The sequence below is a fragment of the Burkholderia sp. AU45274 genome, from assembly GCF_030482505.1.
In the GTDB taxonomy this organism is placed as follows: Bacteria; Pseudomonadota; Gammaproteobacteria; order Burkholderiales; family Burkholderiaceae; genus Burkholderia.
Window position 1 is genome coordinate 57436 of the sequence record NZ_JAUJQE010000014.1, and the last position, 55836, is coordinate 113271.

52 protein-coding genes, 5 tRNA genes and 2 pseudogenes (1 of these 59 only partly in view) are annotated in these 55836 nt (G+C 66.0%); 32 read left to right on the plus strand and 27 right to left on the minus strand.

The features are described from left to right. The 4 genes from QZM35_RS33285 to QZM35_RS33300 form a co-directional block, all read left to right on the plus strand. Positions 1 to 648, plus strand: partial view of a LuxR C-terminal-related transcriptional regulator gene (locus QZM35_RS33285; RefSeq protein ID WP_301777549.1) — the 3' portion only. Its footprint begins 162 nt before the window's first position; 648 of the gene's 810 nt are visible here — the last part of the coding sequence; the start codon falls outside the window, past its left edge; it ends in the stop codon at positions 646 to 648. 164 nt (positions 649 to 812) lie between these two features. Continuing rightward, complete coding sequence (locus QZM35_RS33290; RefSeq protein ID WP_089424756.1) at positions 813 to 2546, plus strand: FAD-dependent oxidoreductase; 1734 nt, start codon at positions 813 to 815, stop codon at positions 2544 to 2546. Next, entirely contained in the window at positions 2543 to 2755 is a 213-nt protein-coding gene (locus QZM35_RS33295) for a hypothetical protein (RefSeq protein WP_301777550.1), read from the plus strand. The genes QZM35_RS33290 and QZM35_RS33295 overlap by 4 nt, the downstream gene beginning before the upstream one ends. A 261-nt stretch (positions 2756 to 3016) precedes the next feature. Then, the gene (locus QZM35_RS33300) at positions 3017 to 3271 is read left to right on the plus strand and encodes a GlsB/YeaQ/YmgE family stress response membrane protein (protein ID WP_089424754.1); all 255 of its coding nucleotides are present in this window, start codon (positions 3017 to 3019) and stop codon (positions 3269 to 3271) included. Between the two features lie 79 nt (positions 3272 to 3350). On the opposite strand, the pseudogene QZM35_RS33305 reads toward QZM35_RS33300, so the two are convergent. From QZM35_RS33305 to QZM35_RS33315, 3 genes and pseudogenes are all read right to left on the minus strand, one after another. Continuing rightward, a pseudogene (locus QZM35_RS33305) lies at positions 3351 to 3509 on the minus strand (TlpA family protein disulfide reductase); the annotation flags it as partial. 45 nt (positions 3510 to 3554) lie between these two features. Further along, complete coding sequence (locus tag QZM35_RS33310) at positions 3555 to 5921, minus strand: TonB-dependent receptor (protein WP_301777551.1); 2367 nt, start codon at positions 5919 to 5921, stop codon at positions 3555 to 3557. Between the two features lie 124 nt (positions 5922 to 6045). Continuing rightward, positions 6046 to 6435, minus strand: a complete 390-nt coding sequence (locus tag QZM35_RS33315; protein WP_301777552.1) for a DUF2946 domain-containing protein — start codon at positions 6433 to 6435, stop codon at positions 6046 to 6048. A gap of 239 nt (positions 6436 to 6674) precedes the next feature. Between QZM35_RS33315 and QZM35_RS33320 the strand changes: the two genes are divergently transcribed. Together QZM35_RS33320 and QZM35_RS33325 are read left to right on the plus strand one after the other, a co-directional pair. Continuing rightward, on the plus strand, positions 6675 to 6779 hold the full coding sequence (locus QZM35_RS33320) for a chorismate mutase (protein ID WP_162269111.1): 105 nt from the start codon (positions 6675 to 6677) through the stop codon (positions 6777 to 6779). A 223-nt stretch (positions 6780 to 7002) separates the two neighbouring features. Next, entirely contained in the window at positions 7003 to 7596 is a 594-nt protein-coding gene (locus QZM35_RS33325; protein ID WP_089424752.1) for a chorismate mutase, read from the plus strand. Between the two features lie 34 nt (positions 7597 to 7630). Here the strand turns inward: QZM35_RS33325 and QZM35_RS33330 are convergent, their stop codons facing one another. Both QZM35_RS33330 and QZM35_RS33335 read right to left on the minus strand, forming a co-directional pair. Then, on the minus strand, positions 7631 to 8767 hold the full coding sequence (locus QZM35_RS33330; protein WP_301777553.1) for an exonuclease domain-containing protein: 1137 nt from the start codon (positions 8765 to 8767) through the stop codon (positions 7631 to 7633). A gap of 141 nt (positions 8768 to 8908) precedes the next feature. Continuing rightward, positions 8909 to 9112 (minus strand): cold-shock protein, encoded by a 204-nt coding sequence (locus QZM35_RS33335; RefSeq protein ID WP_011351289.1) that lies wholly within the window; start codon positions 9110 to 9112, stop codon positions 8909 to 8911. 394 nt (positions 9113 to 9506) lie between these two features. Here QZM35_RS33335 and QZM35_RS33340 point away from each other — a divergent pair, with 394 nt between their 5' ends. Both QZM35_RS33340 and QZM35_RS33345 read left to right on the plus strand, forming a co-directional pair. Further along, positions 9507 to 9779, plus strand: coding sequence for a hypothetical protein (locus QZM35_RS33340; protein WP_089424750.1), 273 nt, complete (start codon positions 9507 to 9509; stop codon positions 9777 to 9779). A gap of 500 nt (positions 9780 to 10279) precedes the next feature. After that, a complete protein-coding gene (locus QZM35_RS33345; protein ID WP_174976115.1) occupies positions 10280 to 11431 on the plus strand; it encodes a porin in 1152 nt (383 codons plus the stop codon). Positions 11432 to 11513: 82 nt separating this feature from the next. On the opposite strand, the gene greB is transcribed toward QZM35_RS33345, so the two are convergent. Beyond that, positions 11514 to 12077, minus strand: a complete 564-nt coding sequence (gene greB / locus QZM35_RS33350; RefSeq protein WP_089430747.1) for a transcription elongation factor GreB — start codon at positions 12075 to 12077, stop codon at positions 11514 to 11516. A 129-nt stretch (positions 12078 to 12206) separates the two neighbouring features. Here greB and QZM35_RS33355 point away from each other — a divergent pair. The 3 genes from QZM35_RS33355 to QZM35_RS33365 all read left to right on the plus strand — a co-directional run bounded on the left by QZM35_RS33355 (position 12207) and on the right by QZM35_RS33365 (position 12564). Beyond that, positions 12207 to 12283, plus strand: a tRNA-Arg gene (locus QZM35_RS33355). Between the two features lie 67 nt (positions 12284 to 12350). Continuing rightward, positions 12351 to 12427: transfer RNA gene (locus QZM35_RS33360), tRNA-Arg, on the plus strand. Positions 12428 to 12487: 60 nt separating this feature from the next. After that, positions 12488 to 12564: transfer RNA gene (locus QZM35_RS33365), tRNA-Arg, on the plus strand. Positions 12565 to 12769: 205 nt separating this feature from the next. On the opposite strand, the gene QZM35_RS33370 is transcribed toward QZM35_RS33365, so the two are convergent. The 4 genes from QZM35_RS33370 to QZM35_RS33385 all read right to left on the minus strand — a co-directional run bounded on the left by QZM35_RS33370 (position 12770) and on the right by QZM35_RS33385 (position 17075). After that, entirely contained in the window at positions 12770 to 15136 is a 2367-nt protein-coding gene (locus QZM35_RS33370) for a bifunctional (p)ppGpp synthetase/guanosine-3',5'-bis(diphosphate) 3'-pyrophosphohydrolase (RefSeq protein WP_089424747.1), read from the minus strand. 63 nt (positions 15137 to 15199) lie between these two features. Beyond that, positions 15200 to 15403, minus strand: a complete 204-nt coding sequence (gene rpoZ / locus QZM35_RS33375; RefSeq protein WP_006025620.1) for a DNA-directed RNA polymerase subunit omega — start codon at positions 15401 to 15403, stop codon at positions 15200 to 15202. Between the two features lie 58 nt (positions 15404 to 15461). Beyond that, positions 15462 to 16145: a guanylate kinase gene (gmk, locus tag QZM35_RS33380; RefSeq protein WP_301777554.1), complete on the minus strand. Its 684-nt coding sequence runs from the start codon at positions 16143 to 16145 to the stop codon at positions 15462 to 15464. A 6-nt stretch (positions 16146 to 16151) separates the two neighbouring features. Continuing rightward, a complete protein-coding gene (locus QZM35_RS33385) occupies positions 16152 to 17075 on the minus strand; it encodes a YicC/YloC family endoribonuclease (protein ID WP_011351283.1) in 924 nt (307 codons plus the stop codon). 173 nt (positions 17076 to 17248) lie between these two features. Between QZM35_RS33385 and rph the strand changes: the two genes are divergently transcribed. From rph to QZM35_RS33430, 9 genes are all read left to right on the plus strand, one after another. After that, positions 17249 to 17980: a ribonuclease PH gene (rph, locus tag QZM35_RS33390; protein ID WP_089430746.1), complete on the plus strand. Its 732-nt coding sequence runs from the start codon at positions 17249 to 17251 to the stop codon at positions 17978 to 17980. Position 17981: 1 nt separating this feature from the next. Continuing rightward, entirely contained in the window at positions 17982 to 18608 is a 627-nt protein-coding gene (gene rdgB, locus QZM35_RS33395) for an RdgB/HAM1 family non-canonical purine NTP pyrophosphatase (RefSeq protein WP_301777555.1), read from the plus strand. A 34-nt stretch (positions 18609 to 18642) separates the two neighbouring features. Then, a complete protein-coding gene (hemW, locus tag QZM35_RS33400) occupies positions 18643 to 19857 on the plus strand; it encodes a radical SAM family heme chaperone HemW (RefSeq protein ID WP_089424744.1) in 1215 nt (404 codons plus the stop codon). A 44-nt stretch (positions 19858 to 19901) separates the two neighbouring features. Further along, positions 19902 to 19989: transfer RNA gene (locus QZM35_RS33405), tRNA-Ser, on the plus strand. Between the two features lie 142 nt (positions 19990 to 20131). Next, entirely contained in the window at positions 20132 to 20527 is a 396-nt protein-coding gene (locus QZM35_RS33410) for a hypothetical protein (RefSeq protein WP_301777556.1), read from the plus strand. 236 nt (positions 20528 to 20763) lie between these two features. Continuing rightward, positions 20764 to 21057: a hypothetical protein gene (locus tag QZM35_RS33415; protein WP_089424742.1), complete on the plus strand. Its 294-nt coding sequence runs from the start codon at positions 20764 to 20766 to the stop codon at positions 21055 to 21057. A 350-nt stretch (positions 21058 to 21407) separates the two neighbouring features. Further along, entirely contained in the window at positions 21408 to 21899 is a 492-nt protein-coding gene (locus tag QZM35_RS33420) for an energy transducer TonB (RefSeq protein ID WP_089424741.1), read from the plus strand. A 293-nt stretch (positions 21900 to 22192) separates the two neighbouring features. Continuing rightward, a complete protein-coding gene (locus tag QZM35_RS33425; RefSeq protein ID WP_089424740.1) occupies positions 22193 to 23503 on the plus strand; it encodes an MFS transporter in 1311 nt (436 codons plus the stop codon). A gap of 104 nt (positions 23504 to 23607) precedes the next feature. After that, positions 23608 to 23787, plus strand: coding sequence for a hypothetical protein (locus QZM35_RS33430; protein ID WP_089430744.1), 180 nt, complete (start codon positions 23608 to 23610; stop codon positions 23785 to 23787). 19 nt (positions 23788 to 23806) lie between these two features. Here the strand turns inward: QZM35_RS33430 and waaC are convergent, their stop codons facing one another. Then, positions 23807 to 24805, minus strand: coding sequence for a lipopolysaccharide heptosyltransferase I (gene waaC, locus QZM35_RS33435; protein WP_089424739.1), 999 nt, complete (start codon positions 24803 to 24805; stop codon positions 23807 to 23809). 169 nt (positions 24806 to 24974) lie between these two features. Between waaC and QZM35_RS33440 the strand changes: the two genes are divergently transcribed. Then, entirely contained in the window at positions 24975 to 26534 is a 1560-nt protein-coding gene (locus QZM35_RS33440; protein ID WP_301777557.1) for a chloride channel protein, read from the plus strand. A gap of 116 nt (positions 26535 to 26650) precedes the next feature. Here the strand turns inward: QZM35_RS33440 and QZM35_RS33445 are convergent, their stop codons facing one another. The 5 genes from QZM35_RS33445 to QZM35_RS33465 form a co-directional block, all read right to left on the minus strand. After that, the gene (locus QZM35_RS33445; protein ID WP_089424737.1) at positions 26651 to 27052 is read right to left on the minus strand and encodes a YXWGXW repeat-containing protein; all 402 of its coding nucleotides are present in this window, start codon (positions 27050 to 27052) and stop codon (positions 26651 to 26653) included. A 160-nt stretch (positions 27053 to 27212) separates the two neighbouring features. Continuing rightward, positions 27213 to 27467, minus strand: coding sequence for a cell division topological specificity factor MinE (gene minE / locus QZM35_RS33450; protein ID WP_006476634.1), 255 nt, complete (start codon positions 27465 to 27467; stop codon positions 27213 to 27215). Between the two features lie 12 nt (positions 27468 to 27479). Continuing rightward, positions 27480 to 28295, minus strand: coding sequence for a septum site-determining protein MinD (gene minD / locus QZM35_RS33455; RefSeq protein ID WP_046545140.1), 816 nt, complete (start codon positions 28293 to 28295; stop codon positions 27480 to 27482). A gap of 59 nt (positions 28296 to 28354) precedes the next feature. Next, a complete protein-coding gene (gene minC / locus QZM35_RS33460) occupies positions 28355 to 29140 on the minus strand; it encodes a septum site-determining protein MinC (protein WP_089472323.1) in 786 nt (261 codons plus the stop codon). Between the two features lie 169 nt (positions 29141 to 29309). Continuing rightward, positions 29310 to 29822, minus strand: coding sequence for a GNAT family N-acetyltransferase (locus QZM35_RS33465; protein ID WP_174968547.1), 513 nt, complete (start codon positions 29820 to 29822; stop codon positions 29310 to 29312). Between the two features lie 669 nt (positions 29823 to 30491). On the opposite strand from QZM35_RS33465, the gene QZM35_RS33470 reads away from it, so the two are divergent. Beyond that, positions 30492 to 31652 (plus strand): alkane 1-monooxygenase, encoded by a 1161-nt coding sequence (locus tag QZM35_RS33470; protein WP_301777558.1) that lies wholly within the window; start codon positions 30492 to 30494, stop codon positions 31650 to 31652. A 102-nt stretch (positions 31653 to 31754) separates the two neighbouring features. Here QZM35_RS33470 and QZM35_RS33475 read toward each other — a convergent pair whose 3' ends face one another. The 3 genes from QZM35_RS33475 to serS all read right to left on the minus strand — a co-directional run bounded on the left by QZM35_RS33475 (position 31755) and on the right by serS (position 35316). Beyond that, positions 31755 to 33290 carry a methyl-accepting chemotaxis protein gene (locus tag QZM35_RS33475; protein WP_301777559.1) on the minus strand — a complete coding sequence of 512 codons (1536 nt, stop codon included), beginning with the start codon at positions 33288 to 33290 and terminating at the stop codon, positions 31755 to 31757. 518 nt (positions 33291 to 33808) lie between these two features. Further along, a tRNA-Ser gene (locus tag QZM35_RS33480) sits at positions 33809 to 33899 on the minus strand. Positions 33900 to 34014: 115 nt separating this feature from the next. Next, complete coding sequence (serS, locus tag QZM35_RS33485; protein WP_089424732.1) at positions 34015 to 35316, minus strand: serine--tRNA ligase; 1302 nt, start codon at positions 35314 to 35316, stop codon at positions 34015 to 34017. Positions 35317 to 35579: 263 nt separating this feature from the next. On the opposite strand from serS, the gene QZM35_RS33490 reads away from it, so the two are divergent. After that, positions 35580 to 35846 (plus strand): DUF2164 domain-containing protein, encoded by a 267-nt coding sequence (locus QZM35_RS33490; protein WP_047850576.1) that lies wholly within the window; start codon positions 35580 to 35582, stop codon positions 35844 to 35846. A gap of 43 nt (positions 35847 to 35889) precedes the next feature. On the opposite strand, the gene QZM35_RS33495 is transcribed toward QZM35_RS33490, so the two are convergent. From QZM35_RS33495 to QZM35_RS33505, 3 genes are all read right to left on the minus strand, one after another. Next, the gene (locus QZM35_RS33495; protein WP_089472320.1) at positions 35890 to 37200 is read right to left on the minus strand and encodes a replication-associated recombination protein A; all 1311 of its coding nucleotides are present in this window, start codon (positions 37198 to 37200) and stop codon (positions 35890 to 35892) included. Positions 37201 to 37379: 179 nt separating this feature from the next. Next, positions 37380 to 38069: an outer membrane lipoprotein chaperone LolA gene (lolA, locus tag QZM35_RS33500; RefSeq protein ID WP_089424729.1), complete on the minus strand. Its 690-nt coding sequence runs from the start codon at positions 38067 to 38069 to the stop codon at positions 37380 to 37382. Positions 38070 to 38115: 46 nt separating this feature from the next. Continuing rightward, positions 38116 to 40425: a DNA translocase FtsK gene (locus QZM35_RS33505; RefSeq protein ID WP_301777560.1), complete on the minus strand. Its 2310-nt coding sequence runs from the start codon at positions 40423 to 40425 to the stop codon at positions 38116 to 38118. Positions 40426 to 40865: 440 nt separating this feature from the next. Between QZM35_RS33505 and trxB the strand changes: the two genes are divergently transcribed. The 3 genes from trxB (at position 40866) to QZM35_RS33520 (ending at position 43355) form a co-directional block, all read left to right on the plus strand. After that, on the plus strand, positions 40866 to 41828 hold the full coding sequence (trxB, locus tag QZM35_RS33510; protein ID WP_089430738.1) for a thioredoxin-disulfide reductase: 963 nt from the start codon (positions 40866 to 40868) through the stop codon (positions 41826 to 41828). A gap of 137 nt (positions 41829 to 41965) precedes the next feature. Further along, positions 41966 to 42745 (plus strand): Smr/MutS family protein, encoded by a 780-nt coding sequence (locus QZM35_RS33515; protein ID WP_089424726.1) that lies wholly within the window; start codon positions 41966 to 41968, stop codon positions 42743 to 42745. Further along, the gene (locus QZM35_RS33520) at positions 42732 to 43355 is read left to right on the plus strand and encodes a trimeric intracellular cation channel family protein (RefSeq protein WP_174973486.1); all 624 of its coding nucleotides are present in this window, start codon (positions 42732 to 42734) and stop codon (positions 43353 to 43355) included. The genes QZM35_RS33515 and QZM35_RS33520 overlap by 14 nt, the downstream gene beginning before the upstream one ends. Before the next feature lie 93 nt (positions 43356 to 43448). Here the strand turns inward: QZM35_RS33520 and QZM35_RS33525 are convergent, their stop codons facing one another. The 4 genes from QZM35_RS33525 to QZM35_RS33540 form a co-directional block, all read right to left on the minus strand. Beyond that, a complete protein-coding gene (locus tag QZM35_RS33525; protein WP_089472317.1) occupies positions 43449 to 44567 on the minus strand; it encodes an ABC transporter ATP-binding protein in 1119 nt (372 codons plus the stop codon). Positions 44568 to 44679: 112 nt separating this feature from the next. Beyond that, positions 44680 to 45537, minus strand: coding sequence for a carbohydrate ABC transporter permease (locus QZM35_RS33530; RefSeq protein ID WP_011544828.1), 858 nt, complete (start codon positions 45535 to 45537; stop codon positions 44680 to 44682). After that, complete coding sequence (locus QZM35_RS33535) at positions 45527 to 46465, minus strand: carbohydrate ABC transporter permease (RefSeq protein WP_039343490.1); 939 nt, start codon at positions 46463 to 46465, stop codon at positions 45527 to 45529. Before QZM35_RS33535 ends, QZM35_RS33530 begins: the two co-directional genes overlap by 11 nt. A 139-nt stretch (positions 46466 to 46604) precedes the next feature. Continuing rightward, the gene (locus QZM35_RS33540) at positions 46605 to 47852 is read right to left on the minus strand and encodes an ABC transporter substrate-binding protein (RefSeq protein ID WP_069247370.1); all 1248 of its coding nucleotides are present in this window, start codon (positions 47850 to 47852) and stop codon (positions 46605 to 46607) included. Between the two features lie 432 nt (positions 47853 to 48284). Here QZM35_RS33540 and zwf point away from each other — a divergent pair, with 432 nt between their 5' ends. The 6 genes and pseudogenes from zwf (at position 48285) to QZM35_RS33570 (ending at position 54328) form a co-directional block, all read left to right on the plus strand. Next, entirely contained in the window at positions 48285 to 49754 is a 1470-nt protein-coding gene (gene zwf, locus QZM35_RS33545; protein WP_089424725.1) for a glucose-6-phosphate dehydrogenase, read from the plus strand. An 88-nt stretch (positions 49755 to 49842) separates the two neighbouring features. Continuing rightward, positions 49843 to 50523: a 6-phosphogluconolactonase gene (pgl, locus tag QZM35_RS33550; RefSeq protein ID WP_089424724.1), complete on the plus strand. Its 681-nt coding sequence runs from the start codon at positions 49843 to 49845 to the stop codon at positions 50521 to 50523. Next, positions 50501 to 52429 (plus strand): bifunctional transcriptional regulator/glucokinase, encoded by a 1929-nt coding sequence (locus QZM35_RS33555; protein WP_006476653.1) that lies wholly within the window; start codon positions 50501 to 50503, stop codon positions 52427 to 52429. The genes pgl and QZM35_RS33555 overlap by 23 nt, the downstream gene beginning before the upstream one ends. 575 nt (positions 52430 to 53004) lie before the next feature. Continuing rightward, positions 53005 to 53437, plus strand: a pseudogene (locus QZM35_RS33560) (STM2901 family protein). Beyond that, positions 53437 to 53793 (plus strand): DUF1493 family protein, encoded by a 357-nt coding sequence (locus QZM35_RS33565; protein WP_089424722.1) that lies wholly within the window; start codon positions 53437 to 53439, stop codon positions 53791 to 53793. Before QZM35_RS33560 ends, QZM35_RS33565 begins: the two are co-directional and overlap by 1 nt. Before the next feature lie 73 nt (positions 53794 to 53866). Continuing rightward, positions 53867 to 54328 carry a type VI secretion system amidase immunity protein Tai4 gene (locus QZM35_RS33570; protein ID WP_089424721.1) on the plus strand — a complete coding sequence of 154 codons (462 nt, stop codon included), beginning with the start codon at positions 53867 to 53869 and terminating at the stop codon, positions 54326 to 54328. A 171-nt stretch (positions 54329 to 54499) separates the two neighbouring features. Here the strand turns inward: QZM35_RS33570 and QZM35_RS33575 are convergent, their stop codons facing one another. Further along, positions 54500 to 55717, minus strand: coding sequence for a Bcr/CflA family multidrug efflux MFS transporter (locus QZM35_RS33575; RefSeq protein WP_089424720.1), 1218 nt, complete (start codon positions 55715 to 55717; stop codon positions 54500 to 54502). Positions 55718 to 55836: the final 119 nt, after the last annotated feature.

Below are 55836 nucleotides of genomic sequence, written 5' to 3' on the forward strand. Positions count from 1 at the left end.
TTCGCATACGAGTTCGGCAACCGTCCGCGCACGCTATCCGTCGCCGACCATCGCGGCGGCCGCTACCTGCGCGACGTCGCCGACACCTACGCGCGACACTTCTACGCGCTCGACGGCAACCAGACGATCGTGTCGAGCGCACCTGGCGGCACGCGCCGCCACGACCTGCTGCTGCACCAGCAGGCCGGCGACGAGATCGATCATGAAGCGTATCGAGCGGCCTGCTACCGCGGCCCCGACGTGTCCGACCGGCTGTCGTTGCTGATGCAGCCCAACGATGCGAGCTGGCTGTCGATCAATTTGTACCGCGCGCATCGCAGCGGCGCGTTCCAGCCGCGCGAGATCGCGGAGATCGAAGTGCTCGCGCCGCTGATCGCGCAGGCCGCGAAGCATCACTACGCGCTCGCCGGTGCCGCGCAGATCGGGATCCCGCAACGGATGCTCGCGCGGCTGCGCAGCGCCTGCCCGGCGCTGTCCAAGCGTGAACTCGACGTGCTGCGCGGTGTGCTCGAAGGCCAGACCGCACAAGAGATCGGCGAGACGATCGGCGTGAAGGCGTCGAGCGTCGTCACGTACCAGAAACGCGCCTACCGGCGCCTGGGCATCTCGAGCCAGCGCGAGTTGTTCGCACTCTGCCTGCAGCCCTGAACCGAACCGGCCTGCGATGACCGAATCGGGGTAAATCCCGGTCGGCTTGCTGTACCCGGAATGGGGACAGCGGACTTCCGCCCGGCTTCCATACTGCTTCGACTGCCTGCACGCGTTGCCCCGGCGCGCGTGCACGTCGAACTGCCCTCCCCCGGAAGCCAACGATGGATATCGACTTCAAGCCCTACCCGTTCGTCGCCGAGCGCCATCCCGCGCATCTGCCGGCCTGCGACGACGGTATCGATCCACACCGGCATCGCGTAGCGATCGTCGGCGGCGGCCCCGTCGGCCTCGCCGTCGCGCTCGGTCTGGCGAACCACGGCATCCGCAGCGTGCTGATCGAGGCCGACGATGCGGTCTGCCACGGCAGCCGCGCGATCTGCATCTCGCGGCGCAGCCTCGAGATCATCGAGCGGCTCGGTGCGCTCGACGACTTCCTGCGCACGGGGTTGCCGTGGACCGGCGGACGCAGCTTCTACCGTCGCGACGAAGTGCTGCATTTCACGATGCCGCAGGACGAAAACCAGAAGCTGCCGCCGATGATCAATCTCGCGCAGTATCACATCGAGCAATTCCTGCTCGACGCCGCACTGCGCCGCCCCGAACTCATCGAGATCCGCTGGCAAGCGAAAGTCACCGGCGTGACCCGGCAACCGGACGGCGTGCGCCTGGACGTCGACACACCGCTCGGCGGCTACGCACTCGACGCCGACTGGGTCGTCGCGTGCGACGGCGGTCGCAGCACGATGCGCGAAGCGCTCGGCCTGTCGCTGCAGGGCACGAGCTACGAGGGCCGCTACGTGATCGTCGACATCGCGCTCGACAGCGACCGGCCGACCGAACGGCTCGCATACTTCGATCCGTCGTCAAACCCGGGCTCGACGGTACTCGTCCACAAGCAGCCCGACAACGTGTGGCGAATCGACTACCAGTTGCGTGACGATGAGGATCCCGAAGCGGCCATCAAACCGGAGAACGTGATCCCCCGCGTGCAGAACCTGCTCGACATGATGGGCGAGCACGGCGACTGGTCGCCGATCTGGATCACGATCTACAAGGCGAATGCGCTGACGCTCGAACGCTATCGGCACGGCCGCGTGCTGTTCTGCGGCGACGCCGCGCATCTCGTGCCGATCTTCGGCGTGCGCGGTGCGAATTCGGGCATCGACGATGCCGACAACCTTGCATGGAAACTCGCGTACGTGACTCGCGGGCTCGCATCGGACACGCTGCTCGACAACTACTCGGACGAACGCGTGTTCGCGACGCACGAGAACCTGCGCTACGGCACGAAGAGCACCGAGTTCATGGCGCCGCCGTCGTTTGCGTTCGACCTGATGCGCAAGGCCGTGCTGTCGCTCGCGGTCCGGCATCCGGCACTGCGCTCGCTGATCAATCCGCGCCAGACGACCGCCATCGCGTATGCGACGTCGTCGCTCAACGCAGCCGAACGCGACACGTTTTCGGCCGGCCCTGCGCCCGGCACGGTGCTCGCCGAATGTCCGCTGATGCGGTACACGGCGCACGGCGGCGGCATGCGCCGCGGCCACCTGACCGACCTCGTCGCCCCGCGCTTCACCGCGTTCTGCTTCACGTCCGACGGCGTACCCGATCCGACGCTCGCCGAGCTTGAACAGCGTCTGCAGGCAGCGCGGATACCGTTCGCGCTCGTCACGCTCGCGCGATATGCGGCGCCGCGGCAACCGGCCTGCGGCGGCCATGACGACGACGGCCGACTGTTCGACAGGTACGGCGCGCGCGACGGCACCGTCTATCTCGTGCGTCCGGACGGTCACGTACTCGGCCGCTGGCACGATGCTCGCGCGAGCGACGTAACCGCCGCGCTCGAACGCGCACTTCGCCCGGGCGCATCAACCGATCCTCAGGAGACCGCATGATGACGGACACCGAACGCGACACGCTCTACACCGACCTGTGCCGCACGATGACGCGAATCGGTGAAGCCGATGCGTCGCTCTTTCTCGCCCGCTTCGCGCTGCTGTCGATAGAAGCGATCGGCGAACCCGCGACCGTCGCACGGCTGATCGCCGACGCAGGCGACGGATTGCCCGACACGGGCATGCAGGCATCGATGCGCGAACGATGACGCCGATGGCCGACCGGCTTCACCGGCGGTCTTTTCTTACAAATTCATTTCGTCGCGTATTGCCCGTGCGCGAGCCATGCCGTAGGTAGACAAATTCCCTGGAAAATCCCGTTAAGGGTGCATAACATTACTTAACGATTCCGACCCGTCTATCGCGTTACATTGCGTGGGCGGCGCGGCGGGTCGCGATGCCGCCTTCATTCAGCTTGCGGCGCACAGCCGACGTCCGGTCTTTCGACACCACTCAAGGAGAGGACAACCATGACTCATGGCTTGATAATGTGGCTCATCATCGGCGCGATCGCCGGCTGGCTTGCCGGCTTGCTCGTCAAGGGCGGCGGCTTCGGGCTGATCGTCGACATCATCGTCGGGATCGTCGGCGCGGTGATCGGCGGCTGGCTCGCCGGGATACTCGGCCTCAGCGTCGGCAGCGGCTTCATCGGTTCGGTGATCGTCGCGGTCGTCGGTGCGGTGATCCTGCTGTTCGTGATCCGGCTATTCAAGCGAGCGGCCTGACGCTTCTCTCCACGCGCCTTCGGGCGCGTTTTCGCATCAGGCCGGCGCGCGGCACGCTCGCCGCGCGCCGCCGGCCCGTTCAGCACTTCGCGCGCCGCAACCAGCCGTCGAGTATGTCGGCCGTCAGCAGTCCACTGCGCGCTTCGCGTGCATCATCGCGCCCGATCCACACGGTGCGCGGCATCTCCCCTCTCCATCCCGCATCGAGCGCCGCGCGCAAACGCTCGGGCATCGGCTGGCGACGGCAACGCGCACCGCAGCGCGCCGCCTGCCGCGAGCGATCTCACATCGACCATTTCAGTTCTCCATAGAAAGTACGGCCCGGATACGGGTGGAACACGTAATAGCGGCGGTCCGTCAGGTTGTCGATGCCGAGCGACGCAGTCCAGTGACGGTCGACGCGGTAGCGCGCCCTCAGGTCGACGACCGTGAACGCGCTCGTGCCGCCGTAGACGTCCGGGTTCACGTCGCTGTTGTCGAGCGTGTTGAACTGGCGGCCCGAGTAGCGCACGCCAATGCTCGCGAGCCAGTGCTCGTCGAAGCGATACGACGCGAGCAGGTTCGCACGCATGCGCGGAATCCGCGGAAAGCGCGAGCCGACATACGCGGGATTCGCGGCATCGGCGAGGATCTGTGCATTGCTCGCCGACACGTTCGCGTCGATCGCGAGCCCCTTCAAACCGACGTTCTCGCCGCTGAACGCGAGCTCGACGCCGCGCACGCGCACGCGATCGACGTTCGAGATGTTGGTCACCGTCGTCGCGCCCGACACCGTCGTCTGGCTGTAGATCGAATCGCGCAGGTCGCTCTGGAACACGCTGGCACGCACGACGCCGACACCGACGTCGCGTTCGGCCGTGAAGTCCCAGTCGATCGCCTTTTCCGGCCGCAGGCTCGGGTTGTTGTTGACGATCGTGTTGTTCGAGATCGTGCCCTGGAACAGTTCGCCGACCGTCGGGAAACGCGTGCCGGTCGCGAACGACAGCCGGAAGCGCCAGACGTCGGTCGCATCCCATTGCAACGCGACCTTCGGCGACAGCGCATTCGCGCTGTGGTCCGCATAGCCGAGCGTGCCCGTTGCATTGCCGAGCGCACCGCCGTACGCATCCCAGCGCTCGTAGCGCAGCCCCAGCGTCGCGAGCCAGCCCGGCGCGAAGCGCCACGCGTCCTGCCCGAACAGCGCCTGCGTGCGCGTGTCGCCGCGATAGACGCTCGACAGCGACGTGGTCGGCCCTGCCAGCCAGTCGGCCGTGTTGTACGTGACGTTGCGCAGGAAGTAATTGTCGTAGTGATAGCCGAACGTGAACGTGTGGCCCTTCACTTCCGGCGCCTCGGCCTTCAGGTCGAGCGTGCGCCAGCCGGTGCCGTCGCCCTGGAACAGCGTGCCTGCGCCGCCCTGCACGGTCGACGCCGAGCGTTGCACGTCGCGCGACACGTCGTACGCGGACACGACGCCCGACAGGCGCCAGCCGGAATCGAGCCGGCCATTCAGGCCGAGCGCATACAGCCAGTTCTCCTGGTCGCCGCGCTGCGGCGCGAACGCGTTCGGCGCGACGGTCATGTTCCGGCCGCCGATCGACACGTTGCCGCCGTAGACTGGATTGCCGGCCGCATCGCGCAGGAAGGTTTCGCCGTGCTGCCGGTAATGGTTCTCCCAATGTCCGAGCGTGAGCGTTGCATCGACGTGATCGGTGAACGCATAGCCCATCCGCACCGTCTCGTTGAGCTGCTCGGTCCGCTCGATCGTCTGCGCGCCGACGATCGTCCGCGGCTTGCCATTGGGCCCGATGTCGGTCGCGGCGCCCGTCACGGGCACGGCGGCGCCGAGCTTCGGGTTGTATGCCGAATTGGGGCTCGCATACTGCATCGGCTGGCCGTTGTTCTCGAGCCGGTCGAGCGACAGCGCGAACCAGAACCGGCCGACCCGGTTCGCGATCCGTGCGGTCTGGTGATTGCCGCCGAAACTGTCCGCGAATCCGTAGCCGTCGTGATAGCGCTGCGTGAAGAACTGCGTCGACAGCGACGCCTCGAGCTTTTCCGGGCGGCGCGTCGTGAGCAGCACGGTCGAGCCGATCGAGTTGCCCGGATACAGCGCTAAAAAGGGGCCATAGAGCACGTCGACGCGCGCGATATCGTCCGGCGGAATCAGCGACCACCGCGGCGGATACGCGTAGCTCGAGCCGAGCAGGTTCGACAGCAGCACGCCGTCGGCGTAGACGAGCCCGCGCGCGCTCTGCAGTTCGTTGAAGTCGCGGCCTGCGAACACGCTGTTGCGGTCGCCGATATAGCGCTTGCGGACCATCAGGTTCGGCGCGTACTTCAGCGCGTCCTCGGTGGTGACGTTGGTGTGCGACTCGATCTGCTCGCGCGTGATCGACGTGACGACGGCCGGGGTATCCGGATCGACCGGTTGCCGCTGCGCGGTCACGCTGACGGCGCTCAGCGTTTCGCCGGCCGCCGGCGCCGGCGGCGCGATTGCGACGGCCGAAGCGGGAGCGGCGGCATCGGCGGCACGCTCCACGCCACCGCGCGCGGCAGCGCCGCGTGCAGCGTCGGTCGAGGCCGCATGGGCGGCAGGCCACGTGAAAGCGACCGCGCATGCGAGCGCGAGCCGGCCGCGCGACGGCCGCGCGGCGAAGGGAGAGGACATGAGTGAATTCCTGAAAACGTGATCGGACGCCGCCGGACACGAGCGCGCGCCGCGCCCGGACGGCGCGGCACGCGGCCCGGCCGCGGACGGCACGCGCGCCACCGGGGCGCGCGGACGACATCAATCAGATCGGAGCGTTTTCAGGCGGGGCGCGAGGCTGCGCGAGACGGATGCCCTGGCGGGGAAGATCGGGAATGGCGAGCGCGGCCGCGCGATAGGCGAACGTCCGCACGAAGCCCGGCAGGGCGGGCAGGCTCGACCCGAGCGCCACGTTCGCCGCGAAGCCGGGGCAGTACACGCAGTGCGGCACGCCGGCATGGTCGAACGACGACGTGTCGTGATCGCCGCCCGCCTGCGCGAGCACGATCTGGCGGGCGCCCGCTGCACTGCACAACTCGAGCGTGAGCTGACCGGAGCCGCTCGACGCAAGACGCGCATAGCCAATGACGGGCGACAGTACGTTCAGTACCAGCGCCAGCCATACGAGGCCGATCCATCGCGTCGTTCGTTTCATCGCGGTCCAGAAAAAGTGCGCGCAAGTATAACAAGCGGCCCGATTGCCGCCGATTCCGCACGATGCAGTAGTCGGCATCGCAGCACGCGCCAGAGCGCATGTGCCGTTAATACAACAGAGACAAAATCTAACGATTCGCCACTGGCATAAATCCAAGCACGAGGTTGATAATCATCGAACCTGCTGGAGAAATGACCATGGACGAAAGACCAACCCGCATGCCACCGCCGGAGCAAGTGATGAGCCCGGATCCGGAACCCGTCGGCGTGGAATTCCTCGCCGAATTGCCCGACCACGTGCGGGCATTCTTCGACGAGCAGCACAAGCTGTACTCGCCGAAGTGAACGCCTGTCCGGTTCTGTAACCGCCACGTGTCGATCATCGCTATCGTGCGGTACATCACTGCGCATCGCGCGCAATTCGCCTCGCACCCGGGCCGCAACAGCCTGACGGTGCCGGATCAGCTCGCCTGCTGATTCTCCGGTCGCTGCGCTACGCCGCGCGACTGTCTTCGTCTATCCTTCTGGTTTTCCACTTCCGGCCCGTCCGGCTCTCCTGATCGTTCCGATGAAGCAAGCCATTCGTGCCAGCCTCGCTGTCGCCGCGCTCGGCGTCGCCCTCTTCTCGTCCCCGCGCATCGCCAATGCAGACGGTGACGACACGGCCCTCACCAATATCGTCGCGCTCGCGTCGCAGCGCCTCGCGCTCGCCGAACCGGTCGCCCGATGGAAATGGGCGAATCACAAGGCAATCGAGGACCGGCCGCGCGAAGCGGAACTGCTCGTGTCAGTCGAGAGGCGCGCGGCACAGGCCGGTGTCGATCCCGCGTTCGCACGGACGTTCTTCGAGGATCAGATCACCGCGAGCAAGGATGTGCAGAATGCGCTGTTCGCGACCTGGCGCGCGACGCGGCCGCCGGAAGGCACGCCGCCCGATCTCGCGACCAGCACGCGCCCGGCGCTCGACCGGCTGACGCAGAAAATGCTCGCGGGGCTCGCGCAGGTTGCACCGCTGCGGGATGCGCCTGATTGCCAGGCGCGGCTCGCGCGCAGCATCGCCAACTGGAAGTCGCTCACGCGCTACGACGCGACGCAAACGCAGGCACTCGACACCGCGCTGTCGCACGTCTGCTCGGCCGGCGGCGCAAGCGCGATCGGCTGACGACAGCGGGCGCGGGTCGCGCGACCGCGCCTGATTAACCCGCCTGCCCCGCAGGCATGAGCGCGGCGAGCGGAATCAGCTGCAAGCCGCGTGCGAGATGCGTCTGCAGCAGACGGTGGGTAAAGGGTTCGAACGCACCGTCCGTCCCGTCGGCCGCGAGTTGTGCGGCCGCGTCGAGCGACTCCGCCGCGCCGAGATAGCGCCAGCCGTCGATCACGTGAAACAGGCTGCTCTCGCCGCTCGCCTCGAATGCGACCGCACCTTCGAACGGCCACGGCGCAGCGCCGGCACGGGCGTCGGCCGCGAGGCGCCGGTTGTATGACGGCCGCAGCCGGGCAATCCATTGCGCTTCGGCCAGCATCGCCCCCAACTCGTTGCCGGTCTCGCGCCATTCGACGCGCCGCACCTGCTGCGCCAGTCGCATTTCCTTCGACGAACGGCGCTCGCCCATCAGTAGCGCACGCAGCCGCTGCCGCACACGCACGCTGCGGCCAACATACAGCGGCACATCCTCCTCCCCGAACAGTGCGTACGCACCGCAGCCGGGCGGCGCGGTATCGAGCCAGGCTTCGGTCAGGTCGCCGCCCAGACGGAAGTGGCGCGTCGTGCGCGCGATCTGGTCACGCAGCCGCTCGAGCGGCACGATATCGTGCAACAGGCGCCAGAACTGCCACAGCAGGTCGGCATCCGCCAGCGCCCGATGGCGGGCAGCCGGCACGAGGCCGTGGCGCTCGATCAACGCGTCGAGGCCGTGCCGCGACTCACGCGGAAACAGCGCCTTCGACAGCCGCACCGTACACAGCACATCGGGATTGAACGCGAAGCCGGCGCGCTCGAATTCGGCCCGCAGGAAGCCGCGGTCGAAGTTCGCGTTGTGCGCGACGAAAAGCTTGCCGTCGAGCCGCTCGAACAACGCCGGCGCCAGCGACGCAAATGACGGCGCATCGCGCACCATCTCGTCCGAAATGCCCGTCAGTTGCTGGATGAACGGCGGAATCGGCTGCCCCGGATCGACGAGCGTCGTCCACGTCGACACGCCGAACGGGCCGATTTCGACCACGCCGATCTCGGTGATGCGGTGTTCGGCGGGCGAGCCACCAGTGGTTTCAAGGTCGACGAAAACGAGCGGCTGTTCGCTGGCGGGATCGGACGGACGGGGGGAATCGGACATGAAAAGACTGGGAAACGATGCTTCCGTGAGTATGCACCGGCATTCGGGTTCGCGGCCAGCCCGAACCGGAATGTTCCGCCCCCGCAAAACAAAAAGCCCCCGCAATGCGGGGGCCGGACGTGATCGGCAATGCGTGGCGCGTCAGACCGCCTGGATATTCGCTGCCTGCTTGCCTTTCGGCCCGACTTTCACGTCGAACGAAACACGCTGGTTTTCCTTCAGCGTCTTGAAGCCGTCCATCTTGATTTCGGAAAAGTGTGCAAACAAATCTTCACCGCCATTGTCCGACGTAATAAAGCCGAAACCTTTAGCATCGTTAAACCATTTCACGATACCGGTATCCATGTCTTCGTTCCCCACTCGATTAGATCCAAAAAAGCTATTTTTATAGCCGTTTCCCGAAATCCCGAAACATTGCGCCAGCACCCACACCAGCACGCCGCCCGAGGACGGAGTGCTGACTTTATAAATTGGACAATCCGGGTGCGTCAAGGAAATTTTTGACGATCGTTTTATCAAAAAAGAGCTAATACCACTGGAATCGGTACACCGGCGCCTTTGATTAATTGATTCGCATCAAAAACCTGTCAACCTTACCGGGATCGGAGCATTAATAATCTTGTGCGAGAAAATCCTACCGGGGACAAATCGGCTCGGTAAATTCCTCGGGTTTTTTCCGGGTTGCGGAAACCCGAGGACATTGCGATGCTCACTTAACGTCGGAAGGAAGGAGAAGGTCATGTGGCTGGACGGAATCAAGCGCTTCGCGAGCCGGCTCGGACGCGTACACCGCAAGTCCCGCGCCCTGGCCGAGTCAGTGTCCTCGCGCGAAGCGCCGTGCGACACCGAATTCGATACGACCTGGCACGGCGATCACTGGCAGAACCTGCTCTCGTCGCCCCTCGATGCCCGTCACTACGTGATGGAAGACTGGACATACACGCCGCCCCCCAACGAATCCAAGGAGGCCGCACCCGCGGCCAAGCGCAAGCGGCGCTCGTTCGCGCAATAGCGCGCGAATCAACGGGGCAAAAAAAAGCGCGACTGGGAAGTCGCGCCGACAAAGGTTTGGAGATCTTTTCCGTCAACGAAAAAGTCTGCTTCGGAAAGCAGAGATCGCAGTATAGCGAGAGAACAACCTTTCATTAGCCATGCTCCACACAAACCTCTATTGCCGATGTGTCAATAATCGGATGATGGCCATCCCCGCCTCCTGCTGACCGCCTGTCGCGATCGCGCAACGCCCGTTCCGTAGTCCTGATCGCCATTTTTCTTCGCTGCACCGCCACAAACCCTTGATGGGCAACCGTTTGCGCCACATTGCCGATCTTTGCGGATTCCAAAATATACTATTGCTTAAAGCGCATTCTTCCCCCACTCCACGCACTCCGTACACTGCAGATGGCTTTTTGATAAGCGCACCGCCGCTCTGCCGGACCGGCCGCAACGTCAAGCACAACATGCCAGTCCGCAGCAGGTTCGATCGACATCATCCTGTTTGGAGACAGATCCATGAAAAAAACCCTGATCGTCACCGCGTTGTCGGGTGTATTCGTGACGGCAGCTCACGCCCAAAGCAGCGTGACGCTCTATGGCCTGATCGACGCAGGCATCACCTATACGAACAACCAGGGTGGCCACAGCTCATGGTCGGAACGCAGCGGCCAGATCAACGGCAGCCGCTGGGGCCTGCGCGGCACGGAAGATCTCGGTGGCGGACTGAAAGCAATCTTCGTGTTGGAAAACGGCTTCAACATCGCCAACGGCACGCTCGGCCAGAATGGCCGCGAATTCGGCCGCCAGGCGTTCGTCGGCCTGTCTCATGACCAGTTCGGCGCCGTCACCCTCGGTCGCCAGTACGACAGCGTCGTCGACTACATCGGGCCGCTGTCGCTGACCGGTACGCAATTCGGCGGCACCCAGTTTGCCCACCCGTTCGATAACGACAACCTGAACAATTCGTTCCGGATCAATAACGCCGTCAAGTACACGAGCGTCAATTTCGGCGGTCTGAAGTTCGGCGCGTTGTACGGTTTCTCGAACAGCAACCAGTTCTCGAACAATCGCGCATACAGCGCGGGCGTGTCGTACACCTATGCCGGCTTCAATATCGGCGCCGGTTACCTGCAGTTGAACAATGACATCTCGGGCCTCACGTCGGCGGCGGTCACCAACAGCGGCGGCGCGGTGGCAGGCGACAATACGTTCGTCGGCAAGCGTCAGCGCGTGTTCGGCGGCGGCCTGAACTACACATTCGGACCGGCAACGGCCGGCTTCGTGTTCACGCAATCGCGCGTGAACCGGGCGCTCGGCATCTCCGCGGGTGCCTCGGGCGTGTCGAACGGGCTGGGTCTCGACGGCACGTTTGCCCGCTTCAACAACTACGAAGTAAACGCCCGCTACGCGCTCACGCCGGCCTTGTCGCTGGCCGGGTCGTACACGTACACCGCCGGCTTCCTGGACGGCCGTCATCCGGGCTGGAACCAGTTCAACCTGCAGACCGACTATGCACTGTCCAAGCGGACCGACGTGTACGTGCAAGGCGTTTATCAGCGCGTCAGCACGGACGGCCTGGGCATCGGCGCCTATGTCAATGGCCTCGGTGGTGCTTCATCGACCAACAAGCAGATCGCGGTCACGGCAGGCCTGCGTCATCGCTTCTGAGCGACCGGCATTCCGCCGCACGCCGGATGACGAAGCGCCCCATCGGGGCGCTTTTTCTTTGCCGGGTTGCGCCGTGCGCCGCTCAGGCGTTGCCCGGCGCCGGGTAACGGACGTCGAGCACGTCGATCGGCTGCGGGCCAGCGGGCGTCATCAGCATGACGGTATCGCCGATCTTCGCCTTGATCAGTGCGCGCGCGACCGGCGAAATCCAGCTGACGCAGCCGCGATCGAGATCGACCTCGTCGATCCCGACGATCGTGATCGTGTGATCCTCGCCGTCCGGTGTCTCGTAATCGACCGTTGCACCGAAAAACACCTGATCGACATTCTCCTGCCGGCTCGCATCGACGACTTCGGCCAGATCGAGCCGCTTCGTCAGGAAGCGGATGCGGCGATCGATCTCGCGAAGCCGCCGCTTGCCGTAGATGTAGTCGCCATTCTCCGACCGGTCGCCATTCGACGCGGCCCAGGACACGAGCCGCACGACCTCGGGACGCTCGACGTCGATCAGGCTCAGCAGCTCGTCCCTCAGCCGCTTGTGGCCGGCCGGCGTGATGTAGTTCTTCGCGCCCGCCGGAATCGCGGGCTGGGCCTGGTCGAGATCGTCGTCGTCACCGTCCGACTCTTTGACAAACGCCTTGTTCATGATGCAGATTCAACATGGATGACTGATGCTCCAAGGGTACACGAAGGGCGCCCCGGCAAGGTCATGGCACCTAATTTGCGAATAAGGCTTCCCTTTTTATACAACCCTGCTATACTTCCGCTTCTGCGTGCGGCTGTAGCTCAGTTGGATAGAGTACTTGGCTACGAACCAAGGGGTCGTGGGTTCGAATCCTGCCAGCCGCGCCACTTTTTCGAGGGCCTTCCCAACCGAAGGCCCTTTCAGTTCAAAGCAGTAGAAGTCTTGTTGTTGCGTGCGGCTGTAGCTCAGTTGGATAGAGTACTTGGCTACGAACCAAGGGGTCGTGGGTTCGAATCCTGCCAGCCGCGCCACTTTTTTGGGAACCTTCCCATCGCAGAAGGTTCCGACAGTTAAGCAGTACCGTTTTGCGTGCGGCTGTAGCTCAGTTGGATAGAGTACTTGGCTACGAACCAAGGGGTCGTGGGTTCGAATCCTGCCAGCCGCGCCACCTTAAAAGGGCTTTCCTCCGGGAAAGCCCTTTTTTCTTTTCCGCCCCCCCCCCTTCCTTCCCTTGCTCAACGCACGGCAACGTACGGTCGCGTAACGCCCCTTTTCGGAAGAACGTCGACCACGCCGCACGTTCGCCTCTCCGGCAGCACAAATGAAAACGGCGGCCATTGGCCGCCGTCGATCGCTCGCCCACACGGGCCGCGTCAGTAATCCTGACGCTCGCGCTCGATGCGCATGCCGCCGTCGTGGCGCGCATGCGCACCGTCGTCGGTCGAACGCTCGCGCATGATCCGCATCACGTCCGGATTGGTTCGCACGCGCCGCATCACGTTCGCGAGATGCACGCGGTCGCTGACCTGGATCACGAAGCGCAGCACCGTCGATTCGTGCGTCAGATCCTCGTCCATCGCGATATGCACGATGTTCGCGTCGGCCGACGTGATGTCAGCCGCAACCCGCGCAAAGATGCCCTTCGTGTTCTTCACAAGCGCCTTCACCGCGACGTCGAACAGGCGGCCCGGCTGCGGCGCCCATTCGACGTCGATCCAGCGGCCCGGATCGCGGCGATGGATACGCTGCGCCACGCGGCAATCGGTCGTATGAATCGCCATCCCCAGGCCGATGCCGATGTAACCCATGATCGCGTCGCCCGGAATCGGCCGGCAGCATGCGGACAACTGCACGGACATCCCTTCGGTGCCGGTGATCACGACCGGCGGCGCGTGGTGCGCGGGATGCCGCTCGGACTTCGGCAGATCGTCGTCCGCATCGCGGCCGCTCATCAGCACCTCGATGCGCTTGGCCATCACCGCGGCCACGCGGCGGCCGAGGCCGATGTCCGCGAAGATTTCCTGACGGCTCTTGTTGCCCGTCCACTGCACGAGCTTCTCCCACACTTCCGGCTCGACATCGGCCAGCGCGAGACCATAGCCCTTCAGGCTCTGGTCGACCAGCCGCTCGCCCAGCTGCACCGATTCGTTCAGGCGCATCGTCTTCAGGTAGTGCCGGATCGCCGAGCGCGCCTTGCCGGTACGCACGAAACCGAGCCACGCAGGGTTCGGCTTCGAATACGGCGCCGTGATCACCTCGACGATGTCGCCGCTCTTCAGCTCGGTGCGCAGCGGCAGCAGCTCGTTGTTGATCTTCACGGCCACGCACTGGTTGCCGAGATCGCTGTGGATCGAATACGCGAAATCGAGTGCCGTCGCGCCGCGCGGCAGCGCCATGATCTTCGACTTCGGCGTGAACACGTAGACCGCATCCGGGAACAGGTCGATCTTCACGTGCTCGAGGAATTCGCTCGAATCGCCGGCTTCGCTCTGGATGTCGAGCAGCGACTTCAGCCACTGGTGCGCGCGCTTCTGCACGTCGCTGAGATCCGCGCTGCCGTTCTTGTACAGCCAGTGCGCGGCGACCCCCGCCTCGGCGATCTCGTGCATCTTGCGCGTGCGCACCTGGAACTCGATTGGCGCGCCGAACGGGCCGACCAGCGTGGTGTGCAGCGACTGATAGCCGTTGATCTTCGGGATCGCGATGTAGTCCTTGAACTTGCCGGGCACGGGCTTGTACAGCGCGTGCAGCGCGCCGATGCACGTGTAGCAGTCGAGCGGGCTGTCGACGACGACGCGAAAGCCGTACACGTCGAGCACCTGCGAGAACGACAGCTGCTTGTCGCGCATCTTGCGGTACACGCTGTAGATGGTCTTTTCGCGGCCGGTGATCTCGGCGTCGATCTTCGCATCGGCCATCGCGCGCTGCGCGGCTTCGAGGATCTTGCTGATCACTTCGCGGCGGTTGCCGCGCGCGGCCTTCACGGCCTTCTCGAGCGTCGCGTAGCGATGCGGGTTGAAATTCGCGAAGCTCATGTCCTGCAGCTCGCGATACGTGTTGTTCAACCCGAGGCGGTGCGCGATCGGCGCGTAGATGTCGAGCGTTTCCCGCGCGACGCGGCGGCGCTTCTCCATCGGCACCGCGCCGAGCGTGCGCATGTTGTGCAGGCGGTCGGCGAGCTTGACGAGAATCACGCGCACGTCGCGTGCCATCGCGAGCAGCATCTTGCGGAAGTTTTCCGCCTGCGCTTCCTCGCGGCTGCGGAATTCCATCTTGTCGAGCTTCGACAGGCCATCGACCAGTTCGGCGACCTTCGGGCCGAACCGCTCGGCCAGCTCGCTCTTGGTCACGCCCTGGTCTTCCATCACGTCATGCAGCAGCGCGGCCATGACGGCTTGCGCGTCGAGCTTCCAGCCGGCGCAGATTTCCGCGACGGCGACGGGATGGGTGATGTAGGGTTCGCCGCTCTGGCGATATTGACCGAGGTGGGCTTCGTCACTGAAGTGGAACGCCGCCTTGACCTCTTTGATTTCTTCCGGAGGAAGATACTCGGCAAGCACGCCCGTCAGTTTCGCGATCGAAACGACGCCGTGCTTGCGAGGCTGCTCCGGTGTGGCGGTCGGCCCGAACAGATGCCGGAAGGACTGTTCGAGGACCGCGTCGATGTACTGGCGCGCAGGCGACTGGGCCGTGGCTTCGGTGGTCGAATCCGCGGAGGCGGACGATGGGGTGGTGCTCATATTCGCCTCCAGGTCGAGTCGTTGCGCGCGTGGATTACATGGCTGGAACGGGCCGGATGCGCGTTACACCGGCACCTTCTTCAGCATCTCGACGCCGACCTGGCCGGCAGCGATTTCGCGCAGCGCGACGACGGTCGGCTTGTCGCGGCTTTCGATCTTCGGCGTATGGCCTTGCGCGAGCTGCCGCGCGCGATAGGTGGCGGCGAGCGCCAGTTCGAAGCGGTTCGGGATTTGCTTCAGGCAGTCTTCGACGGTAATGCGAGCCATGTTGGTAATTCCTTCTGAATATAGTCCTTATTCTACCTTATGTCCCTCGTCCCCCGCGTCATTCCGCGTGGGGCAGATGGATGCCGAGCTCGATGAACAGCTCCGTGTGTCGCGCGTACTGCGAAGCAAAGCGCAGGCGCGTGGCCGCGACGATGCATTCGAGCTCCGCGAGCGCACGCTCGAAGTTCTCGTTGATCACCACGTATTCCGCTTCGGGCGCGTGCGCGATCTCGCTGCCGGCGGCCAGCAGGCGGCGCGTGATCACTTTCGGCTCGTCCTGGCCGCGCTTCTTCAGGCGCTCCTCGAGCGCGTCGAGCGACGGCGGCAGGACGAAGATGCCGACCGCGTTGCGGAACTGCTTCTTCACCTGCAGCGCGCCTTGCCAGTCGATCTCGAGCAGCACGTCGTGGCCGTTCTTCATCTGCTCTTCGATCCACACGCGCGACGTGCCGTAGTAGTTGCCGTGCACTTCCGCGCTCTCGAGGAATTCGTGCGCCGCGTGACGCGCGCGGAAATCCTCGACCGTCGTGAAGTGATAGTGCTGGCCGTCCTGCTCGCCCGGGCGCGGCTTGCGGGTCGTGTACGAGATCGACAGGCAGATGTCGCTGTCCTTCGACAGCAGCGCATTCACGAGCGTCGACTTGCCGGCGCCCGACGGCGCGACGACCATGAACAGGTTGCCGGGATAGACGCCGCCGTGCAGCGAATGCGACGCGTGCGCGTCGCGGGTAGATTCCGTCATGTTGCTTTACTCCAGGTTTTGCACTTGCTCGCGCATCTGCTCGATCAGCAGCTTGAGCGCCATCGATGCGTCGGCGAGTTCCTTCGCCGCCGCCTTCGAGCCGAGCGTGTTCGCTTCGCGATTCAGTTCCTGCATCATGAAGTCGAGACGCTTGCCGACGCGGCCGCCCTTCTCGATCACATGGCGCGTTTCGTTCAGGTGCGCGGTGAGTCGCGACAGCTCTTCCGCGATGTCGATCCGGATCCCGTACATCGTCACTTCCTGACGAATGCGCTCCGCGGCTTCCTCGCGCGTGACGATCGTCGAGCTGCCTTCGGGCGCCGCGATGCCGAGCGCCTCCTGCAGCCGTTCGACGATCTTCTGCTGGTGCTTCGCGATCAGCTCCGGCACGAGCGGCGTGATGCGGGCGACGATCGCTTCCATCTCGGTGACGTTCGACAGCAGCATCGTCGCCAGTTGCGCGCCTTCGCGCGAACGCACGACGACGAGCTCGCCGATCGCTTCCTTGCCGCACGCGAGCACCGCCTCGCGGATCGCGTCAGCCGACACGCCGCTCTCGGCGATCACGCCGGGCCAGCGCAGGATCTCGCCCGCGCGCAGGCGGCCGACGCCCGGGAACGAGTCGAGTACCGAGCGCTCGAGTTCGGCGAGCTGGCCGAGCGCCGACTGGTTCAGCGCGCCCGCGCCGATGCTCTGCTCGCCGCGCTGCAGGTTGATGCGGATATCGACCTTGCCGCGCGACAGCTTGTTCATCAGCATTTCGCGCAGCGCGGGTTCGCACGCGCGCACGTCGTCCGGCATCCGGAAATTCAGGTCGAGGAAGCGCGAGTTCACGGTGCGCAGTTCGACCGACACGCTGGTGCCGCCGTTGCCGGTGGCCGTCGCGAGTTCGCGCGTCGCGCTCGCGTAGCCCGTCATGCTGTAGATCATGGTTCGTCTCGCCGTCTGGGTGCCCTCGCGGGCGGGGAAATGTCGAGGCGCCCGGCGCATCGGAAAGCGCGGGGCGGGAAGCGCGCATTATCCCATTTTTGCGGACCACCCCGCCGGGCACGCCCGCCGTTCGGCGCTAAAATCGGGGTTTCCTCTCGTTCCGCGATTCCCACATGACGTCTTCCGTTTCCCGCCCGAGCGGCCGCCGCGCCGACGCACTGCGCCAGGTCGCCCTGACCCGCCACTACACGAAACATGCCGAAGGCTCGGTGCTGGTCGAATTCGGCGACACCAAGGTGCTCTGCACCGCGAGCGTCTCCGAGCGCGTGCCCGACTTCCTGCGCGACCGCGGGCAAGGCTGGCTGACCGCCGAATACGGGATGCTGCCGCGCGCGACGCATACGCGCAGCGACCGCGAAGCCGCCCGCGGCAAGCAGACCGGCCGCACGCAGGAAATTCAGCGCCTGATCGGCCGCGCGCTGCGCGCGGTGTTCGACCTCGAAGCGCTCGGCCCGCGCACGATCCACATCGACTGTGACGTGATCCAGGCCGACGGCGGCACGCGCACGGCGAGCATCACCGGCGCGTTCGTCGCCGCGCATGACGCCGTGTCGAAGCTGATCGCGGCAGGCAAGCTCACGCGCTCGCCGATCACCGACCACGTCGCCGCGATCTCGGTCGGCGTGTACCAGGGCGCGCCCGTGCTCGACCTCGATTATGCGGAAGATTCGCAGTGCGACACCGACATGAACGTCGTGATGACGGGCGCCGGCGGTTTCGTCGAAGTCCAGGGCACGGCCGAAGGCGTGCCGTTCTCGCGCGCCGAGATGAACGCGCTGCTCGACCTCGCGCAAGGCGGGATCGCCGAGCTCGTGCAGCTTCAGAAAGACGTGCTGGGCGCCTGACATGCCGGACGACCACACCACCGCGCCGCTGTCGCGCATCGTTCTGGCGTCGAACAACGCCGGCAAGCTGCGCGAATTCACCGCGCTGTTCTCGACGGTCGGCATCGAGATCGTCCCGCAGGGCGACCTTGCCGTGCCTGAGGCGGAAGAGCCGTTCGGCACCTTCATCGAGAATGCGCTGACGAAGGCACGCCACGCGTCGCGGCTCACCGGGCTGCCGGCGATCGCCGACGATTCGGGCCTGTGCGTGCGCGTGCTGCGCGGCGCGCCGGGCGTCTATTCGGCACGCTACGCGCAGCGCGCGGGCCGTGACAAGGGCGACTCGGCAAACAATGCATATCTCGTCGAGCAACTGCGCGGCGTCGACGACCGGCGCGCATACTATTGCTGCGTGCTCGCTCTCGTGCGCCATGCGGACGACCCCGAGCCGCTGTTCGCCGAAGGACGCTGGGCGGGCGAGATCGTCGACACGCCGCGCGGCGAGCACGGATTCGGCTACGACCCGTATTTCTACCTGCCGTCGCTCGGCGCGACGGCCGCCGAACTCGAGCCGGCCGTGAAGAACACGCACAGCCATCGCGCGCTGGCGCTGAAGGCGCTGCTGGCGCGGCTCGCGGAGGAAGCATGAGCACGCCCGATACCCGTTCGCCAGCGGAGGTCGCATGAGCCAGGCCGCGGAAACCGGCGCGCGCGTCGTCGCGACCTTCACGTCGCCCGGCCAGGTGCGGCTCACGTCGCTGCCGCCGCTCGCGCTGTACGTGCATTTCCCGTGGTGCGTGCGCAAGTGCCCGTACTGCGATTTCAATTCGCACGAGTGGAAGGGCGAACGGTTTCCGGAAACCGAGTATCTCGACGCGCTGCGCGCCGATCTCGAGCAGGCGCTGCCGCTCGTGTGGGGTCGCCAGGTGCATACGGTATTCATCGGCGGCGGCACGCCGAGCCTGCTGTCGGCGGCCGGCCTCGACCGGATGCTGTCCGACGTGCGTGCGCTGCTGCCGCTCGACGCCGATGCCGAGATCACGCTCGAGGCGAATCCGGGCACGTTCGAGGCCGCGAAGTTCGCGCAGTTCCGCGCGAGCGGCGTGAACCGCCTGTCGGTCGGCATCCAGAGCTTCAACGAAGCGCACCTGAAGGCGCTCGGCCGGATTCACGACACCACGCAGGCACGCGCCGCGGTCGAGATCGCCGCGAAGCACTTCGACAACTTCAACCTCGACCTGATGTTCGCGCTGCCGAACCAGACGCTCGACGAATGCCGCACCGACATCGAGACCGCGCTGTCGTACGCACCGCCGCATCTGTCGCTGTATCACCTGACGCTCGAGCCGAATACGCTGTTCGCGAAATTCCCGCCGGTCGTGCCCGACGACGACGCGTCGGCCGACATGCAAGAGTGGATCCACGCGCGCACGGCCGAGGCCGGTTACGGGCGCTACGAAGTGTCCGCGTATGCGAAGCCGAATCATCAGTGCAAGCACAACCTGAACTACTGGCGCTTCGGCGACTATCTCGGGATCGGTGCGGGCGCACACACGAAGCTGTCGTTCCCGAACCGGATCCTGCGGCAGGCACGCTACAAGCACCCGGCGACCTTCATCGAGCAGGCGATGGCCGGCACGGCCGTGCAGGAAGAGCGTGAAGTCGGCGCGCGCGACCTGCCGTTCGAGTTCATGCTGAACACGCTGCGGCTCGTCGAGGGCTTCCCCGTGCACAGCTTCGCCGAACGCACGGGCCTGCCGATGAGCACGATCGAGCCGGCGCTGCAGGAAGCGGAACGGCGCGGGCTGATCGCGCGCGATTTCGCGCAGATCGCGCCGACGCCGCTGGGCCAGCGTTTCCTCAACGACCTGCAGGAATTGTTCCTGCGTGACGATTGAGGGGATGAACCACGCGGCATTTCGGTTACAATGCCGCCTCGTGTGGAAGCGTGGCCGAGCGGTTTAAGGCACCGGTCTTGAAAACCGGCGACGGGAAACTGTCCGTGAGTTCGAATCTCACCGCTTCCGCCAGGAAGTTCGCCAAACCCCGTCCATTCACCGAATGACGGGGTTTTTTGTTGGTCCGCGCACGCCCTTCCCTCACGTTCCGACGCGTCACGCCGGATGCCGTTACAATCCGGCGCTCCGATTCGCGAAACGGGAAACCCACGTCATGAAGCCCTTCATCGTCTCGTCGCTCGCTGCACTGCTGGTTGCCGTCAGCACGCCGGCGACGGCCGACTCCGCCGCCGGCAGCGACGCGCAAGCGTCGTGCGCGATCGCCTACGTGACGGGTGTCGGCGGCTCGCCGCGCGGCCTGAACGAATACCTCGCGAGCCCGTCGCCCTACAACTACGTGAAGGACAACGACCTCCAGTGCAAGGTGGGTGACGATGGACGCACGTCGAACTGCACCGGCGTGACCTACCTCCGGAACGAGCAGGTCAGCGTGTACGACGATTCCGATCCGGCAACACTGACCGTCGTGGCGCGCGTGGAGCTCGATCACGGCCAGAAATACCCGGTCATCATCGTCGTGCAGCGCAAGGACGCGCGCTGCAAGCAATGATGCGGCGCCGCGCACGAGCCCGTCCGCCGAAACGGCACGGGCGTTCGCGCCGGCCGTCGCGCGCCACCTGAGCGGCGGGCACCGGCAGCGGCACGCCATTACATCGCAACGCGCCGGAAGCCCCCCTCCCGGCCGGCCGCTCGATCACCTAGAATTCGATCAACACGGCGACACGACCGCCGCCGCGTACTCGATGCCGCGCGCGCCACCCCTGCGTGCGGTACACGGAGATCGCCATGACCGAACTGTCGACACCGGCGGAACACGTCGATTACGAAGGCTTCGAGATCCATGTCGTGCCGGCCGTCGCGCCCGGCAACGACACGCGCTACACCTACACCGGCTACGTGTGCCATCCTGGCGCGAATCCCGCCTTGCCCGGCCACGCGGTGCCCTTCCATGCGGACGGCGAGGAAAGCTTCGCGAGCCTCGATGAAGCCGTCCACGAAGCCGTGCACATCGGCAAGAGCATCATCGACGGCACGCACCCCGACCTGTCGATCCTGTCACTCGTCACGCACGGCTTCTGAACCGGGCCGCACGCATCGCCGAAAATGGCGCGGGCGCGCCCGTGGTGCTGCCTGCAGCGACCCGCTGCGCTCGCGCCGGACCCTCGCCACGCGCCGGCGTGCCAGTCGCGTTCCTCGTGTTTCTTTCAACCTTGCAACACGCACGCCGCGATGCACGCGTGCGGCAGCCACGCGAGCGTACTGTCACATGTCACGTCACGTCACGTCACGTCACATCGCGCTGCGCAAGCACACGCCTTCTCGTCATCAGCGCTCGCATCATCCGGCATCGCCCGTTATGCGTTTCTCCCGATATCGGCTCGCGTCCGTGCGCCTATCATTTTTTTATAGTCACTTCCGGCTAGCCTCCCATGCGCCCCCTTCCCCGTTTGCATGTCAACCGGCCGCGTGCAGTTGCGCTGGCCGTCGTCGCCATGCTCGCGGCGTGCACGATCACGCCGCCTCCGTCGCTGCACTCGATCCTGACGATTCCGTCGATCACCCGCAGCGGCAACCTCGACCAGTACCGCGTCGAAGTCGCGCACCGTGTCGCCGAACGCAATCCGTCCGGCATGCTGCACGGCATACCTCAGGCCATGCTCCGCTCGCTCGTCGTCGTGGCCTTCACCGTCGATGGCAGCGGCCGGCTCGTCAACGCGTCCGTCTATCGCAGCAACGGCGACAGCGAAGCGGAAGCACTCGCGCTCGCGTCGCTGCGCCGCTCGGCGCCGCTGCCGCCGCCGCCGTCGCGACTGCTCGACGGCAACGGCCGGCTCGAACTGATGGAAGGCTGGCTCTTCAACGACGACGGCCACTTCCAGTTGCAAAGCACCGCGTCGGCGCAGGCGCAATCGATCGACTGAGCGGTCGCCGCCCCGCGATTGCCGGTGCACGGCGGCGCTGGCTATAATTTTCCGCAATCGCGCGGCCATCACGCCGCGCGCGCGTTCGTGCGCCCCACCCGGCATGCGAGCCGACCACGCCGGCACCGGGCGGCGGCGACGTACACGTCTCCATCGTCGACCGGCGGGTGACGTCCGCGCCACGGCGCGCGTCCACGCCGCCACCGCATCATCCGCTCGGCTGCCCCCGGCAGGCATCCGCCTGCCCGACCGCACGCTCAGCCGACCGCCCCAACGACAAAACGGAGACATCCATGTCCGCATCCCCCCCGACCGTTGCACACGCAACCGGTTCGGCCGGCGCCGTCAGCCACCGGCGCATCGTGTTCGCCAGCTTCATCGGCACCGCGATCGAGTTCTACGATTTCTACGTGTACGCAACGGCCGCCGCGCTCGTCATCGGCCCGGTGTTCTTTCCGCACGGGTCCGCGACCGCACAGGCGCTGTCCGCCTTCGTCACGTTCGGCATCGCGTTCATCGCTCGCCCGATCGGCTCGTTCCTGTTCGGGCACTTCGGCGACCGCATCGGCCGCAAGTCGACGCTCGTCGCATCGCTGCTCGTGATGGGCGTGTCCACCACCGCCATCGGCTTCGTGCCCGGCTACGACGCGATCGGCGCGCTCGCGCCGGTGCTGCTGTGCGTGCTGCGCTTCGGCCAGGGGATCGGCCTCGGCGGCGAATGGGGCGGCGCCGCGCTGCTGGCGACCGAGCACGCGCCGCAGGGCAAGCGCGGCTGGTTCGGAATGTTCCCGCAGCTCGGGCCATCGGTCGGCTTCCTGATGTCGAACGGGCTGTTCTTCGCGCTCGCGCTGTCGCTGTCGGACGAGCAGTTCCGCAGCTGGGGCTGGCGCATCCCGTTCCTGGTCAGTGCGGTGCTCGTCGCGCTCGGCCTGTACGTGCGGCTCAAGATCACCGAAACACCCGCGTTCCAGGCCGCGCTCGATCGCAACGAGCGCGTGCGCGTGCCGGTCGCGACGCTGGTCACGCAACACTGGCGGCCGACGCTGCTCGGTGCGCTCGCCATGGTCGTCTGCTACACGCTGTTCTACATCTCGACGGTGTTCTCGCTGTCGTACGGCGTGTCGGCGCTGCATATTCCGCGCCAGAGCTTCCTCGGCCTGCTGTGTTTCGCGGTCGTGTTCATGGGACTCGCGACGCCGCTGTCCGCGTGGGCATCGGACCGCTTCGGCCGCAAGCCGGTGCTCGTCGTGGGCGCGATCGCCGCGCTGCTGTCGGGTTTTGCGATGGAGCCGCTGCTCGGTAGCGGCTCGATGCCGCTCGTCGCGCTGTTCCTGACGATCGAGCTGTTCCTGATGGGCGTGACGTTCGCGCCGATGGGCGCGCTGCTGCCGGAGCTGTTCCCGACCAACGTCCGCTACACGGGCGCGGGCGTCGCGTACAACCTCGGCGGGATCCTCGGCGCGTCGATCGCGCCGTATATCGCACAACTGCTGGCGGCGCGCGGCGGGCTGTCGTGGGTCGGCGGTTATGTGTCGGTTGCGGCGGCGATCAGCCTGATCGGCGTGCTGCTGATGCGCGAGACGCGCGACGCATCGCTCGTCTGAAACTCCGGGGCGACCCGGGTTGTGCGCAAGCCGGCGCTGCCTATACTCGATCCTGGGTGCGCCGCTGCGCGCGCCCGGGATCCCGCCCTGAAGGAGCCGCCGCCATGAACATCCGCCTCGGCAATGCCGATCTCGTCCTGATCCTCGCGCTCGCGCTGGGCGGCGCGATCCTGCTCGCGATGCGCTTCCGGCCGCAGACCTGGCGCGGCCTCGTGTTCGAGGCGCTGCTGGCGAATCTGGCGGCCGTCGCCGCCGTCCTCACGGTCGAGGCGCTGCTCGCCTGAACCGGCACACCCCGCTTCGTCAGGCGGTCATCCGCGCGCGCAGCGCGCCGTAGGCCGGGCCGACCGTATCGATCGCGTCCAGCGCCTCGTCGACCGACGGCATCATGCCCGGCTCGCCGATCGACAATGCATTCGGCGCGCCGCCGATGCCGCAATGATGGCGCGACGTCGCGACGAAAATCATCACGGTCGGCCGCTGCAGCGCGTGCGCCATGTGGACGAACCCCGTATCGACCCCCACCACGAGCGCAGCCCGGCCGAGCGCCGCGCCGAGCTCGCGCACCGTCATCGCAGGCAGCACGACCGAACCCGGCGCGCGTGCGGCGATGTCCTGCGCATCGTCATGCTCGGCAGCCGATCCCCACGGCAGCAGCACGCGCACGCCACGCGCCATCATCTGCGTGGCGAGCGCGGCCCAGTGGTTGGCCGGCCATTTCTTGTCGGGGTTGGACGTCGCATGGAACAGCAGCATGAATGGGGCACCATCGGTCACGGCGGCCGGCAGGTTCACGTCCCGCGGCGGGGCGATGCCGTACGTGGCGATACCCTCGGGCGCGTAGCCGAGCGCCTCGCCGGCACTCACGCGCATCCCGTGCCACGCGTCGCAGTCCGGCCGCGGGCCGAAACGATGCGAATACGCGAAGCGTGCGCCCGTTTCGCCGAGATCCCGCGTCTGGTAGCCGACCCGGCGCGCGGCGCGCGCGAGCGCCGAAATGATCGCGCTCTTGTAGACGCCGTGCAGGTCGATCACCGCATCGTAGCGATGCGCCCGCAGCGCGCCGATCGACGCCGTGATCGCCTTCAGGTCGCCGCGATTGCGCATCTTCTTGAAGCGGCGCAGCGGCGCGCCCAGGACACGGCTGACGCCCGGATGCCAGCGCACGACCTCCGCGCACGATTCATCTACCGCCCAGTCGACCGTTACGCCGGGAAAGGCGCGATGCAAATCCGCGACGACGGGTAGCGTCTGGACAACGTCGCCGAGCGACGTCACTTTCACGATGAGGATACGTTTCACGATGTGTGGAGATAAGCCAGTCAATTTGGCATGCTCACGATGGTTACATGCGCAGACATTACGTGAAATTACTTTTGCAACAAAATGCATCTCCTTTCGGGAACATTCTCGCTCCCCGCCCGCATCCGGTTCTTTTTATAATTCGATCTTTGCCTGCCGGCCCGCGCCGATGCCACGCCCCGCCCTTCCCGCCCTGTTTCCCGCTCTTACCCGTCGTTCGCTGAGGATCTGGCGCCAGTACGGCGTGTTCTGGCTCGGTGCGATCGTCGTCGGCCTCGCGGCCGTACTTTACGCGCGTCTGATCGACTGGGGTTACGAAACCTTCCGCACGATGCGCGATCACGCCGCGTGGATGCCGCTGCTGCTGACGCCGGCCATCGCCGCGCTGTCGGTATGGATCACGCGGCGCTTCTTCCGCGGCGCCGAGGGCAGCGGCATCCCGCAGGTGATCGCGACGCTGCATGCGCGCCCGAGCGCGTTCGGCTCCCGGCTGCTGACGCTGCGCATCCTGTTCGGCAAGGTGCTGGTGTCGTTCCTCGGCATCCTGGGCGGCTTCACGATCGGCCGCGAAGGGCCGACCGTGCAGGTCGGCGCGGCGCTGATGTTCAACCTGCGACGCTTCTACCCGCGCTCGAACGCGCAGATCGAACGCCAACTGGTGCTCGCCGGCGCGGCGGCCGGGCTGTCGGCCGCGTTCAATACGCCGCTCGCGGGAATCGTGTTCGCGATCGAGGAACTGACGCGCAGTTTCTCCGCGCGCGCCAGCGGCGTGCTGATCACCGCGATCATCCTCGCCGGCGTCGTCGCGCTCGGCCTGAACGGCAACTACACGTATTTCGGCACGATCGATGCCGGCCCCCATTTTCCGAAACTGCTCGCGCTCGCCGTGCTGGTCACCGCGATCGTCACGGGGATCGCAGGCGGCCTGTTCTGCTGGCTGCTGCTCAACACGGGACGCTGGCTGCCCGCGCAGCTGCTGGGCCTGTATCGCGAGCGGCCGATCACGTTCGCCGCGCTGTGCGGCTTCGCGATCGCCGTCGTCGGCCTCGTATCGGGCGGCACGACCTTCGGCAGCGGCTATGCCGAGGCGCGCGGCCTGCTCGACGGCAGCCAGCATCTGTCGGTGTTCTATCCGTTCCTGAAGATGATTTCGATGGTGGCGTCGTACCTGCCGGGCATCCCGGGCGGGATCTTCGCGCCGTCGCTGTCGATCGGCGCCGGGTTCGGCAACCTGTTGCATCTCGTGTTCAGCAACATGAGCCTGCCGATGCTGATCGCGCTCGCGATGGTCGGCTACATGGCGGCCGTCACGCAGTCGCCGATCACGTCGTTCGTGATCGTGATGGAGATGATCAACGGTCACGCGCTCGTGATTTCGCTGATGGCCACCGCGCTGGTGTCGAGCCGCGTGTCGCGCTTCTTCGCGCCACCGCTCTACGAAACGCTCGCCCTGCGCTATCTCGCGCCGCCCGCCGCGGCCGCTGAACCGGCTGCGGCAACCGCCGCGAGCGCGACGGCGGCAACCGGCGTCACCGAGCCGCAGGATGCGGCCGCGGCGCCCGCCGATCCGCTCGACACGCTGCGCGACGAAGGCGGCAAGGGCGACGAAGCGTCCCCCTCCACCGTGCCGGCCGAAGGCGCAGCACATGCACCGGCGCCGTACGACGACGAGCCGGCCGCAGCCGGGACGCACGACCCGGCACAGCGCGGCCCGCGCGACGCTCAGTAGATCACGACGGGCGCCGGCCGGTAGTACACGGGCCGCGCCGGCACGACGATGCATCCGGCCAGCGTGATCGCGACGAGCGCGATGGCGATTGCGGTTCTTTTCATCGTCCGGCTCCATCAGGCCCAGTGACCACGGGTCCAGAACCAGTTCGGACCGCGCTGGTCCCAGTGGCCCGGCACCCATTGCATACCGACGCGCTCGGCTTCCCAGTGACCGCCGATCCACACGTAGCGGCCATGCTCCCAGTGCCAGTGCCCGCGATCCCACACGTAGCCCACGCGCGAGGCCGGCACGACCTCGTAGCGCACCGGCGGCGGCGCGTTCGGCGCGACGATCACGACTTCCTCGGTGCGCACGGCGACCGGCTCGGCGACGACCACGCGGCCCTGCGGCACGACCACGGGGGTGCCGACGAGAATCTCGTCCGCATGCGCGGCAAGCGGCGCGACGACGGCTGACAGGCTCGCGGCAAGCAATGCGAGCGAAACGATACGACGTTGAACGGTAGAGACAGCCATCACAACCTCCTGGTTGAACAAGTTACGCGAGCGTATTCGTTCAATGCGGGAGGCGCGGTAACGGCCGACAGACGCCGTGTTACGGCATGCCCGAAAGTGCAACAGGGCGTAAGACGCGCACGGCGGCGAGTGCCGCCGTGCGGAGGGATACCTGCAACGGTCAGGCTTGCGGGATCTCGATCTTCACTTCGAGGACTTCGAGATCGTCCTGGCGCTCGAGGCTCACGCGGATGTCATCGTCCGAAATATGGACGTACTTCGAGATGACCGCGACCAGCTCCTTCTGCAGCGCCGGCAGGTAATCGGCCGGCGGCCGGCCGCCGACGCGCTCGTGCGCGATGATGAGCTGCAGGCGCTCCTTCGCGACCGATGCGGACTTTTTCTTCTCGCCGAGGAGAAACGAAAGGATGGACATGGGCGGCCTCCGTTACTTGCTGCCGAAGAGGCGCTGCAGCAGGCCCGGCTTCTGGTAATCAGTGAAGCGCAGCGGCTTGTCTTCGCCGAGGAAACGCGCGACGACGTCCTTGTACGCTTCCGCCACGTCGGTACCGTCGATATGCACGGCCGGCAGACCCTGGTTCGATGCATGCAGCACGGCTTCCGACTCGGGCACCACGCCGATCAGCTTGATGCGCAGGATCTCGCTGATGTCCTCGAGCGACAGCATCTCGCCTTCGCTGACGCGCTTGGGGCTGTAGCGCGTGATCAGCAGGTGTTCCTTGATCGGATCCTTGCCTTCGGTCGCGCGCTTCGTCTTCGACGACAGGATGCCGAGAATGCGATCCGAGTCACGCACCGACGACACTTCCGGGTTCGTGACGATCAGCGCTTCGTCCGCGAAGTACATCGCGTGCAGTGCGCCCGCCTCGATACCGGCCGGCGAATCGCAGACGATGTATTCGAAGTCCATCGCGACCAGGTCGTTCAGCACCTTCTCGACGCCGTCACGCGTGAGCGCATCCTTGTCGCGCGTCTGCGACGCCGGCAGGATGAACAGGTTCTCGCACTTCTTGTCCTTGATCAGCGCCTGGTTCAGGTTCGCTTCGCCCTGGATCACGTTCACGAGGTCGTACACCACGCGGCGCTCGCAGCCCATGATGAGATCGAGGTTACGCAGGCCGACGTCGAAGTCGATCACGGCCGTCTTGTGGCCGCGCAGCGCGAGACCGGACGCAAAGCTCGCGCTCGTCGTCGTCTTGCCCACGCCGCCCTTGCCCGAGGTCACCACGATGATTTTTGCCATTTACCCAATACCCTGTGTTCGTCAATGAGAGCCGATCGATCCGGAGCGCACCGCGTGTCTTACGTCAGGCGCAGCGGTTCGATCATCAGTTTTTCCTCTTCGAGCCGGATCTGCACCGATTTGCCCAGTACTTCGGCGGGCAACGGGTTCTCGGTTGTTCGATAGATACCCGCGATCGAAATCAGTTCCGGCTCGAGACACGTGCAGAAAATGCGCGCGTCGTGATTGCCGTGCACGCCCGCGAGTGCGCGGCCGCGCAACGGCGCGTAGATGTGGATATTGCCTTCCGCGATGATCTCCGCGCCGTGACTGACCGGCGCGAGCACCACGAGGTCTCCTTTCGCGTAAATCTGCTGCCCCGAACGCAACGGCCGGTCGATCACCAGCGTCTGGCCGCCGGCCTGCACGGGCGTCGGCGCGGGCTCCGACGGCTGTTCGGGCGCCGCTGCGGCTGCCGCAGCGGTGGCGGGCTCGACGGCTGGCACAGCCGCCGGCTCCGCTTCGTCGGCAGGTTTTGCGGCCGGCGCGCGGCGATCGCGCGCCTCCAGCAACGGCAGGCCGGCTTCCCCCGCCCAGCCCTGCGTTGCCAGCGCGACGACGCCCACCGGACGCATCCGCACGTCGTTCAGCATCTGGCGGATGTCCGCGAGCGCGACGCGTTCGCCGTCAGCCAGGCGGCGGACGTCGATCGCGACGACATCGTCGGCGAAAAACTCGGGAGTCGCTTCGAAGCGCTTGACCAGTTCGGTACGCAACGCATCGAGATCGGTCGTCTTCACGGTGAACAGCAACGTATCGACCGATCCGCTGCGCAGCTCGAAGAATGGCGATTTTTTAAGCGACATGGACACTCTGCAAAAATTTTTTGCGTATTTTACAGGCGTCCACGCGTGCGGCCATTATTTTTGGGGAACCGGGTGGCGGCGGCCCGGGCGGGCGCGCAACCGGCAGGCGGGCAGGCAAGCGGGCGACCCCACGCTCATCGCGCCGTGCGGCCCGCGTTCTGACGTCACGTCAGTGCTTCATCTGCGATACGTACAGCGATTTCATCGCGCCGGGCATCCGTGCGATCGGTGCGTGTTCGCCGGTATTGCCGAAACCCGCCCGCTCGTAGAAGCGGATCGCGTTGCGGTTCGCATCGGCAATCCACGCGTAGACGTCCTGGGCACCGCGCTCGGCGAGCCAGGCGGTGGCCGTCTCCAGCAGCAGCACGCCGCCGCGCAGATGACGCACCGCATGCGCCACCCACAGCTCGCTGACGAACGCACGCCGATCGGGCGTATTGTCGAAATACGCGCCGATCATGCCGGCCGGATGGCCTTCGGTATACAACAGGAAAGTCGTCGACTCGTCGGACACGGCGCGCTGCGCGGCAATCGCCGACGCCGCGTCCGTTTCGACGTTCAGCAATTCGGCCTCCGGCGCTTCGCCGGGCGCGTAGGGCTCGCGCAGCGATGCGGCGCGGAGTTCGCGATACACGCCGCCCTGGTCGGCAACGATACGACGAACGGTCAAGGTCGAACTCATGCAGGCACAGCCCCCTTCGGACAGCAAGCTACTAGCTTCAACCGAAAGCGGGGCATGAGTCAAATCGTTATTTTCAAATGACAGCGCGAATCGAAAGGCAGCACGCACCGCCGGCGGCCAGTCGGCCCGTTCGTGTGCAGGTGCAGCATCGCGATGCCGATGCGTGCCGCCGAAAGACGGTTGCGACGGCCTCGTTCGACGCATGCCGGCAGTCGCCTTGCGACATGCGGCAGTTGCCCGTCAGACCCCGTGAATTTCAACGCGAAAGCCGTAATGATCCGTAAGATTGGAGACCCCGGAAATAGATATCACGGGCACCTGCCGCCCTCTCAATATTGCATTGCAACATTTGTTGCGAACCCGTGGCGCCGACACCCGCACGCGTCACGACACGCCATCCGTCTGACAAACCGGTCGGCCGTACGGGTCGATCCGGCGCTCCCCGCATGTTTCAATCAGCGTGCGCGGGCCCTTCCCTGCCTGCGCCACACACGCTCGCCCGTTTGGAGCCGCGCGCCTAGTGCCGGAGTTTGGCAACCGTGCGCGTGGGTCGTATAACAGGCAGAACCGGGTGACGATCCGGCTCGACCGCGCGTGCTTCGCGGACCCACGAGAATTCGAACAATCGTACAGGCGGCCGCCCTCGGGCCGGCCGGCAGGAGGGAGACAATGGCAATGACCCACGGATCGGCTTCGGGCTGGTCGGATGGCAAGCGTTACCTGTGGCTGCTCGGCGCGCTGACGATCACGCTGCCGATCCTCGCCGCCCAGCTCGCGCTGTCGACGGGCCTGCACGTATTCTGGTGGTTCGGCCCGCTGTTCGCGTTCGGCGTGATCCCGATCCTCGACACGCTGATCGGCGACGATCGCGACAACCCGCCCGAGGACGTCGTGCCGCATCTCGAACGGGAGCGCTACTACCGGTTGATCGTCTATCTCGCGACCCTCGTCGAATACGTCGCGTTCTTCGCGTGCGTCTGGATCGTCGGCACGCACGCGCTCGCCTGGTACGACTACGTCGGCTTCGCGCTGTCGCTCGGCGCCGCGACGGGCATCTCGATCAATACCGCGCACGAACTCGGGCACAAGACCGACCGCTTCGAGCGCTGGCTCGCGAAGATCACGCTCGCACCGGTCGCATACGGCCACTTCTACGTCGAGCACAACCGCGGGCACCACGTGCGCGTCGCGACGGCGGAGGACCCGGCGAGCGCGCGCTACGGCGAATCGTTCTGGGCCTTCCTGCCGCGCACCGTGGCCGGCAGCATCCGCTCGGCGTGGCGGCTCGAGAAGGCCCGCCTCGAACGGCTCGGGCATTCGCCGTGGACCTGGCGCAACGAAGTGCTGCACGCGTGGGCAATGACCGTCGTCGTGTGGGGCATCGCGATCGCGATGGCCGGCAAGGTCGTGATTCCGTTCCTCGTGATCCAGGCCGTCTACGGCGCGTCGCTGCTCGAAGTCGTGAACTACGTCGAGCATTACGGGCTCGGCCGCCGCAAGCTGCCGAACGGCCGCTACGAACGCTGCACGCCGCAGCATTCGTGGAACAGCAATCACGTCGTCACCAACCTGTTCCTGTACCAGTTGCAGCGGCACGCCGACCATCATGCGAATCCGACGCGCTCGTACCAGGCGCTGCGCCACTTCGACGATGCGCCGCAACTGCCGGCCGGCTACGCGACGATGATCCTGTTCGCGTACGTGCCGCCGCTCTGGTATCGCGTGATGAATCCGCGCGTCGTCGCGCACTACGGCGGCAACATGGCGCAGTCGAACATCAAGCCGTCGATCCGCGCCCGGGTGCTCGCGCAGTATCCGGCCGCGGCGTGATCGCGGGGGACGGGCCGGGGTCGATCGGCACAGGCGCGCCGCTGAAAGCCGGCGCCGCGCCGGCCCCGGTTCCATCGAAGTCCGGCGCGACGGCCGCCGCCATCACGCCATTTCCGGCAGCCTGAACACGGCCACCGCATGCCGCAGCGCGCTCGCCTGCTCGGCCAGTGCCTGCGTCGCGGCCGAGGCCTGCTCGACGAGCGCCGCGTTGCGCTGCGTCGCTTCGTCCATCTGCGTCACCGCGATGTTCACCTGCTGGATGCCGCCGCTCTGCTCCTGCGACGCGGACGAGATCTCGCCGACGATCGTCGTGACGCGCTGCACTGCGCCGACGATCTCGTGAATCGATTCGCCCGCCCGGCCGATCAGCACGGCGCCCTCGTCGACCCGCTTCGTCGACTGCTCGATGAGCCCCTTGATCTCCTTCGCAGCCGCGGCGCTGCGTTGCGCGAGCGTGCGCACTTCCGCCGCGACGACCGCGAAGCCGCGCCCCTGTTCGCCCGCGCGAGCCGCCTCGACCGCTGCGTTCAGCGCGAGGATGTTGGTCTGGAACGCGATGCCGTCGATCACCGCGATGATCTCGCCAACCTTGGCGGAGCTGTCGGCGATGCCATTCATCGTGCCGACGGCATCCGTCATCACGCCGCCGCCCGCCGCCGCGATGTTCGACGCGTCGTGCGCCAGTTGCGCCGCATGCTGCGCGTGCTCGGCCGACTGGCGGACGATGCCCGTGAGTTCGGTCATGCTGGCGGCCGTCTCCTCGAGCGACGCGGCCTGCGCCTCGGTCCGCGCCGACAGGTCGTGATTGCCCGACGCGATCTGGGCGCTCGCCGTCGCGACGGCTTCGGCATGCGTGCGCACTTCGAGCACGACACCCGACAGGCTCGTCTGCATCGTCTGCAACGCGCGCAGCAGATCGGCGATCTCGTCGCGGCCGGCCGCGTCGACGTCGCGCGTCAGGTCGCCTTCGGCGACGGCCTGCGCGCACGCCACCGCACGGTCGAGCGGACGCAGGATCGCGCGGCTGAACAGGAATGCGCCGACCATCGCGACGCCGAGCACGACCAGCATCAGCACGAGGCTCGCGGTCGTGGCGTGCTGCGCGTCGCGGCTCGCCTGCGCCGACACCGCGGCGCTCTCGTCGGCGATCGACTTCGCGGCCCGCTCCAGCAGCGCCGCCGGCTCGCGGTCCACGCCCGCCACCGCGGCATCGCCCGCCGACGGCTCGAAGCCGGCCGCCTTGAACGCGTCGAACCCGCGCCGGTAACCCTCGCCCATCGCCGTGTGCGCGCGCATGAACTGCTCGACGAGCGAGCGGCTCTCGCCGGGCGGCAACTGGTGAACGAGCTGCGCGGCGAGCATGTCGACCGTCCGCTCGCGCGTCTGGAACGCCTGCCAATACTTGTCGAGCTTGTCGGGCTGCTTGCCGCGCAACAGCGTGTCCTTCCATTCCTGCACTTGCAGTTTGAACTGGACGAGCGTGGCCGACACGAGCCGTTCGTTGCCGACGTTCGTCTGCACGTCGTCGGCGAACGTATCGATCGACCGATTGAGAATGTGGATACCGTACAGCGCGCCACAGAACATCAGCAGCAGCGCGACAGCGAATGCGAGGGGAATCTTGTAGCTCAGCTTCATGGAACCTTGAATCGACGGGGAACGATGCGATCCGGCACGAGCGCCGGCCGCCGCCCCGTGTTAACGGCCCGGGAAGCGCGGGCTTAAAGCTGAAGAAAGCGGCAAAGGCCGGACGCGTGTATCGAGGCAGGCCAGTGCGCTCAGGTGGGATGCGTGGCGCGCGGCCCGATTGTCGCGCCCCTGCGCGGGCCGCCATCCAGCAGCGCACGACGACGATCGACGGTACGCCGAGTACGATCCTTGCGGTCGCGTTGGACAGGTAGTGGCGCGGCCACCTTGGGTCGGCGTCGGCACGATCGTCGCGGCATTCAGCACGATCGATGCTGCGTTTGCCATTCAGCGCGGCTGTATCGAGGACGCGGCACGATCATGCATGCGGTGGGCGCCCCCGCATCTGCACGATCCGAATTGCCGAAGGTCGAGCTGTTGCCACTACAACCGCTTGCGACTCGATGCACGCACCGCGAACCCAAAACGAAAAACCCCTTGATCCTTCCGGATCAAGGGGCTTCGTATTTTGGCGGAGAGGGTGGGATTCGAACCCACGGTACGGGGAAACCGTACGCCTGATTTCGAGTCAGGTACATTCGACCACTCTGCCACCTCTCCTTCCTTGCTGCATCTCGCGGCTGGTCGTTTCCGCGAGAAAAAGATTATAAGACGATCGCTTCGTAGCTGACAAGCCCTTTCTGCAATTTTTTTTGCGAGGGCTTTGAAGGCCGCGTTACGACGCCTGTGCCGGCGCGTCGATACGCTCGATGCCGCCCATGTACGGACGCAGCGCTTCCGGCACCGTGACCGAGCCGTCCGCGTTCTGGTAGTTCTCCAGCACCGCGACGAGCGTGCGGCCGACGGCGAGACCCGAACCGTTCAGCGTATGCACGAGCTCCGGCTTGCCCTGCGCGTTGCGGAAACGCGCCTGCATCCGGCGCGCCTGGAACGCTTCGGTGTTCGAGCAGCTCGAGATCTCGCGATAGGTGTTCTGCGCAGGCAGCCACACTTCGAGATCGAACGTCTTCGCGGCCGAGAAACCCATGTCGCCCGTGCACAGCGTGATCACGCGGTACGGCAGGCCGAGCTTCTGCAGGATCGCTTCCGCATGGCCGACCATCTCGTCGAGCGCGGCGTACGACGTTTCCGGCGCGACGACCTGCACCATCTCGACTTTGTCGAACTGGTGCTGGCGAATCATGCCGCGCGTGTCGCGGCCGTACGAACCGGCTTCCGAGCGGAAGCACGGGGAATGCGCGGTCAGCTTGATCGGCAGGGCGGACGCGTCGACGATCGACTCGCGCACGGTGTTGGTCAGCGAGATTTCCGACGTGGAGATCAGGTATTGCGTGACCTTGTTGTCCTCGCCGCCCTTCTCGACGCGGAACATGTCGTCCGCGAACTTCGGCAGCTGGCCCGTGCCGTACAGGATCTCGGGGTTCACGATGTACGGCGTATACGTCTCGGTGTAGCCGTGCTGCTGCGTATGCGTGTCGATCATGAACTGCGCGAGCGCGCGGTGCAGGCGCGCGATCGAGCCGCGCAGCATCGTGAAGCGCGCGCCGGCGAGCTTCGCGCCGGTCTCGAAATCGAGGCCGAGCGGCGTGCCGACGTCGACGTGATCCTTCACCTCGAAATCGAACTGGCGCGGCGTGCCCCAGCGGCGCACCTCGACGTTGTCGGCTTCGTCCTTGCCGACCGGCACGCTTTCATGCGCGACGTTCGGCATGCCCAGCATCAGGTCGGACAGGCGCGCCTGGATCTCGCCGAGCTTGGCTTCTCCTGCCTTCATTTCGTCGCCGATCCCGCCGACCTCGGCCATCACGGCCGACGTGTCCTCGCCCTTCCCCTTCATCGCGCCGATCTGCTTCGACAGGCTGTTGCGGCGCGCCTGGAGCTCTTCGGTGCGGGTCTGGATCGCGCGGCGTTCCGCTTCGAGCGCGGAGAAGGCGGCGATGTCGAGGGTGTAGCCGCGATCGGCGAGGCGCTGGGCGACGCCGTCGAGGTCTTTGCGCAGCAACTGGATGTCGAGCATGGGAGGACTTGGAGAATCGTTGTGTAAGACGGGAATTCTAACGCACCGCGGGGCTGCCACGGCACTGGCCGGACGGACAATGCTGCAAACGGGCGATGACCGCGGCGCGACGGCCATGGCAGTATCGCAGTGCCGGACCGCCCGTCGGCGCCCGCGAAATCGCGCGGCATCGACGCGCCGCGGATCGCGAAACACCCGGGCGTGCCCGCCGCAACGCATCGAACGAGGCACGCGCCACCCGTCACAACGACTCAAGGAACCCGATGGCCATCGAACTGGAGAAGGACGTACGCGACCGCGCGATCGCGTCGCTGCAACGCTATTTCACAGAAAACATGGATGAGCCGATCGGCAACATCCAGGCGGGTGCACTGCTGCACTTCTTCGTCGAGGAAATCGCGCCCGCGATCTACAACCTCGCGATCGCGGATGCGCAGCAGAGCCTGCACGCCCGCGTCACCGAACTCGACATCGAGTGCCATCAGGAGCCGTTCGGCTACTGGAAGAAGCAGCCGGCCCGCAAGCGCTGACGCGTTCGCGGCACCGGCGCAGGCCGCGCCGGACGTTGCCCGGTCAGTCCTTCTTGCCGGCCTCGCGGTCGAGTTCGCGCAGCCACGCGAGCTTGTCGGCGATCTTCGATTCGAGCCCGCGCGGCACCGGCTGGTACCAGCGCGGCTCGCGCATCCCGTCCGGCAGGTACGTCTCGCCGGCCGCATACGCATTCGGCTCGTCGTGCGCGTAACGGTAGGCGTGACCGTAGCCGAGTTCCTTCATCAGCTTGGTCGGCGCGTTGCGCAGATGCACGGGCACCTCGCGCGACTTGTCCTGCTTCACGAACGCCATCGCCTGGTTGAACGCGTTGTAGCCCGCGTTGCTCTTCGCCGCGCACGCGAGATAGATCACCGCCTGTCCGAGCGCGAGCTCGCCTTCCGGCGAGCCGAGGCGCTCGTACGTTTCGGCCGCGTCGTTCGCCACCTGCAGCGCGCGCGGATCGGCGAGGCCGATGTCTTCCCACGCCATCCGCACGATCCGCCGCGCGAGATACTTCGGATCCGCGCCGCCGTCGATCATCCGGCAGAACCAGTACAGTGCGCCGTCCGGGCTCGAACCGCGCACCGACTTGTGCAGTGCCGAGATCTGGTCGTAGAAGTTGTCGCCGCCCTTGTCGAAGCGCCGTGCGTTCAGCGTCATTGCGCTGCTGACGAATTCGGCATCGATCGTCGCGGTGCCGGCCGACGTGGCCGCCGTCTGCGCCTGCTCGAGCAGGTTCAGGAAGCGCCGCGCGTCGCCGTCCGCGTAGCCGACCAGCGTATCGATTGCCTTGTCGTCGAACGACAGGCCGTCGAGTGCGATTTCCTGTGCGCGCTTCAGCAACTGCCGCATCTCGTCGTCGTCCAGCGACTTCAGCACGTACACCTGCGCACGCGACAGCAACGCCGAGTTGACCTCGAAGCTCGGGTTCTCGGTCGTCGCGCCGATGAAGGTCACGAGCCCCGACTCGACGAACGGCAGCAACGCGTCCTGCTGCCCCTTGTTGAAGCGGTGGATTTCGTCGACGAACAGGATCGTGTGGCGGCCGGTGCGGTTCAGCGTGTCCTTCGCCTGCTCCATCGACTCGCGGATGTCCTTCACGCCGCCGAGCACCGCGGACAGCGCAATGAACTCGCAGTCGAACGCGAGCGCGGTGAGCCGTGCGAGCGTCGTCTTGCCGACGCCGGGCGGCCCCCACAGGATCATCGAATGCGGCTTGCCCGATTCGAACGCGAGCCGCAGCGGCTTGCCTTCGCCCAGCAAATGCGTCTGGCCGATCACCTCGGCGAGCGTCTTCGGCCGCAGCGCCTCGGCGAGCGGGCGGCGCGGCTCGACTTGAAACAGGTCGGACATGAACCCTCGCTCCACATCAAACGATGGCGGCCGAACCGGCCGCCGGACCCGACATTATGACAGCCGCGCGAAAGCACCGCCGCGCCTGGTACCCGGCGCCCGGTGCCCGCGCCCAGAAACAACAAGGGCCTGCCGTCGCCGGCAGGCCCTTCGGTGAAACAGCAGCGCGCGGGCGCCGGTCAGCCGGTAATCACGTCGGCGCCCTTCGGCACGACGAACTTGAACGTATCGCCCTTCAGCGGCGGATTCGTCTGGATGTTCGTAAACGTCAGCAGCGTGACGTTGCCGAACACGTCGTGCAGTTCCATCGCGGCGAGCGTGCCGTTCTTGAAGCCGATGCCGATCCGCTGGAACTGCGTGTCCTGCGCCTTCGGCAGCATTTCGAGCCACTCGATGCCGCCCTTTTCGCCGGCATCGCGCAGCGTGTAGTTCTTCTCCAGATCGTTGCTGCCGAACAGGATCGCGGCGGGGCTCGCGCCCAGCGCGCCGTTCAGCTTGCGCTCTGTGACCTGGTTCAGGTCGCGGTCGTACACGTAGAGCTTGTCGCCGTCAGCCTGCAGCACCTGCTGGTACGGCTTCTGGTACGTCCAGATGAACTTGCCGGGGCGCGCAAACACGAACGTGCCGCTCGAATTGTCGGTGGGCTTCGGCACGGCCTGCGCGGCGCTCGCGCCCTTCGCCGGGGCCTTGACGATCTGCTGCGTGAAGTCGCCCTTCGCCGAACGCACCTGCGACACGAACGCCTTCAGTTGCTCGGTGCCGCCCGCGAACGCGTGCGTCGCCGCGAGCATCAGCGAGGCGCCGGCGAGCGCCGCGCCGAGCCAGCGCCGCGTCGAACGAAGGGACATTGCGAACGAATGTTGCTGCATATTGCGGTTTTCTCCCTGGGTGGCCGGCGCTGCGAACGCCGCGGACTCATTCCGCGTCGCGCGCCGGCACAAGAATTTCGCGGTTGCCGCTCGACGACATCGCCGACACGAGCCCCGACTGCTCCATCTGCTCGAGCAGCCGCGCCGCGCGGTTGTAGCCGATCCGCAGGTGGCGCTGCACGAGCGAGATCGATGCGCGGCGGTTCTTGATGACGATCTCGACCGCCTGGTCGTACAGCGGATCAGACTCCTCGCCGCCTTCGCCGGTTCCCGCGCCGGCCGAGCCCTCGTCGCCGTCGGCGGTGCCGCCTTCGAGCAGGCCCTCGACGTAGTTCGGCTCGCCCTGCTCCTTGAGCTTCTCGACGACGCGGTGCACTTCGTCATCCGCGACGAACGCGCCATGCACGCGCACCGGCAGCCCGGTGCCCGGCGCCAGGTACAGCATGTCGCCCATCCCGAGCAGCGATTCGGCGCCCATCTGGTCGAGAATCGTGCGCGAGTCGATCTTCGACGACACCTGGAACGCGATCCGCGTCGGCACGTTGGCCTTGATCAGGCCCGTGATCACGTCGACCGACGGACGCTGCGTCGCGAGGATCAGGTGGATGCCGGCCGCGCGCGCCTTCTGCGCGATCCGTGCAATCAGTTCCTCGACCTTCTTGCCGACGACCATCATCAGGTCGGCCAGCTCGTCGATCACCACGACGATGTTCGGCAGGCGGCCGAGCGGCTCCGGATCGTCCGGCGTCAGGCTGAACGGATTCGGCAGCTTCTCCTCGCGCTTCGCGGCCTCGTCGATCTTGTTGTTGTAGCCCGCCAGGTTGCGCACGCCGAGCTTGCTCATCAGCTTGTAGCGTCGCTCCATCTCGGCGACCGTCCAGTTCAGCGCGTGGCCGGCCTGGCGCATGTCGGTGACGACCGGGCACAGCAGGTGCGGAATGCCTTCGTAGACGCTCATTTCGAGCATCTTCGGATCGATCAGGATCAGGCGCACCTGGTCAGCCGTCGCCTTGTACAGCAGCGACAGGATCATCGCGTTGATCCCGACCGACTTGCCCGAGCCGGTCGTGCCGGCCACCAGCAGGTGCGGCATCTTCGCGAGATCCGCGCACACCGGCTTGCCGCCGATGTCCTTGCCGAGGCTCAGCGTCAGCGCCGACGACGCGGCCGCATAGACTTCGGAGCCGATGATCTCGGACAGGTGAACCGTCTGGCGGCGCTGGTTCGGCAACTCGAGCGCCATGTAGTTCTTGCCGGGGATCGTCTCGACGACGCGGATCGACACGAGCGACAGCGAGCGCGCGAGATCCTTCGCGAGGTTGACGATCTGGCTGCCCTTCACGCCGGTGGCCGGCTCGATTTCGTAGCGCGTGACGACCGGGCCCGGATACGCGGCGACGACGCTCGCCTCGACGCCGAAATCCTTCAGCTTCTTCTCGATCAGGCGCGACGTGAATTCGAGCGTATCGGCGGAAATCGCCTCCTGCGCCTTCGGCGCGGGATCGAGCAGCGACACCGCCGGCAGCGTCGAATCGCCCGGCAGGTCGGTGAAGAGCGGCACCTGGCGCTCGCGCTCGACGCGCTCGGACTTCACCGGCGTGACGACCGGCGGCACGATCGTCACGGGCTCGTGATCCTCGATGCGCACGCGCTCCTCTTCGACCTTGCCTTCGCGGCGCACGGCCGCGGCCTCGCCGAGCTTGCGGTCGCGCTCGGCCTCGCGGCGCAGCTTCGCGACGTTGACGGCGGACAGGATCGCGCCGCCGACACGCTCGGCGACCGACAGCCACGAGAAGCGGAAATACAGCGACAGGCCGATCGAGAGCGCGATCAGCAGCAGCAGCGTGCCGCCCGTGAAGCCGAACGCATGCGACATCGCACCCGCGACGGCCTCGCCGACGACGCCGCCCGGCGCGCGCGGCAACTGCACCTTCAGCGACCACATGCGCAGCGCCTCGATGCCGTCGCACGCCAGCACGACGAGCACGAACGCGAGGATTTCGGTGAGCCAGCCGATCGGCCGCTCGGGTTCGTCCGAGACCGCCTCGTGGCGCGTGATGCGGCGATAGTTGACGGCGATGCGCCGCGCGAGCGGCACGATCAGCCAGTAGGCCGACAGGCCGAACAGCAGCAGGATGATGTCGGCCGTCCACGCGCCGACGCGGCCGGCCCAGTTCGTGATGTGATCCACCTGGGCGGCGTGCGTCCAACTCGGATCGCGCCGGCTGTAGCTCAGCAGGGCCATCACCAGAAATGCGCAGAGCGCGACCTGGAGAATCCAGCGGATCTCCGTGAGGAGCTTCGACATCCGGTGCGGCAACGCCTGTGCCTGGGCGGAATAAGGAGCTTTTGCCATGAATCCGTATAAAGAGGACGGGCCGTGCGCCCGCCTGTCGTTCGATCCCGCTTATTGTAAACGCTGCACCGGGCCGCCAAGTGTAAATGACGGTTACATAACAGGGCCGGGGTCAAGACGGCCCCGCGGGTGCATTTCCCGGCAGCCCTTTCGCCGTGGTACGGGCGGCCCCGTCGGGCACCGCCGCGATGCCCCTCGAGCCGGTGCCAGGCCCCGCTGCACACGTGCGGCAACGCGCCGCCGGGCGCCCTGCCCACCCCGCGTGCGCGGCCGTTGCACTGCCCGACACTATCGCGACGATTGAAACTCTCGTTCGGCAACGCAGCAACGGGGCCTTTATAATGCGCGTCTGATACCCATCTATGACGGCATCCCGGTCAACCCGGATCGTACGGCGAGCCCTACCCCGCCCGCCGCGGCCGCCTTTTACGGATTCGCACATGTCCACGCCCAAACACGCCAAAGTCCTGATTCTCGGTTCCGGCCCCGCCGGCTACACGGCTGCCGTCTACGCGGCACGCGCCAACCTGTCCCCGGTGCTGATCACCGGCATCGCGCAGGGCGGCCAGCTGATGACCACGACCGACGTCGAAAACTGGCCGGCAGACGCGAAAGGCGTGCAGGGTCCGGAGCTGATGGCGCGCTTCCAGGAGCACGCGGAACGCTTCAACACCGAAATCGTGTTCGACCACATCCACACCGCGAAGCTGCACGAGCAGCCGATCCGCCTGATCGGCGATTCGGGCGAATACACGTGCGACTCGCTGATCATCGCGACTGGCGCGTCCGCGCAGTATCTCGGCCTGCCGTCCGAAGAAGCGTTCATGGGCAAGGGCGTGTCGGCCTGCGCGACCTGCGACGGCTTCTTCTATCGCAACCAGGAAGTCGCGGTGATCGGCGGCGGCAACACGGCCGTCGAGGAAGCGCTCTACCTGACCGGCATCGCGAAGAAGGTCACGGTGATCCACCGCCGCGACAAGTTCCGCGCGGAGCCGATCCTGATCGACCGCCTGCTGGAGAAGGAAAAGGAAGGCGCGGTCGTGATCAAGTGGGATCACGTGCTCGATGAAGTGACCGGCGAGGATTCGGGCGTCACGGGCCTGCGCATCAAGAACGTGAAGACCGGCGCGACGGAAGACCTCAACGTGCAGGGCGTGTTCGTCGCGATCGGCCACAAGCCGAACACCGACCTGTTCCAGGGCCAGCTCGAGATGAAGGACGGCTACATCCTGACGAAGAGCGGCCTGCACGGCAACGCGACGTCGACGAGCGTGCCGGGCGTGTTCGCCGCGGGCGACGTGCAGGACAACGTGTACCGCCAGGCGATCACCAGCGCCGGCACGGGCTGCATGGCCGCGCTCGACGCGCAGCGCTACCTCGAAAGCCTGCACGACAAGAAGTAAGCCGCGAGACCTGTCGCGCCGGGCGCTACAATGGCGTCCGCTGCCGCGAAGCGGGTCTGGCCGGACAAGCCGCTGCCGCCGTGCAGCGGCTTTTTTTTGCCCGCGCGCCCGAACGCGCCTGCCCTGCGTACCGAATCATGGCGAAGAACCAGCCCCATCCGAGCGATCCCGCGAAGCGGCAGATCGCCGCCCGTCCCGCGAACCCCGCGCCCGTCGCGCCGGCGCCCGCGCCCGATCCCGCCGCGTTGCGCGGCCAGGGGCTCGCGGGCCTCGGCGCGCTGCGCAAGTCGCTGCAAGGCGAAGCCGATCGCCGCGACCGCGAGCGCGTCGAAGCGGCCAAGGCCGAGCGCAAGGCGGAAGCCGACGCAAACCTGTTCCGCAACGAGATCGGCGCGATCCGCCCGCTGAACGCGCCGCCGCGCGCGGCGGCCGGCCGCACACCGCCCGACCCGGTGCCGAAGCAGACGCAGCGCGACGAGGAAGCCGTGCTGAACGCGACGTTGTCCGACGAATTCGATCCCGAGACGCTGCTCGACAGCGACGACTCGCTGTACTACCACCGCCCCGGCATCAGCCGCGACGTCGTGCGCAAGCTGCGCAGCGGCGCGTGGATCGTGCAGGCGCAGATCGACCTGCATGGAATGCGGCGCGACGAGGCGCGCGACGCGCTCGCCGAGTTCATCCGCGAAGCCGGCAAGAAGGGGCTGCGCTGCCTGCGCGTGATCCACGGCAAGGGGCTCGGCTCGATCGGCAAGGAGCCGGTGCTGAAAGGCAAGGTGCGTGCGTGGCTCGTGCAGAAGGAAGAAGTGATCGCGTTCTGCGAGGCGCGCGGCCACGACGGCGGCGCGGGCGCGGTGCTGGTGCTGCTGCAGCCGTTCGCGGCACCCGGGGACCGGGGGCCGCGTGCCGCATCCTAGGCTGACGCTCGCGATCGCGGTACTGGAGGCGATCGCCACGCTGGCCTTTGCGATCTCGGGCTTCATCGAGGCGCGCAAGAACCGTCTCGACTCGGTCGGCACGTTCGTGGTGGCGCTCGCCACCGCGTTCGGCGGCGGCACGCTGCGCGACATCCTGCTCGAACGCCGGCCGTTCTACTGGGTCGTGCACGACGACTACGTGATCGTGATCTTCGTGCTCGCGCTGTTCGCGCCGTTCGTGCTGCGGATGCTGTCGCGGCTGTCGGCCGAGCGATTGCTGCTCGTGGCCGATGCGATCGGGCTCGGGATCTTCAGCATCTCGGGTACGGCGATCGCGCTCGATGCCGAGATGCCGCGCTTCATCGCGGTGATGATGGGCGTGATCACGGGCGTGGTCGGCGGGATCATCCGCGACGTGCTGTGCAACGACATCCCGCTGATCCTGCGCGATTCGCGGCCCTACGCGACCTGCGCGTTCGTCGGCTGCTGGTTCTACCTGCTGCTCGTGTGGCTGCAGTTCGATTCCGTCTACAGCGTGCTGCTCGCGACCGGCTTCATCCTCGTCGCGCGGCTCGCGACGTTCAAGTTCGACGTGCGGCTGCCGCACTGACCTTGACTACCGCTGCGGCATCGACCGTCGCGCCAAAACAAAGGGGCCGTCCGAAGACGGCCCCTTTTTGCTTCCTTCAGCGCTCGCGCGACATCACGCGATCCGCTCTTCCGACGCCGGATCGAACAACACAGCCTTCGACACGTCGAACAGCAGCGACAGCGTCTGGTCGGGTTGCGGGTTCGCGGCCGGATGCACGCGGCTCACGATGCGCTTGCCGTTGACCTGCGCGAACACGTGCGTGTCCGGCCCGGTCGGCTCGGTCACGTCGACGCGCACGTCGAACGGCTGCAGGTGCGACGCGTCGCCGTTGTGCGCATGGCGCACGTCGGTGATGCGCTCCGGACGCAGGCCGAGGATCACCTCGCGGCCGACGTGCGACTTCAGCTTCGCCGCATCGAACGGCAGGTTCAGCACGCCGCGCTTGACGCCCGTGTCGACTTCAAGCGCGATCCCGCTGCCCTGCTCGACCAGCTTGCCGTTGATGAAGTTCATCGGCGGCGCGCCGATGAAGCCCGCGACGAACAGGTTCGACGGCGAATCGTAGATCTCCTGCGGCGCGCCGAACTGCTGAACCACGCCGTCCTTCATCACCGCGATCCGGTCGCCGAGCGTCATCGCCTCGATCTGGTCGTGCGTCACGTAGACGATCGTCGTGCCGAGGCGCTGGTGCAGCAGCTTGATTTCCGCGCGCATCTCGATGCGCAGCTTCGCGTCGAGGTTCGACAGCGGCTCGTCGAACAGGAACAGCGACGGATCGCGCGCGAGCGCACGGCCCATCGCGACACGCTGGCGCTGGCCGCCCGACAGCTGGCCCGGCTTGCGGTCGAGCAGGTGCTGGATCTGCAGCATCTGCGACACGCGGTCGACGATCTGCTGCTGTTCGCTCTTCGGCACCTTGCGGATGTTCAGGCCGAACGAGATGTTCTCGCGCACCGTCATCGACGGATACAGCGCGTACGACTGGAACACCATCGCGATGTCGCGATCCTTCGGCGACAGGTCGTTGACGACCTTGCCGTCGATGCAGATCTCGCCGCTCGTCACGGTCTCGAGCCCGGCGATCATGTTGAGCAGCGTCGACTTCCCGCAGCCCGACCCGCCGACCAGGATCAGGAACTGTCCGTCCTCGATCTCGATGTCGACACCCTTCAGGACCGGCACCCCGTTCGGGTAGGTCTTGTACACGTCACGGATGGAAAGGCTTGCCATGCTGTGAATCCTCTGTCTCGTCTCGCGCGGCGCACTCCGGCGCCGCGTCGGGTTCGTTTCGATGCGCCGCGCGCGAGGCGCGGCCGGTTCGTCGTATCGGATGAAGCCGCGCTTACCCCTTCACCGCCCCCGCCGTCAGCCCGCGCACGAAGTAGCGGCCCGCGACGATGTAGACGAGCAGCGTCGGCAGCGCGGCGATGATCGCGCCCGCCATGTCGACGTTGTATTCCTTCACGCCCGTCGACGTGTTGACGAGGTTGTTCAGCGCAACCGTGATCGGCATCGAATCGACGCCGGAGAACACGATCCCGAACAGGAAGTCGTTCCAGATCTGCGTGAATTGCCAGATCAGGCACACCATGAAGATCGGCAGCGACACGGGCAGCAGGATCTTCGTGAAGATCGTGAAGAAGCCCGCGCCGTCGATGCGCGCGGCCTTCACGAGTTCGGCCGGCACGCTCACGTAGAAGTTGCGGAAGAACATCGTCGTGAACGCGATGCCGTACACGACGTGCACGAACACGAGGCCCGGAATCGTGTTGGCGAGGCCGAGCATCCCCTGCAGGCGCGCCATCGGCAGCAGGATCACCTGGAACGGAATGAAGCAGCCGACCAGCATCATCGTGAACAGCGCGTCGGCGCCGCGGAAGCGCCAGTGCGTGAGCACGTAGCCGTTGAACGCGCCGATCAGCGACGAGATCAGCACGGCCGGGATCACCATCTGCAGCGAGTTCAGGAAGAACGGCTTCATGCCGTCGCAGCGCACGCCGGTGCACGCGCCGCTCCAGGCCTTCACCCACGGGTCGACGGTCCACGTGGTGGGCGGCGTCAGCAGGTTGCCGGTGCGCAGCTGGTCGAGATCCTTGAACGACGTCGACAGCATCACGTAGATCGGGAACAGGAAATACAGCGCGAACAGGATCAGTGCCGCATAGATCACTGCCCGGCTGATCGTCATCTTAGGCTGCATTGCGGGTGCTCCTCGATTCCATATACATCAGCGGCACCAGCACCGCGACCACGGTCGCGAGCATCATCACCGAGGACGCCGCGCCGAGCCCGAGCTGGCCGCGGTTGAACGAAAACGTGTACATGAACATGGCCGGCAGCGACGACGACGTGCCCGGGCCGCCCGCCGTCAGCGCGACGACGAGGTCGAAGGTCTTGATCGTGATGTGGCAGAGGATCAGCAGCACCGAGAAGAACACCGGGCGCATGCTCGGGATCACGATCTTGCGGTAGATGGTCGGCAGCGTCGCACCATCGACCTGCGCGGCCTTGAAGATCTCCGCATCGACACCGCGCAGCCCCGCGAGGAACAGCGCCATCACGAAGCCGGTCGACTGCCACACGGCCGCGATCACCACGCAGAAGATCGCCTTGTCCGGATCGTCGAGCCAGCCGAACGAGAAGCTCGTCCAGCCCCAGTCGTGCATCACCTTCTCGAGGCCGAGGCCCGGGTTCAGGATCCACTGCCACGCGGTGCCGGTGACGATGAACGACAGCGCCATCGGGTACAGGAAGACCGCGCGCAGCGCGCCTTCGTTGCGGATCCGCTGGTCGAGCAGGATCGCGAGGAACAGCCCGAGCGCGACGCAGATCACGATGAACGGAATCCCGAACCAGCCGAGGTTCGCGGCGGAGGTCCACCACACGTCGTTCTGGAACAGGTCCGAGTAACGGCCGAAGCCGTCGAATTCGTAGTTCGGCAACAGCCGCGAATTGGTCAGCGACAGATAGCCGGTAATCAGGATGAAGCCGTAGATGAACACCACGGCGATCGCGACGCTCGGCGCAAGCACGAGCTTCGGGATCCAGCGGTCGGCGAAGGCCGACATCGGCGACGTACGCCGTGCGGCGGCAGCGCCGGATCCGTTTCCGCTAAGAGGGGCAGCCACTTGATTCGACTCCTGGAACGAGGGCGACGCAGGCCGGGCCGGCGCCGGGTACGGCACGGGCTTCGCGGGCGAGCCCGTTTGCTGCGCATGCAAAAACGCCCGGCCGATGAAGCGTTTCCGGCCGGGCGCCTGTCGCGCGTTACTTGACCTTCGCGGCCTTCGCGAGCGCGGCGACCGCGCTCTTCGAATCCTGCTGCGAGTTCATGAACTTCGTCACGACGTCCGTGATCGCGCCGGCGGTCGCGTCGCTCTGCGCCATCCCGTGCGCGAGCGACGGGACGAAGCCGCCCGACTTGATCGCGGTCTGCTCGTCGGCATACGACTTCTTCGCGCAGTCGTCGAACTTGTCCATCTTCACGCCGAGGCGGACCGGCACCGAACCCTTCAGCAGGCTGAACTGCTCCTGGAAGTCCGGCGTCATGATCGTCTTCGCGAGCGCGAGCTGGCCCGGCGTCGCGTTCTTCTCGCCCTTCTGCTGGAAGAACACGAACGAGTCGACGTTGAACGTGTACGAATTCGCGGTGCCCGGCACCGGTGCGCAGACGTAGTCCTTGCCCGCCTTCTTGCCGGCGTTCTCGAACTCGCCCTTCGCCCAGTCGCCCATGAACTGCATGCCGGCCTTGCCGTTGATGACCATCGCGGTCGCGAGGTTCCAGTCGCGGCCGTTACGGCCGGTGTCGAAGTAGCCCTGGATCTTGCGCACCGTGTCGAACACGGACAGCATCTGCGGCGAGGTCAGCGTCGCCTGGTCGAGGTCGACCAGCGCCTTCTTGTAGAACGCCGGACCCTGCGACAGCACGACGTCTTCCCACAGCGTCAGGTCCTGCCACGGCTGGCCGCCCATCGCGACCGGCTGGATGCCCGCGGCCTTCAGCTTGTCGGCCACCGCGAAGAATTCAGGCCAGGTGGTCGGCACCTTCGCGCCGACCTTGTCGAGCGCGGCCTTGTTGATGTACAGCCAGTTCACGCGGTGCACCGAGAACGGCGCCGCGACGGTGTGGCCCTTGTACTTGATGATCTTGTCGATTTCCGGCGGCAGGTTCTGCTTCCAGTCGCCGGCAGCGGAATCGATGTTGACGAGCACGCCCTGGTCGGCCCAGTCCTGGATCAGCGGGCCCTTGATCTGCGCGGCAGACGGAGAATCGCCGCTGATCACCTTGGTCTTCAGCGCGGTCATCGCCGCGGCGCCGGCGCCGCCCGCGACCGCGAAGTCCTTCCACACGTAGCCCTGCTTCTGCACGTCGTCCTTCAGCACGCCGACGGCCTTCGACTCGCCGCCCGAGGTCCACCAGTGCAGCACCGTCACGTTCTCGGCTGCCTGCGCCGCCACGGCGCCGGCCATCAGACCTGCGGCGCAGAGCGCGCCCATGATCGAGCGAACTTTCATTACTTATCTCCTCCAGACTGAATCAACTCGTGAGGTTCCCTTGAGCGGGAACCGGCTTCTTGATAACGACGGGGAAATCGAGCCGCGGGACGCATGCAGCGTACGGGGCCGATGACCGGCCGGGCTCTTACAGAAAGCGTGAATCGAGATTCAACGGCGTGTCTCCTCTTGGTGTTTCTGGCCCGCCGCGATGATGCGGCGCGAGCCCGGGGCCGACGTCGCGCGGACGATGCGCGCCGTCAATGTCCGATAACATTCGGCACAAGGCGTTCCCGAAGATGAAGCTCGCGCAGTTCATCGACCGCACTTCTTTTTTTCTTCACCCAGGTGCTACCCCTTGCGGCGGATTGTAGTTAAACTACAATTCAGTGTCAAAAATATTTTTATCGCACTACGGATCGCTTCCGAGCACCCCCAACCCGGCGGAGACACATGCATACCGATTCCAGCTTTACCTTCGTACTTTTCGGCGGCACCGGCGATCTGTCGATGCGCAAGATCCTGCCTGCGCTGTTCGAAGCGCACCGTGCGAACATGCTGGCGGAGAGCGGCCGGATCGTCGCCGTGGCGCGTCATGAATCGGATCGGGCGTCCTATCTCGAATGGGTCGACACCCACGTGAAGCCGCACGCGGCCAAGGCCGCCGGCAACGCGTTCGACGAAGCTGCGTGGAAGTCCTTCCTCGATCGCATCGAGTACGTGCACCTCGATCTCGGCCGCGCGGAAGACTACGTCGTGCTGCGCGACGCGGTGGCAGCGCTGCCCGGCATCCGCGTGTTCTATCTCGCGACGGGCCCGTCGCTGTTCGTGCCGATCTGCAAGGCGCTCGCGTCGGTCGGCCTGAGCGAAGGCTCGCGCATCGTGCTCGAGAAGCCGCTCGGCTACGACCTGAAGTCGTCGAACGCGATCAACGACGCGGTCGGCGAGATCTTCGCGGAAGGCCAGATCTACCGGATCGACCACTACCTCGGCAAGGAACCGGTGCAGAACCTGCTTGCGCTGCGCTTCGGCAATGCGCTGTTCGAGCCGCTGTGGCGCCGCGAATGGGTCGAGAGCATCCAGATCACGATCGCCGAGGAGCTCGGCGTCGAGGCACGCGGCGATTTCTACGACAATACCGGCGCGCTGCGCGACATGGTGCAGAACCACCTGCTGCAACTGCTGTCGATCGTCGCGATGGAGCCGCCGCATTCGATGGATTCGGATTCGGTGCGCGACGAGAAGCTGCGCGTGCTGCGCGCGCTGAAGCCGGTCGATCCGCGCGACATCGGCAAGGTGGCCGTGCGCGGCCAGTATCATGCGGGCGTGATCAAGGGCGCGCAGGTGCCGGCCTACGCGACCGAACCGGGCGTGAAGCCCGATAGCCAGACCGAAACCTTCGTCGCATTGAAGGTCGAGATCGAGAACTGGCGCTGGGCCGGCGTGCCGTTCTTCCTGCGCACCGGCAAGCGGCTTGCCGATCGCGTCGCGGAGATCGTCGTCAATTTCCGCCCGGTGCCGCATTCGGCGCTCGGGCCCACCGCGCTGCGTCCCGGTTCGAACCGCCTCGTGATCCGGCTGCAGCCGAACGAGACGATCCGCCTGTACTGCCTCGCGAAGCAGCCCGGCGAAGGGATGAACCTCGCGAGCGTGCACCTCGACCTTGCGTTCGACCAGTTCTTCAAGGAAGGGCAGATGGAGGCGTACCAGCGCCTGCTGCTCGACGTGATCAACGGCCGCCTCGCCCTCTTCGTGCGACGCGACGAGCAGGAAGCCGCATGGCGCTGGGTCGAGCCTATCCTGAACGAATGGGCACGCACGCTGAAGCCGCCGAAGCCGTATGCGGCGGGCACGTGGGGGCCGGCCGCGGCGAGCGCGATGCTCGCGCAGCACGACACCTGCTGGCTCGAAGAAGAGAACTGATGCAAACCGTTGCCGCGCACGCCACCGTACGCGGCAACGTGCCCCACGATTCGTACGATTTGAACAGACAAAGCAGTCCGGAGGAGATGTGATCGAGATTCACGCTTTCGACACCCAGGAAGCGCAAAGCGAAGCGCTCGCGCGCGCCGTCGGCGATGCGCTGCGCGCCGCGCTCGCCGGCCCCGCGCGCCCGACGCTCGCGGTGTCCGGCGGCACGAGCCCGCGCCCGTTCCTGCACACGCTGTCGCACGCGGCGCTCGACTGGGCCGGCGTCGACGTGACGCTGGTCGACGACCGCTGGGTGCCGGAGGACGATGCAGCCAGCAACGCGCAGCTCGTGCGCGACACGCTGCTGCAGCACGCCGCCGCTCCTGCCCGCTTCCTGCCGCTCGTCGACACGCGCGCCGCGCTCGACGCGCACGTCGCCGCGCTGAACGCGAACGCCGACTACCGCGTGCCGAGCGTCGCGGTGCTCGGCATGGGCGAGGACGGCCATACCGCGTCGATCTTCGCCGATGCGCCCGAATGGGATCACGCGATCACGACGCCCGAGCGTTTCGTCGCCGTCCATCCCGGCGCCGCGCCGCATGCGCGGGTGAGCTTCTCGCTCGATGCGCTCAAGCGCGTCGACCGGCTGTTCCTGCTGATCGCGGGCGAACGCAAACGCGCGGTGCTCGACGCCGCGGCCGCATCGCTGCAGAAGAACGCGATTTCCCAACTGGCCAACGACAAGGGGACCCAGCTCGATGTCTACTGGTGCGCAAAGTAAGGCGGTCGTCGCGGGTCAGCATGCCGACGGCCCGCGCCTGCTCGCGGACGTCGGCGGCACCAACGCGCGCTTCGCGCTGGAAACCGGCCCGGGCGAGATCACGCAGATTCGCGTCTATCCCGGCGCCGACTATCCGACGATCACCGACGCGATCCGCAAGTATCTGAAGGATGTGAAGATCAGCCGCGTGAACCACGCGGCGATCGCGATCGCCAATCCCGTCGACGGCGACCAGGTCACGATGACCAACCACGACTGGAGCTTCTCGATCGAGGCGACGCGCCGTGCGCTCGGCTTCGACACGCTGCTCGTCGTCAACGATTTCACCGCGCTCGCGATGGCGCTGCCGGGCCTGACCGATGCGCAACGCGTGCAGGTCGGCGGCGGCGCGCGCCGCCAGAACAGCGTGATCGGGCTGCTCGGGCCCGGCACCGGGCTCGGCGTGTCGGGGCTGATTCCGGCCGACGACCGCTGGATCGCGCTCGGCAGCGAAGGCGGCCACGCGTCGTTCGCGCCGCAGGACGAGCGCGAGGACCTGGTGCTGCAGTATGCGCGCAAGAAGTTTCCGCACGTGTCGTTCGAACGCGTGTGTGCGGGCCCCGGCATGGAGATCATCTATCGCGCGCTCGCCGCGCGCGACAAGAAGCGCGTGGCCGCGACCGTCGACACGGTCGAGATCGTCGAGCGCGCGCATGCGGGCGACGCCCTCGCGCTCGAGACGGTCGAATGCTTCTGCGGGATTCTCGGCGCGTTCGCGGGCAGCGTCGCGCTGACGCTCGGCGCGCTCGGCGGCGTGTACATCGGCGGCGGCGTCGCGCTGAAGCTCGGCGAACTGTTCACGCGCTCGTCGTTCCGCGCGCGCTTCGAGGCGAAGGGCCGCTTCACGCACTACCTCGAGAACATCCCGACCTACCTGATCACCGCCGAATACCCGGCGTTCCTCGGCGTGTCGGCGATCCTCGCGGAGCAGTTGTCGAACCGCTCGGGCGGTGCGTCGTCGGCCGTGTTCGAACGGATCCGCCAGATGCGTGACGCGCTGACGCCGGCCGAGCGCCGCGTCGCCGATCTCGCGCTGAACCATCCGCGCTCGATCATCAACGATCCGATCGTCGACATCGCGCGCAAGGCCGACGTGAGCCAGCCGACCGTGATCCGCTTCTGCCGCTCGCTCGGCTGCCAGGGGCTGTCCGACTTCAAGCTGAAGCTCGCCACCGGCCTCACCGGCACGATCCCGATGAGCCACAGCCAGGTGCATCTCGGCGACACGGCCACCGACTTCGGCGCGAAGGTGCTCGACAACACGGTGTCCGCGATCCTGCAGTTGCGCGAGCACCTGAATTTCGAGCACGTCGAGAACGCGATCGAGATCCTGAACGGCGCACGGCGCATCGAGTTCTACGGGCTCGGTAATTCGAACATCGTCGCGCAGGACGCGCATTACAAGTTCTTCCGCTTCGGGATCCCGACGATCGCGTACGGCGACCTGTACATGCAGGCCGCATCGGCCGCGCTGCTCGGCAAGGGCGACGTGATCGTCGCGGTGTCGAAGTCGGGGCGCGCGCCCGAGCTGCTGCGCGTGCTCGACGTCGCGATGCAGGCCGGCGCGAAAGTGATCGCGATCACGTCGAGCAACACGCCGCTCGCGAAGCGCGCGACCGTCGCGCTCGAAACCGACCACATCGAGATGCGCGAATCGCAGCTGTCGATGATCTCGCGGATCCTGCATCTGCTGATGATCGACATCCTCGCGGTCGGCGTCGCGATCCGCCGTGCGTCGACGAACGGCGAACTGCCCGAGGCTGTCGCGCAGGCGAAGGCGCGCGCGAGCGACGACGAAACGGCCGACGTGCTCGACTGGCTGAGCCACGGTGCATCGCCGGCGGCGAAGGACGTCGCGCGGGATTGACGCGGCGGTAAAGGAACGTCACGGGTGAATGACACCCCGAACGCCGGACGGCTGATCCAGCGTTCGGGGTGTTTTGCATTGGGGAGCCGCGCCGAACCACGGCGGCTCGACAAGCATCCACCATGACGTCTGCCGAGAGCTGCACGTGACTTCACGTGTTCGTACGCGCTCCCATTTTCGAACACGTCCAATTGTCAGCCGTTGCCCAAGCTCCGTAACTTCCTTCACTCCGCTGATGCCGCCATCCCGGTCCGACGCGAGAAATGACGCGTTTCTCACAGAACCCCGATTGGCATCGACGGCATCACGTTCATCCAGTTTGTGGAGAGGGATATGCCTAGACCACGTTTTTCAGCCGCATGGGCAGCATGTAAAGCGCATTTACGCGCCGATAAATTCCGCGGAAAAGGTTGCGCGAGCGATTGGGGCAACGTGGCACCCATATCCAGCGACGGGGCAAAGCAGAAGTGATCAAATTCCCGCCTTCGCCGGGAGGCTGCACCCGGGACGATAGGCACGGGATCGTTCTCTTCGAGGTTTCAGCCTCGTCGATAGCCTGAGAGAGGAACACTATAATGAACAATACCTATGACTTTGGTACACATCGAGATCTCACGCCGATGGAGCTGTTTTTCCTTGTCTTTATCGATGGAGACATGCAAGGAGCTTGGCGTTGACGATGTAGCGGCAGTAGTTGCCATTGTGGCGGGTCAAAATTGGATGCCAAAACGAGCAAAGCCCTTTGGTACCACGCCGGGTACTTCTGTTGCGTCGATATTGAGTCGCAAGTATCTGGACTACGATTTGAAGAAGAAGATCCTCCCGACGCTGACCAACGCCAGCGTTAAGCGATTGAAGTTCATTATGGTAAGAAACATTGGGGTTTTCGTTGGGCGCGCGGTTCCTGTCGTTGGCTGGGTCATTGCTGCCAACAATGTCACGATGATCAGCATCCGTTCCGTGTCGCGCTATAACGCGCTTGTTAAGCCTGAGGACAAGGTGTTCTGATGAGCCAGTTTACATGGAACGAGTTTGAGGATTTTGTGAGAAGGGTGGCCGATGTTAGTCCTAAAAAAAATCTCACAAAAGGCCATGCCGTCGAGGGTGATTTGGATATCACTGGCGACGATGCGGTCGAGTTTATGGAGAGGTTTTTCGATAAATTTCCGGTGCAAGTTGGAGATTTTGAGTTCAGTCGCTATTTCTCAGGAGAGGGCTTTAGCTTGATTGAAGTTGCGCGGATGGCTTTCTCCAGAAAACGCCGAAAAAAATATGAAAAAGTGCCATTGACTCTAGGTATGCTCTATCAGGCTATTTTAGATGGAGAGTGGAACAATCAGCGCTTGGAAAGTCTGCCGCGCTGATCGCACCTCGCCGAATAGACCGGTTTATTTTTAGGCGATGTGTTGGATCCGTGCACATCTCTGGGTGTCAGCCATGAGACAAAATCCGCTGCTCCGGTGTGTGATGTTCTGGGCATTGACGTTCGCGGCACAGTCCGGCCACGCCGCGGATACGACGTCGTCACCGCAAGCAAGCGCCCGGTCCTATGCGCAGAACTACAAGGACATGATGCTCGCGGAATGTGTCGCAACCGCTTATCGGGATCAACCTTCTGCTGCGATGGACGCGGGAAGCAGCGCCAGCGCCCTGATGGACTGGACATACTTCGATCTGGAGCGGAACCCCGACGCGGGCAAATCGCTGGTCAATCGCTTTCTCGCACGGGACTATCGCAATCCGATCGTCGAATCCGAAGTCAAAGGCGTGAAGTTCGATTTTTTGAAATGCGTGGATCTGTACCACAGCAAGGAACTCAACGCCCAAGCCAAGCGGTTCGTGATCAACCCAAAGCGCAGCTACGAACTCGACAATCGCTCGTCTGACCGTTCCAAATGACGCTGACGTGAGAAGTCGAATACATGGCCCGCATTGACTACACGCACGCCCCGACACCGCGAAATTGCTGCTCCACGCGACGGGGCTGCCCGCGAGGTGTTCCGAAGCAAACCGCGGCCCGGCGCGTTCGCGCATCCACGGCCCCCTCGCCCACCTGTCCCGCCCCGCGGCTCAAGCGCCCGCTTTCACCGGCCGGCCATGCCAGCGCAGGACCAGATAACGCCCGGCGAAACACAGCACGCCCGACACACCGATCGTCACGCCCATCGCGAACGGCGTGCCGTCCGCGAGTGCGCCGATCGCGACGCTCGCGAGCGCGCCGAGCGCCAGTTGCATCGCGCCGAACACGGCCGCCGACGCGCCCGCGTTGTGCGGATAGCGATGCATGAGGTCGGTCGTGCAGTTCGCGGACAGGATCCCGACCACGCCGACGACGAAGAACAGGCACACGACGATCGACCACAGCCCGCCCCACCCCGTCAGCGCGACGAGCGCGACCGCGAGCGACGCGACGCAGCTCACGAGCGACGCGGCCGCGATGATGCGCAGCGAGCCGAGGCGGCCGACGAGCCGCGTGTTCGTGAAGTTGCCGATCATGATGCCGACGACGTTCAGGCCGAACAGCAGCCCGTAGTGCTGCGGCGACACGTGGAAATACTCGATGTACACGAACGGCGTGGCGGTGATGTACGAGAACATCGACGCGAACGCCATCCCGCCGCACAGCATGTGCCCCCAGGCAACGGGATCGGACAGGATGCGCCCGTACGACGCAAACGACGCGAGCACGGCCGCGCTCTTGCGCCGCTCCTTCGGCCAGGTTTCGGGCACGCGCAGGTACGCGGTCGCCGCGCACACCGCGCCGAACACGGCCAGCACGACGAACACGCCGCGCCAGCCGGAGAAGCGCAGGATCTGCCCGCCGATCAGCGGCGCGAGCAGCGGCCCGACCGCGGTGACGATCGCCACCATCGACAGCACCTTCGCCGCGTCGGTCGGCTCGTGCGCGTCGCGCGCGATCGCACGCGACAGCACCGACGCCGCGCCGGCGCCGAGCGCCTGCAGGAAGCGCACGAGGATCAGCATGTCGATCGACGTCGACACGAAGCAGCCGATGCTGGCGAGCGTGAACAGCGCGATGCCGCCGAGCAGCACGGGGCGGCGGCCCCACGTGTCGGACAGCGGGCCGTACAGCAGCATGCCGACCGAGAAGCCGGCCATGAAGCTCGTCAGCGTGCGCTGCGCGGCGCCGGGGCTGACGGAGAAGCCGGCGGCGATCGACGGCAGGCTCGGCAGGTACATGTCGGTAGCGATCGGCCCGCAAGCGGCGAGCGCGCCGAGCAACAGGATCAGCCGGGCATCGGGCCGGCGTCGGATGACGTGAGACATGGGTATCCGGAATGGAGCCCGCGCGCATCGGGGCGCGCGTGGCGGTGAAGACGGGAGGCCGCGCCGCGAACGGCGCGCCCAGGCCCATGATTGTACGCGCAACTTTTTTGCGTGCTGGC

Excerpts from the sequence above, each read along its gene's own strand:
- QZM35_RS33330 (WP_301777553.1), bottom strand. The coding sequence starts at position 8,767 with ATGTCCGATTCCCCCCGTCCGTCCGATCCCGCCAGCGAACAGCCGCTC.
- QZM35_RS33310 (WP_301777551.1), bottom strand. The coding sequence starts at position 5,921 with ATGTCCTCTCCCTTCGCCGCGCGGCCGTCGCGCGGCCGGCTCGCGCTC.
- QZM35_RS33570 (WP_089424721.1), top strand. The coding sequence starts at position 53,867 with ATGAGACAAAATCCGCTGCTCCGGTGTGTGATGTTCTGGGCATTGACG.
- QZM35_RS33290 (WP_089424756.1), top strand. The coding sequence starts at position 813 with ATGGATATCGACTTCAAGCCCTACCCGTTCGTCGCCGAGCGCCATCCC.
- QZM35_RS33575 (WP_089424720.1), bottom strand. The coding sequence starts at position 55,717 with ATGTCTCACGTCATCCGACGCCGGCCCGATGCCCGGCTGATCCTGTTG.
- QZM35_RS33430 (WP_089430744.1), top strand. The coding sequence starts at position 23,608 with ATGAACATCCGCCTCGGCAATGCCGATCTCGTCCTGATCCTCGCGCTC.
- QZM35_RS33415 (WP_089424742.1), top strand. The coding sequence starts at position 20,764 with ATGACCGAACTGTCGACACCGGCGGAACACGTCGATTACGAAGGCTTC.
- QZM35_RS33370 (WP_089424747.1), bottom strand. The coding sequence starts at position 15,136 with ATGAGCACCACCCCATCGTCCGCCTCCGCGGATTCGACCACCGAAGCC.
- greB (WP_089430747.1), bottom strand. The coding sequence starts at position 12,077 with ATGAACAAGGCGTTTGTCAAAGAGTCGGACGGTGACGACGACGATCTC.
- QZM35_RS33295 (WP_301777550.1), top strand. The coding sequence starts at position 2,543 with ATGATGACGGACACCGAACGCGACACGCTCTACACCGACCTGTGCCGC.
- QZM35_RS33445 (WP_089424737.1), bottom strand. The coding sequence starts at position 27,052 with ATGGCTGTCTCTACCGTTCAACGTCGTATCGTTTCGCTCGCATTGCTT.
- lolA (WP_089424729.1), bottom strand. The coding sequence starts at position 38,069 with ATGCAGCAACATTCGTTCGCAATGTCCCTTCGTTCGACGCGGCGCTGG.
- QZM35_RS33505 (WP_301777560.1), bottom strand. The coding sequence starts at position 40,425 with ATGGCAAAAGCTCCTTATTCCGCCCAGGCACAGGCGTTGCCGCACCGG.
- QZM35_RS33475 (WP_301777559.1), bottom strand. The coding sequence starts at position 33,290 with ATGAAGCTGAGCTACAAGATTCCCCTCGCATTCGCTGTCGCGCTGCTG.
- QZM35_RS33525 (WP_089472317.1), bottom strand. The coding sequence starts at position 44,567 with ATGGCAAGCCTTTCCATCCGTGACGTGTACAAGACCTACCCGAACGGG.
- QZM35_RS33540 (WP_069247370.1), bottom strand. The coding sequence starts at position 47,852 with ATGAAAGTTCGCTCGATCATGGGCGCGCTCTGCGCCGCAGGTCTGATG.
- QZM35_RS33315 (WP_301777552.1), bottom strand. The coding sequence starts at position 6,435 with ATGAAACGAACGACGCGATGGATCGGCCTCGTATGGCTGGCGCTGGTA.
- QZM35_RS33465 (WP_174968547.1), bottom strand. The coding sequence starts at position 29,822 with ATGAGTTCGACCTTGACCGTTCGTCGTATCGTTGCCGACCAGGGCGGC.
- rdgB (WP_301777555.1), top strand. The coding sequence starts at position 17,982 with ATGCCGGACGACCACACCACCGCGCCGCTGTCGCGCATCGTTCTGGCG.
- minD (WP_046545140.1), bottom strand. The coding sequence starts at position 28,295 with ATGGCAAAAATCATCGTGGTGACCTCGGGCAAGGGCGGCGTGGGCAAG.
- hemW (WP_089424744.1), top strand. The coding sequence starts at position 18,643 with ATGAGCCAGGCCGCGGAAACCGGCGCGCGCGTCGTCGCGACCTTCACG.
- QZM35_RS33325 (WP_089424752.1), top strand. The coding sequence starts at position 7,003 with ATGAAGCAAGCCATTCGTGCCAGCCTCGCTGTCGCCGCGCTCGGCGTC.
- zwf (WP_089424725.1), top strand. The coding sequence starts at position 48,285 with ATGCATACCGATTCCAGCTTTACCTTCGTACTTTTCGGCGGCACCGGC.
- QZM35_RS33530 (WP_011544828.1), bottom strand. The coding sequence starts at position 45,537 with ATGCAGCCTAAGATGACGATCAGCCGGGCAGTGATCTATGCGGCACTG.
- QZM35_RS33555 (WP_006476653.1), top strand. The coding sequence starts at position 50,501 with ATGTCTACTGGTGCGCAAAGTAAGGCGGTCGTCGCGGGTCAGCATGCC.
- serS (WP_089424732.1), bottom strand. The coding sequence starts at position 35,316 with ATGCTCGACATCCAGTTGCTGCGCAAAGACCTCGACGGCGTCGCCCAG.
- QZM35_RS33335 (WP_011351289.1), bottom strand. The coding sequence starts at position 9,112 with ATGGATACCGGTATCGTGAAATGGTTTAACGATGCTAAAGGTTTCGGC.
- gmk (WP_301777554.1), bottom strand. The coding sequence starts at position 16,145 with ATGACGGAATCTACCCGCGACGCGCACGCGTCGCATTCGCTGCACGGC.
- QZM35_RS33470 (WP_301777558.1), top strand. The coding sequence starts at position 30,492 with ATGGCAATGACCCACGGATCGGCTTCGGGCTGGTCGGATGGCAAGCGT.
- QZM35_RS33515 (WP_089424726.1), top strand. The coding sequence starts at position 41,966 with ATGGCGAAGAACCAGCCCCATCCGAGCGATCCCGCGAAGCGGCAGATC.
- QZM35_RS33345 (WP_174976115.1), top strand. The coding sequence starts at position 10,280 with ATGAAAAAAACCCTGATCGTCACCGCGTTGTCGGGTGTATTCGTGACG.
- QZM35_RS33490 (WP_047850576.1), top strand. The coding sequence starts at position 35,580 with ATGGCCATCGAACTGGAGAAGGACGTACGCGACCGCGCGATCGCGTCG.
- QZM35_RS33440 (WP_301777557.1), top strand. The coding sequence starts at position 24,975 with ATGCCACGCCCCGCCCTTCCCGCCCTGTTTCCCGCTCTTACCCGTCGT.
- QZM35_RS33340 (WP_089424750.1), top strand. The coding sequence starts at position 9,507 with ATGTGGCTGGACGGAATCAAGCGCTTCGCGAGCCGGCTCGGACGCGTA.
- QZM35_RS33565 (WP_089424722.1), top strand. The coding sequence starts at position 53,437 with ATGAGCCAGTTTACATGGAACGAGTTTGAGGATTTTGTGAGAAGGGTG.
- QZM35_RS33410 (WP_301777556.1), top strand. The coding sequence starts at position 20,132 with ATGAAGCCCTTCATCGTCTCGTCGCTCGCTGCACTGCTGGTTGCCGTC.
- trxB (WP_089430738.1), top strand. The coding sequence starts at position 40,866 with ATGTCCACGCCCAAACACGCCAAAGTCCTGATTCTCGGTTCCGGCCCC.
- QZM35_RS33300 (WP_089424754.1), top strand. The coding sequence starts at position 3,017 with ATGACTCATGGCTTGATAATGTGGCTCATCATCGGCGCGATCGCCGGC.
- rpoZ (WP_006025620.1), bottom strand. The coding sequence starts at position 15,403 with ATGGCTCGCATTACCGTCGAAGACTGCCTGAAGCAAATCCCGAACCGC.
- QZM35_RS33495 (WP_089472320.1), bottom strand. The coding sequence starts at position 37,200 with ATGTCCGACCTGTTTCAAGTCGAGCCGCGCCGCCCGCTCGCCGAGGCG.
- QZM35_RS33420 (WP_089424741.1), top strand. The coding sequence starts at position 21,408 with ATGCGCCCCCTTCCCCGTTTGCATGTCAACCGGCCGCGTGCAGTTGCG.
- minE (WP_006476634.1), bottom strand. The coding sequence starts at position 27,467 with ATGTCCATCCTTTCGTTTCTCCTCGGCGAGAAGAAAAAGTCCGCATCG.
- QZM35_RS33385 (WP_011351283.1), bottom strand. The coding sequence starts at position 17,075 with ATGATCTACAGCATGACGGGCTACGCGAGCGCGACGCGCGAACTCGCG.
- rph (WP_089430746.1), top strand. The coding sequence starts at position 17,249 with ATGACGTCTTCCGTTTCCCGCCCGAGCGGCCGCCGCGCCGACGCACTG.
- QZM35_RS33320 (WP_162269111.1), top strand. The coding sequence starts at position 6,675 with ATGAGCCCGGATCCGGAACCCGTCGGCGTGGAATTCCTCGCCGAATTG.
- QZM35_RS33425 (WP_089424740.1), top strand. The coding sequence starts at position 22,193 with ATGTCCGCATCCCCCCCGACCGTTGCACACGCAACCGGTTCGGCCGGC.
- minC (WP_089472323.1), bottom strand. The coding sequence starts at position 29,140 with ATGTCGCTTAAAAAATCGCCATTCTTCGAGCTGCGCAGCGGATCGGTC.